General features: G+C 70.4%; 47 protein-coding genes and 5 tRNA genes (1 of these 52 running past the window's edge). 21 read left to right on the top strand and 31 right to left on the bottom strand.

Translation table 11 applies throughout. The features are described from left to right. Nucleotides 1-12: 12 nt before the first annotated feature. A complete protein-coding gene (locus tag BKI49_RS27055; protein WP_095936877.1) occupies nucleotides 13-978 on the bottom strand; it encodes a thiamine-phosphate kinase in 966 nt (321 codons plus the stop codon). Between the two features lie 206 nt (nucleotides 979-1,184). Between BKI49_RS27055 and BKI49_RS27050 the strand changes: the two genes are divergently transcribed. Together BKI49_RS27050 and BKI49_RS27045 are read left to right on the top strand one after the other, a co-directional pair. Then, nucleotides 1,185-1,418 (top strand): Lrp/AsnC family transcriptional regulator, encoded by a 234-nt coding sequence (locus tag BKI49_RS27050; protein ID WP_028802415.1) that lies wholly within the window; start codon nucleotides 1,185-1,187, stop codon nucleotides 1,416-1,418. A 20-nt stretch (nucleotides 1,419-1,438) separates the two neighbouring features. Next, the gene (locus tag BKI49_RS27045; protein ID WP_095936876.1) at nucleotides 1,439-1,948 is read left to right on the top strand and encodes a DUF3515 domain-containing protein; all 510 of its coding nucleotides are present in this window, start codon (nucleotides 1,439-1,441) and stop codon (nucleotides 1,946-1,948) included. A 25-nt stretch (nucleotides 1,949-1,973) separates the two neighbouring features. Here the strand turns inward: BKI49_RS27045 and BKI49_RS27040 are convergent, their stop codons facing one another. The 3 genes from BKI49_RS27040 to BKI49_RS27030 form a co-directional block, all read right to left on the bottom strand. Further along, nucleotides 1,974-3,131 (bottom strand): D-alanine--D-alanine ligase family protein, encoded by a 1,158-nt coding sequence (locus BKI49_RS27040; RefSeq protein ID WP_095936875.1) that lies wholly within the window; start codon nucleotides 3,129-3,131, stop codon nucleotides 1,974-1,976. Between the two features lie 125 nt (nucleotides 3,132-3,256). Next, on the bottom strand, nucleotides 3,257-4,267 hold the full coding sequence (locus BKI49_RS27035; protein ID WP_095936874.1) for an NAD(P)H-dependent glycerol-3-phosphate dehydrogenase: 1,011 nt from the start codon (nucleotides 4,265-4,267) through the stop codon (nucleotides 3,257-3,259). Then, nucleotides 4,264-5,040 carry a lysophospholipid acyltransferase family protein gene (locus tag BKI49_RS27030; protein WP_095936873.1) on the bottom strand — a complete coding sequence of 259 codons (777 nt, stop codon included), beginning with the start codon at nucleotides 5,038-5,040 and terminating at the stop codon, nucleotides 4,264-4,266. The genes BKI49_RS27035 and BKI49_RS27030 overlap by 4 nt, the downstream gene beginning before the upstream one ends. A 145-nt stretch (nucleotides 5,041-5,185) precedes the next feature. Here BKI49_RS27030 and cofC point away from each other — a divergent pair, with 145 nt between their 5' ends. Together cofC and BKI49_RS27020 are read left to right on the top strand one after the other, a co-directional pair. Beyond that, nucleotides 5,186-5,833: a 2-phospho-L-lactate guanylyltransferase gene (gene cofC, locus BKI49_RS27025; protein WP_095936872.1), complete on the top strand. Its 648-nt coding sequence runs from the start codon at nucleotides 5,186-5,188 to the stop codon at nucleotides 5,831-5,833. Nucleotides 5,834-5,944: 111 nt separating this feature from the next. Continuing rightward, nucleotides 5,945-6,148 (top strand): hypothetical protein, encoded by a 204-nt coding sequence (locus BKI49_RS27020; RefSeq protein ID WP_028802409.1) that lies wholly within the window; start codon nucleotides 5,945-5,947, stop codon nucleotides 6,146-6,148. A gap of 75 nt (nucleotides 6,149-6,223) precedes the next feature. Here the strand turns inward: BKI49_RS27020 and BKI49_RS27015 are convergent, their stop codons facing one another. From BKI49_RS27015 to leuC, 4 genes are all read right to left on the bottom strand, one after another. Further along, the gene (locus tag BKI49_RS27015) at nucleotides 6,224-6,874 is read right to left on the bottom strand and encodes an HU family DNA-binding protein (protein WP_095936871.1); all 651 of its coding nucleotides are present in this window, start codon (nucleotides 6,872-6,874) and stop codon (nucleotides 6,224-6,226) included. Nucleotides 6,875-7,012: 138 nt separating this feature from the next. Then, on the bottom strand, nucleotides 7,013-7,243 hold the full coding sequence (locus BKI49_RS27010) for an SCO5555 family protein (RefSeq protein WP_028802407.1): 231 nt from the start codon (nucleotides 7,241-7,243) through the stop codon (nucleotides 7,013-7,015). 275 nt (nucleotides 7,244-7,518) lie between these two features. Further along, a complete protein-coding gene (leuD, locus tag BKI49_RS27005; RefSeq protein ID WP_095936870.1) occupies nucleotides 7,519-8,112 on the bottom strand; it encodes a 3-isopropylmalate dehydratase small subunit in 594 nt (197 codons plus the stop codon). A gap of 6 nt (nucleotides 8,113-8,118) precedes the next feature. Then, entirely contained in the window at nucleotides 8,119-9,552 is a 1,434-nt protein-coding gene (gene leuC / locus BKI49_RS27000; protein WP_095936869.1) for a 3-isopropylmalate dehydratase large subunit, read from the bottom strand. Nucleotides 9,553-9,742: 190 nt separating this feature from the next. Here leuC and ndgR point away from each other — a divergent pair, with 190 nt between their 5' ends. Next, complete coding sequence (ndgR, locus tag BKI49_RS26995) at nucleotides 9,743-10,459, top strand: IclR family transcriptional regulator NdgR (protein WP_007384919.1); 717 nt, start codon at nucleotides 9,743-9,745, stop codon at nucleotides 10,457-10,459. Between the two features lie 90 nt (nucleotides 10,460-10,549). Here ndgR and BKI49_RS26990 read toward each other — a convergent pair whose 3' ends face one another. Then, a complete protein-coding gene (locus tag BKI49_RS26990; protein ID WP_095936868.1) occupies nucleotides 10,550-11,086 on the bottom strand; it encodes a DUF4188 domain-containing protein in 537 nt (178 codons plus the stop codon). A 90-nt stretch (nucleotides 11,087-11,176) separates the two neighbouring features. Here BKI49_RS26990 and BKI49_RS26985 point away from each other — a divergent pair, with 90 nt between their 5' ends. Continuing rightward, nucleotides 11,177-11,821 (top strand): MerR family transcriptional regulator, encoded by a 645-nt coding sequence (locus BKI49_RS26985; RefSeq protein ID WP_095936867.1) that lies wholly within the window; start codon nucleotides 11,177-11,179, stop codon nucleotides 11,819-11,821. Nucleotides 11,822-11,871: 50 nt separating this feature from the next. On the opposite strand, the gene BKI49_RS26980 is transcribed toward BKI49_RS26985, so the two are convergent. From BKI49_RS26980 to BKI49_RS26940, 9 genes are all read right to left on the bottom strand, one after another. Further along, nucleotides 11,872-11,947 (bottom strand) — tRNA-Glu (locus tag BKI49_RS26980). Between the two features lie 28 nt (nucleotides 11,948-11,975). Beyond that, nucleotides 11,976-12,047 (bottom strand) — tRNA-Gln (locus tag BKI49_RS26975). Between the two features lie 21 nt (nucleotides 12,048-12,068). After that, nucleotides 12,069-12,141, bottom strand: a tRNA-Glu gene (locus BKI49_RS26970). 63 nt (nucleotides 12,142-12,204) lie between these two features. Beyond that, nucleotides 12,205-12,277 (bottom strand) — tRNA-Glu (locus BKI49_RS26965). Nucleotides 12,278-12,319: 42 nt separating this feature from the next. Further along, nucleotides 12,320-12,391, bottom strand: a tRNA-Gln gene (locus BKI49_RS26960). Between the two features lie 91 nt (nucleotides 12,392-12,482). Continuing rightward, a complete protein-coding gene (locus BKI49_RS26955; RefSeq protein ID WP_095936866.1) occupies nucleotides 12,483-13,217 on the bottom strand; it encodes an HAD family hydrolase in 735 nt (244 codons plus the stop codon). Between the two features lie 136 nt (nucleotides 13,218-13,353). Then, on the bottom strand, nucleotides 13,354-14,862 hold the full coding sequence (gene gltX / locus BKI49_RS26950) for a glutamate--tRNA ligase (RefSeq protein WP_179332591.1): 1,509 nt from the start codon (nucleotides 14,860-14,862) through the stop codon (nucleotides 13,354-13,356). After that, a complete protein-coding gene (locus BKI49_RS26945; RefSeq protein WP_095936864.1) occupies nucleotides 14,855-15,631 on the bottom strand; it encodes a fumarylacetoacetate hydrolase family protein in 777 nt (258 codons plus the stop codon). Before BKI49_RS26945 ends, gltX begins: the two co-directional genes overlap by 8 nt. 272 nt (nucleotides 15,632-15,903) lie before the next feature. Next, nucleotides 15,904-16,092, bottom strand: a complete 189-nt coding sequence (locus tag BKI49_RS26940; protein WP_028802399.1) for a hypothetical protein — start codon at nucleotides 16,090-16,092, stop codon at nucleotides 15,904-15,906. 596 nt (nucleotides 16,093-16,688) lie between these two features. On the opposite strand from BKI49_RS26940, the gene BKI49_RS26935 reads away from it, so the two are divergent. The 9 genes from BKI49_RS26935 to BKI49_RS26895 all read left to right on the top strand — a co-directional run bounded on the left by BKI49_RS26935 (nucleotide 16,689) and on the right by BKI49_RS26895 (nucleotide 30,281). Further along, the gene (locus tag BKI49_RS26935) at nucleotides 16,689-20,438 is read left to right on the top strand and encodes a sensor histidine kinase (protein ID WP_095936863.1); all 3,750 of its coding nucleotides are present in this window, start codon (nucleotides 16,689-16,691) and stop codon (nucleotides 20,436-20,438) included. A 9-nt stretch (nucleotides 20,439-20,447) separates the two neighbouring features. Then, nucleotides 20,448-20,861, top strand: a complete 414-nt coding sequence (locus tag BKI49_RS26930) for a roadblock/LC7 domain-containing protein (RefSeq protein ID WP_095936862.1) — start codon at nucleotides 20,448-20,450, stop codon at nucleotides 20,859-20,861. A gap of 111 nt (nucleotides 20,862-20,972) precedes the next feature. Continuing rightward, the gene (locus tag BKI49_RS26925) at nucleotides 20,973-21,371 is read left to right on the top strand and encodes a DUF742 domain-containing protein (RefSeq protein WP_095936861.1); all 399 of its coding nucleotides are present in this window, start codon (nucleotides 20,973-20,975) and stop codon (nucleotides 21,369-21,371) included. Next, on the top strand, nucleotides 21,352-21,927 hold the full coding sequence (locus tag BKI49_RS26920) for a GTP-binding protein (RefSeq protein ID WP_028802395.1): 576 nt from the start codon (nucleotides 21,352-21,354) through the stop codon (nucleotides 21,925-21,927). The genes BKI49_RS26925 and BKI49_RS26920 overlap by 20 nt, the downstream gene beginning before the upstream one ends. A gap of 350 nt (nucleotides 21,928-22,277) precedes the next feature. Further along, a complete protein-coding gene (locus BKI49_RS26915) occupies nucleotides 22,278-25,490 on the top strand; it encodes a sensor histidine kinase (RefSeq protein WP_179332590.1) in 3,213 nt (1,070 codons plus the stop codon). A gap of 10 nt (nucleotides 25,491-25,500) precedes the next feature. After that, nucleotides 25,501-25,914 carry a roadblock/LC7 domain-containing protein gene (locus tag BKI49_RS26910; protein WP_005479603.1) on the top strand — a complete coding sequence of 138 codons (414 nt, stop codon included), beginning with the start codon at nucleotides 25,501-25,503 and terminating at the stop codon, nucleotides 25,912-25,914. 94 nt (nucleotides 25,915-26,008) lie between these two features. Then, complete coding sequence (locus BKI49_RS26905) at nucleotides 26,009-26,608, top strand: DUF742 domain-containing protein (RefSeq protein ID WP_095936860.1); 600 nt, start codon at nucleotides 26,009-26,011, stop codon at nucleotides 26,606-26,608. Continuing rightward, nucleotides 26,589-27,170: a GTP-binding protein gene (locus BKI49_RS26900; protein ID WP_071369867.1), complete on the top strand. Its 582-nt coding sequence runs from the start codon at nucleotides 26,589-26,591 to the stop codon at nucleotides 27,168-27,170. The genes BKI49_RS26905 and BKI49_RS26900 overlap by 20 nt, the downstream gene beginning before the upstream one ends. Before the next feature lie 96 nt (nucleotides 27,171-27,266). Next, complete coding sequence (locus BKI49_RS26895) at nucleotides 27,267-30,281, top strand: NACHT domain-containing protein (protein ID WP_095936859.1); 3,015 nt, start codon at nucleotides 27,267-27,269, stop codon at nucleotides 30,279-30,281. A 59-nt stretch (nucleotides 30,282-30,340) separates the two neighbouring features. On the opposite strand, the gene BKI49_RS26890 is transcribed toward BKI49_RS26895, so the two are convergent. The 4 genes from BKI49_RS26890 to BKI49_RS26875 form a co-directional block, all read right to left on the bottom strand. Then, entirely contained in the window at nucleotides 30,341-30,532 is a 192-nt protein-coding gene (locus BKI49_RS26890) for an acyl-CoA carboxylase subunit epsilon (protein WP_028802392.1), read from the bottom strand. A gap of 56 nt (nucleotides 30,533-30,588) precedes the next feature. Beyond that, nucleotides 30,589-32,196 (bottom strand): acyl-CoA carboxylase subunit beta, encoded by a 1,608-nt coding sequence (locus BKI49_RS26885; RefSeq protein ID WP_095936858.1) that lies wholly within the window; start codon nucleotides 32,194-32,196, stop codon nucleotides 30,589-30,591. 154 nt (nucleotides 32,197-32,350) lie between these two features. Continuing rightward, a complete protein-coding gene (locus tag BKI49_RS26880; RefSeq protein ID WP_095936857.1) occupies nucleotides 32,351-34,669 on the bottom strand; it encodes a polysaccharide lyase 8 family protein in 2,319 nt (772 codons plus the stop codon). A gap of 2 nt (nucleotides 34,670-34,671) precedes the next feature. Continuing rightward, nucleotides 34,672-35,169: a hypothetical protein gene (locus tag BKI49_RS26875; protein ID WP_028802389.1), complete on the bottom strand. Its 498-nt coding sequence runs from the start codon at nucleotides 35,167-35,169 to the stop codon at nucleotides 34,672-34,674. A 550-nt stretch (nucleotides 35,170-35,719) separates the two neighbouring features. On the opposite strand from BKI49_RS26875, the gene BKI49_RS26870 reads away from it, so the two are divergent. The 3 genes from BKI49_RS26870 to BKI49_RS26860 all read left to right on the top strand — a co-directional run bounded on the left by BKI49_RS26870 (nucleotide 35,720) and on the right by BKI49_RS26860 (nucleotide 37,542). Continuing rightward, nucleotides 35,720-36,337, top strand: a complete 618-nt coding sequence (locus BKI49_RS26870; protein WP_095936856.1) for a YceI family protein — start codon at nucleotides 35,720-35,722, stop codon at nucleotides 36,335-36,337. A 262-nt stretch (nucleotides 36,338-36,599) separates the two neighbouring features. Next, on the top strand, nucleotides 36,600-36,908 hold the full coding sequence (locus tag BKI49_RS26865; RefSeq protein ID WP_095936855.1) for a hypothetical protein: 309 nt from the start codon (nucleotides 36,600-36,602) through the stop codon (nucleotides 36,906-36,908). Between the two features lie 142 nt (nucleotides 36,909-37,050). Then, nucleotides 37,051-37,542, top strand: coding sequence for a GNAT family N-acetyltransferase (locus BKI49_RS26860; protein WP_095936854.1), 492 nt, complete (start codon nucleotides 37,051-37,053; stop codon nucleotides 37,540-37,542). 11 nt (nucleotides 37,543-37,553) lie between these two features. Here the strand turns inward: BKI49_RS26860 and BKI49_RS26855 are convergent, their stop codons facing one another. After that, complete coding sequence (locus BKI49_RS26855; RefSeq protein ID WP_095936853.1) at nucleotides 37,554-37,937, bottom strand: winged helix-turn-helix transcriptional regulator; 384 nt, start codon at nucleotides 37,935-37,937, stop codon at nucleotides 37,554-37,556. Nucleotides 37,938-38,075: 138 nt separating this feature from the next. Here BKI49_RS26855 and BKI49_RS26850 point away from each other — a divergent pair, with 138 nt between their 5' ends. After that, the gene (locus BKI49_RS26850) at nucleotides 38,076-38,912 is read left to right on the top strand and encodes an NAD(P)H-binding protein (RefSeq protein WP_095936852.1); all 837 of its coding nucleotides are present in this window, start codon (nucleotides 38,076-38,078) and stop codon (nucleotides 38,910-38,912) included. A gap of 43 nt (nucleotides 38,913-38,955) precedes the next feature. On the opposite strand, the gene BKI49_RS26845 is transcribed toward BKI49_RS26850, so the two are convergent. Together BKI49_RS26845 and BKI49_RS26840 are read right to left on the bottom strand one after the other, a co-directional pair. Next, nucleotides 38,956-40,323, bottom strand: coding sequence for a hypothetical protein (locus tag BKI49_RS26845; RefSeq protein ID WP_095936851.1), 1,368 nt, complete (start codon nucleotides 40,321-40,323; stop codon nucleotides 38,956-38,958). A 152-nt stretch (nucleotides 40,324-40,475) separates the two neighbouring features. Continuing rightward, a complete protein-coding gene (locus BKI49_RS26840) occupies nucleotides 40,476-43,499 on the bottom strand; it encodes a glycoside hydrolase family 3 protein (RefSeq protein WP_095936850.1) in 3,024 nt (1,007 codons plus the stop codon). A gap of 262 nt (nucleotides 43,500-43,761) precedes the next feature. Between BKI49_RS26840 and BKI49_RS26835 the strand changes: the two genes are divergently transcribed. Then, a complete protein-coding gene (locus BKI49_RS26835; RefSeq protein ID WP_095936849.1) occupies nucleotides 43,762-45,630 on the top strand; it encodes a ricin-type beta-trefoil lectin domain protein in 1,869 nt (622 codons plus the stop codon). A 105-nt stretch (nucleotides 45,631-45,735) separates the two neighbouring features. On the opposite strand, the gene cimA is transcribed toward BKI49_RS26835, so the two are convergent. The 5 genes from cimA to ureA all read right to left on the bottom strand — a co-directional run bounded on the left by cimA (nucleotide 45,736) and on the right by ureA (nucleotide 51,861). Next, nucleotides 45,736-47,340 (bottom strand): citramalate synthase, encoded by a 1,605-nt coding sequence (cimA, locus tag BKI49_RS26830; protein WP_095936848.1) that lies wholly within the window; start codon nucleotides 47,338-47,340, stop codon nucleotides 45,736-45,738. Between the two features lie 403 nt (nucleotides 47,341-47,743). After that, entirely contained in the window at nucleotides 47,744-48,301 is a 558-nt protein-coding gene (locus BKI49_RS26825; protein WP_095936847.1) for a TetR/AcrR family transcriptional regulator, read from the bottom strand. Nucleotides 48,302-48,383: 82 nt separating this feature from the next. After that, nucleotides 48,384-49,424, bottom strand: a complete 1,041-nt coding sequence (locus BKI49_RS26820) for an agmatine deiminase family protein (RefSeq protein ID WP_095936846.1) — start codon at nucleotides 49,422-49,424, stop codon at nucleotides 48,384-48,386. A 26-nt stretch (nucleotides 49,425-49,450) separates the two neighbouring features. Further along, nucleotides 49,451-51,160: an urease subunit alpha gene (locus BKI49_RS26815; RefSeq protein ID WP_095936845.1), complete on the bottom strand. Its 1,710-nt coding sequence runs from the start codon at nucleotides 51,158-51,160 to the stop codon at nucleotides 49,451-49,453. Next, entirely contained in the window at nucleotides 51,157-51,861 is a 705-nt protein-coding gene (gene ureA / locus BKI49_RS26810) for an urease subunit gamma (RefSeq protein WP_095936844.1), read from the bottom strand. The genes BKI49_RS26815 and ureA overlap by 4 nt, the downstream gene beginning before the upstream one ends. A 143-nt stretch (nucleotides 51,862-52,004) precedes the next feature. Here ureA and BKI49_RS26805 point away from each other — a divergent pair, with 143 nt between their 5' ends. After that, the gene (locus tag BKI49_RS26805) at nucleotides 52,005-53,459 is read left to right on the top strand and encodes a cytosine permease (RefSeq protein ID WP_257004968.1); all 1,455 of its coding nucleotides are present in this window, start codon (nucleotides 52,005-52,007) and stop codon (nucleotides 53,457-53,459) included. Between the two features lie 139 nt (nucleotides 53,460-53,598). Here the strand turns inward: BKI49_RS26805 and BKI49_RS26800 are convergent, their stop codons facing one another. Further along, nucleotides 53,599-53,824, bottom strand: partial view of a branched-chain amino acid aminotransferase gene (locus tag BKI49_RS26800; protein WP_095936843.1) — the 3' portion only. Its footprint extends 863 nt past the window's final position; the window shows 226 of its 1,089 coding nt (coding positions 864-1,089); its start codon lies beyond the right edge, outside the window; the stop codon is at nucleotides 53,599-53,601.

Genomic DNA, 53,824 nt, shown 5'->3' with positions numbered 1-53,824 from the left:
GGGCCGCCCGGATCACGCCTCCAAGTCGCCGAAGTGGTCCCAGCCGCCCTTGTTCGTCCAGGGCGCCCCGTCCACGGTGACCTGAGGAAGTGCCGACGGGTTGAGGACCTCGCCGATCACCTTCCAACGGGCGGGCAGCTTCACGTCCGGCGGGAACGTCGCCACTATCGCGTGGTCCTCTCCGCCGCTGAGCACCCACTGGAGGGGGTCGACGCCGACGGCCTGCCCGATGTCGTTCATCTGGGAGGGGATGTCGATGTCGCCGGAGCGGATGTCGATGCGCACCTTGCTGGCCTCGGCGATGTGCCCGAGGTCGGCGATCAGGCCGTCGCTGACGTCGCACATCGAGGTGGCGCCGAGTCCGGCCGCCGCGGGACCCGCGTGGTACGGCGGTTCGGGACGACGGTGGGCCTCCACGAAGGCACGCGGCGAGCGGAAGCCCCGCGAGAGCACCGCGTACCCCGCCGCCGACCAGCCCAGCCAGCCCGTCACCGCGACAACGTCGCCGGGCTGGGCGCCGGCCCGGGTGACCGGCTCGTGGTTGCGCAGATCGCCGAGCGCGGTGATCGCGACGGTGATGGTGTCACCGCGTACGACGTCACCGCCGACCACGGCCGCGCCCGCCACCTGGCACTCGTCGCGCAGTCCGTCCATCAGCTCGGACGGCCAGGTCGCCGGAAGTTCCGCCGGCACGACCAGGCCGAGGAGCAGCGCGGTCGGTACGGCGCCCATCGCGGCGATGTCCGCGAGGTTCTGCGCGGCCGCCTTGCGTCCCACGTCGTACGCCGTGGACCAGTCACGGCGGAAGTGCCGTCCCTCCAGCAGGATGTCGGTGCTCGCCACGACCCTGCGGTCCGGCGCGGCCACCACCGCGGCGTCGTCGCCGGGACCGACCCGGACGGCCGGGGTGGTGGTGAGACGCGAGGTGAGCTCTCGAATGAGCCCGAACTCCCCCAACTCGCCCACGGTGCCCTTCATGATCGCACTGCTCCCTCTCTCGCTGCCCGTGCCCGGTCGCGAGCCGTCTCCGTACTCGGTACGGTCGAGTTGACCGTCAACTTGTGCAGTCCGCCCACCCCGGCGCGCAAGCCCCAGTCACCGTGGGTCTCCCCGCGGCGAGCGGCGACGCGATACCGTGGCGTTCCTTTTCCCCACATGATCCTCGTGGCCGCCCTGGAGGTTCCGTGGTACAGGCGTACATCCTGATCCAGACGGAGGTCGGCAAAGCGTCGACCGTCGCCGAGACGATCAGCAAGATCCCGGGGGTGATCCAGGCAGAGGACGTGACAGGACCGTACGACGTCATCGTGCGCGCCCAAGCCGATACCGTCGACGAACTCGGCCGCATGGTGGTCGCGAAGGTCCAGCAAGTGGACGGCATCACCCGTACCTTGACCTGCCCGGTCGTGCACCTGTAGCCCCCGTCTACCCTTGGCCGGTGAACTTCTTCCGTCACCGGCGCTCCGCTTCCCTCGGACTGCCCGCCCTGGCCCTGCTGATCACGATCGCGGGCTGCTCCTCAGCAGACGACGGTGACTCCGTCGCGGTTCCGAGTCCGGACACGAAGGTCACCGAGCTGTGTCAGAACCTGGACAAGGCGCTGCCGCGGAAGGTGGACGGCCTCGGCCGCCAGGACCCCGAGCCCCGGTCCGCGCTGACCGCGGGCTGGGGAAGCCCGGCGATCATACTGCGCTGCGGTGTGGAGCGGCCCGCGAAGATGATCGACCCCAAGGTGGCGCTCGGCGACGACCCGAAGGCCGTCGGCGGCCGAGTGAACGGCGTCGACTGGCTGATGGAGAAGCGGGACGACGGATCGACCCGCTTCACCACCGCACAACGCCGTGCCTATGTCGAGGTGACCGTGCCGGAGGGACGGGACACCTCGGGGATGCTCGTCGACCTCGCCGCCTCCATCAAGAAGGCGATCCCCAAGGGGATCGCCGACTGACCCGGACCTCGTCCGGAACGCGTGCTCAGCGCAGTCCGGTGGACCTGCGCAGCGCCGCCTGCACGAGGCGGTCGACCAGTTCCGGGTAGCTGACCCCGGTCTCCTGCCACATGCGCGGGTACATGGAGATGGGCGTGAACCCGGGCATCGTGTTGATCTCGTTGATCACGAACTCGCCGTCCTCGGTGAGGAAGAAGTCCGCGCGGACCAGGCCCTCGCAGGAGGCCGCCTCGAAGGCCTCGACGGCCAGCCGCCGCACCTCGGCCGTCTGCTCCTCGGTGAGCGGCGCCGGGACGATGCCGTCGGCCGAATCGATGTACTTGGCCTCGAAGTCGTAGAACGCGTGCGACTGCACGGGCGGGATCTCCGCCGGGACCGAGGCGCGCGGGCCGTCCTCGAACTCCAGGACGCCGCACTCGATCTCGCGACCGCGCAGCAGCGCCTCCACGATGATCTTCGGGTCGTGACGCTGGGCCTCGGCGATCGCCTCGTCGAGTCCGGAGAGGTCGTCCACCTTCGTGATGCCGAACGAGGAGCCCGCGCGCGCGGGCTTCACGAACAGCGGCCAGCCGTGCTCGCCCGCGAAGTCGATGATCTTCTTGCGGGCGGCCGACTCGTCGCGCTCCCACTCGCGGGGCCGGATCACCACGTACGGGCCCACCTTCAGGCCGAACGAGGTGAACACCCGCTTCATGTAGTCCTTGTCCTGGCCGACGGCGGACGCGAGCACGCCCGAACCGACGTAAGGCACCCCGGAGAGCTCCAGGAGGCCCTGCAGGGTGCCGTCCTCACCGTACGGGCCGTGCAGCATGGGGAAGACGACGTCGACCTCGCCGAGGGCCTTGGGGACCGAACCCGGCTCGCTGTAGACCACTTCGCGGTTGGCGGGATCGACGGGGAGCACCACGCCGCCCTCGCTCGACTCGGCGAGCTGCTCGACGCTGGGCTGCTTACGGTCGACGATCGCCATGCGTTCCGGCTCGTCCGCGGTGAGCGCCCAACGGCCGTCCTGGGTGATGCCGATCGGCAGTACGTCGTACTTCGTACGGTCGATGGCGCTCAGGACGGCGCCGGCGGTCACCACGGAGATCCCGTGTTCGGAGCTGCGGCCGCCGAAGACGACGGCCACGCGCGGCTTGCGAGGCGGCTGCTCAGGGCTCTGGGGGAGGTTCTCGGTGCTCATATCGCGTTGAGAGTACCCGTTGGTAGTGCGGTGAGTCAGCGCCCCACGACGGCCGTTGCTCAGCGTCGTGCGAACCGTCGCTCAGCGTCGCGCGAACGGCCGCGGGCGACCGCCCGCCGGGCCGTTCAGCGGCGTTCGGGCTTGGCGCTGCGCGACATCAGCTCCTTGAGCGCGACCACCGGCGGCTTGCCCTCGTGGACGATGCTGACGACCGTCTCCGTGATGGGCATGTCGACGCCGTGCCTGCGGGCCAGATCCAGCACGGACTCGCAGGACTTGACGCCCTCGGCGGTCTGCCTGGTGACCGCGATGGTCTCCTGGAGCGTCATGCCTCGGCCCAGGTTGATGCCGAAGGTGTGGTTGCGCGACAGCGGCGAGGAGCAGGTGGCGGCGAGATCGCCGAGGCCCGCGAGGCCGGAGAACGTCATGGGGTCGGCGCCCATCACGAGCCCGAGGCGGGTGGTCTCGGCGAGGCCGCGGGTGATCAGCGAGCCCTTGGCGTTGTCCCCGAGGCCCATGCCGTCGGCGATGCCCACGGCGAGACCGATCACGTTCTTGACCGCGCCCCCGAGTTCGCAGCCCACCACGTCCGTGTTGGTGTACGGGCGGAAGTACGGCGTGTGGCACGCGGCCTGGAGGCGCGTGGCCACCGACTCGTCACGGCAGGCGACCACGGCGGCGGCCGGCATCCGCTGGGCGATCTCCTTGGCGAGGTTGGGCCCGGTGACCACGGCGACGCGGTCGGACGAGACCTTGGCGACCTCCTCGACGACCTCGCTCATCCGCTTCACCGTGCCGAGTTCGACGCCCTTCATGAGCGAGACGAGCACGGTGTCCGGGGCGAGCAGCGGAACCCACTCGGCCAGATTGCCGCGCAGCGTCTGCGAGGGCACGGCGAGCACGGTGAAGTCCGCGCCGCGCGCCGCCTCGGCCGGGTCCGTGGTGGCCCGCAGGTTCTCCGGGAGTTCGATGCCCGGCAGGTAGTCCGGGTTCATGCGCGTGGAGTTGACCGCGTCGGCGAGATCGGCACGACGCGCCCACAGGGTGACGTCGCACCCGGCGTCGGCGAGCACCATGCCGAAGGCCGTCCCCCACGATCCGGTCCCGAAGACGGCCGCCTTGACCGGACTGCTCACGTGCCCTGCCCCTCTTCCTGCTGTACCTTCGCCCGCTCCGTCTCCGCGGCCCTGCGGCGCTGCGCGATACGCACCTCGCGCGGGTCGTAGGGCTTCTCGGGGGCCTTCGCGCCGCGGATCTCCTCCAGCAGCGCGGTGATGGCGGCCATGATGACCTCGGTGGCCTCCTTGAGGAGCTCCGGGCTCATCTCCCTGTCGTAGAAGCGCGAGAGGTCCACGGGCGGGCCCGCGAGCACGTGGTGGGTCTTGCGCGGAAGGAGGTTGGGCTTCTTGGCGTACGGCGGCAGCAGTTCGTTGGCGCCCCACTGGGCGACCGGGATCACCGGGCACTTGGTCTGCAGGGCGACCCGGGCGGCGCCGGTCTTGCCGGTCATCGGCCAGCCGTCGGGGTCACGGGTGAGGGTGCCCTCGGGATAGAAGGCCACGCACTCACCGCGCTCCACGGCGTCGATCGCGGCCCGGAAGGCGCTCAGGGCGTCCGTGCTCTCGCGGTAGACGGGGATCTGTCCGGTGCCGCGCATGGCGGCTCCCACGAATCCCTTCTTGAAAAGGCCGGCCTTCGCGAGGAAACGAGGAACACGCCCGGTGTTGTACTGATAGTGCGCATACGCGAACGGGTCGACGTGCGAATTGTGGTTCACCGCAGTGATAAATCCGCCCTCGGCCGGAATGTTCTCCATTCCACGCCAGTCCCGCTTGATCAGAACCACCAGCGGTGGTTTGCAGAGGACCGCTGCGAAGCGGTACCAGAAGCCGATTCTGCGGCGGGGCACGCGGACACCTTCCTCTAGGGCCTGGGGGGCCGCACAAGTGTCGCTCCAGGCCGCCTGTCTGTCGAGAACACCGTACGCCCCGACATCCGTACCGCCAGGGCCGCCGGGTCACAATGGGGATGCGACTAGGGAGGGTGGAGCGTTCGTGCGGTGGACTGTGGTCGTACCCCTCAAACCCTTGGCGCGGGCCAAGAGCAGGCTGGCGGACACCGCCGCGGACGGGTTGCGCCCCGGCCTCGCGCTCGCCTTCGCACAGGACACCGTGGCAGCCGTGCTGGCCTGCGCGGCCGTGCTGGATGTGGCGGTCGTCACGGACGACGTGCTGGCCGGACGGGAGCTGGCAGCCCTCGGCGCCCGTGTCGTGCCGGACGAGCCCGGCGGCGGACTGAACGCCGCCCTGGCCCACGCGGCGGCCGTCGTCCGCTCCCGGAGTCCCGAAAGCGCCGTCGCCGCGCTGAACGCCGATCTGCCCGCGCTGCGCCCCACGGAATTGGCCCGGGTGCTCGAAGCCGCCGCCGAATTCCCCCGCTCATTTCTCCCCGATGCGGCCGCAATCGGTACGACTCTGCTGGCCGCCTCCCCGGGCCGGGAATTGCTTCCCGCATTCGGCACCGAATCCCGTGCCCGCCATCGCGCCTCGGGCGCCGTGGAAATCGGCCTCGACGCGGTGGATTCCGTACGCCAGGACGTGGACACCGGCGACGATCTGCGGGCCGCGCTGGCCCTCGGCGTCGGCCCGCGCACCGCGGCGGTGGCGGCGCACCTGCTGCTTCCCGGACCACCGGGCCGCTGACGGCCGGGCGGCCCCGGTTCCGCTCCCCCGCGGCGCTCCGCGGGACCGCGCCCGCTCCCCCTGCGGCCGGTGCCGATCCCGGTGTCGCGGGCCGGTGGATAGGCTTCCCCCATGCAGGCGACCGCGTACACGTACGACCCCGAGACCCACAGCGGCCAGGTGCTGCTCGACGACGGCACGCCGGTGCCCTTCGACGGGCCGGCGTTCGAGGCGGGCGGGCTCCGGCTGCTGCGCCCCGGACAGCGCGTGCGCATCGAGACCGAGGGCGAGGGCGAGGCCCGCCGGATCACCCTGATCACCCTGCAGACCTTCTGAGCAGGACGCGGACATGCCGCGGGCCGGGCTCCCCAGGGGAGCCCGGCCCGGCGCGTGAGGTGCCCTGCGCCGCTGCTACTTGCGGGCGGTGGCCTTCTTGGCGGTGGTCTTGCGGGCCGTCGACTTCTTGGCCGGGGCCTTCTTGGCCGTCGCCTTCTTCGCCGGGGCCTTCTTCGCCGTCGCCTTCTTGGCGGTGGTCTTCTTCGCCGCGGTCTTCTTCGCGGCCGCCGTGGTCTTCTTGGCGGTGGTCTTCTTCGCCGTGGTCTTCTTCGCGGCGGCGGTGGTCTTCTTCGCCGCGGTCTTCTTCACGGCCGCCGTGGTCTTCTTGGCCGCCGCCTTCTTGGCGGTGGCCTTCTTGGCCGCGGCCTTCTTGACCGTCGCCGTGGCGCCACCGGTCAGGCTGCCCTTGGGCGCCTTCTTGACGGCCACCTCGCCACCGCGCGGGAGCTTCTTCGAGCCGCTGACCAGGTCCTTGAAGCCCTGGCCCGCACGGAAACGCGGTACGGAGGTCTTCTTGACCCGGACGCGCTCACCCGTCTGCGGGTTGCGGGCGTAACGGGCCGGGCGGTCGACCTTCTCGAAGGAACCGAAGCCGGTGACCGAGACCCGGTCCCCGCCGACAACTGCACGGACGATCGCGTCCAGTACGGCGTCGACCGCGTCGGCGGCCTGCTGACGCCCGCCGACCTTGTCGGCAATCGCTTCTACGAGCTGCGCCTTGTTCACGTCTTCCCCTTCGGAGACATTGCCCGAACGAATGCGTTCAAGCTTTTTCGCACGTTAGGCAGATATATACCGCAAATCAAACACGAAACGGGCTAATCACCCTTGTGCCGCAACGAACTCGGACCGGCGCGGAGTTCCTCAGCGTTCCTCTTCGAGGAATCGACCCTCGTCGAGGTCGTCGGTGAACCGCTCCAGCCGCCTTGTCGCGTCGGCGAGATCGTGCTTGGCCACGGCCGTAATGACCAGCAGCTTCCGGGTCAGCGCCATCCGTACGCCCTCCGGGACTTGCAGTGCGCGCACTCTTGTGTGCGCTTCCTTGAGTTGGGCCGCGACTGCCACGTAGAGCTCGAGTTGGCCGTCGTGTTCCATGCACAGATTGTGCCATCTGGGGCGAGTTGTCGCCTGCTCAGGGGGCAACTGCCGCCCCTCGAGCGGGTCCTGGGCAGCTCGCCGCGACGCCGCAGCGGAATGCGGGTACCCAGGCAATCTCCCCTGTAACCAAGGGAGTTGAGGCCCATTCCCGGGGTGTTCGGGGGCCGTTCCGGGGCAGACACAGCTGTACCCCCAACCGTCCACGATTGGGGGTACAGAGGGGTGTTGCGGTGGCCGAAATCAGCCGTGGGCCGGGCCCGTGGGACCGGGCCTCAGACGTGCAGCGTCTTCGGCTTGTACGACGGCCGCTTGGCCTCGTACGCGGCGATGTCGCTCTCGTTCTGGAGGGTGATGGAGATGTCGTCCAGGCCGTTCAGCAGGCGCCAGCGGGCGTTCTCGTCGAGCTCGAAGGCGGCGGTGATGCCCTCGGCGCGCACCTCGCGGGCCTCCAGGTCGACCGTGACCTCGGCCTCGGGGTCCTGCTCGGTCAGCTCCCACAGCGCGTCCACGATCTTCTGCTCCAGAACCACCGTGAGCAGGCCGTTCTTGAGCGAGTTGCCGCGGAAGATGTCCGCGAACCGCGAGGAGATGACGGCCTTGAAGCCGTAGTTCTGCAGGGCCCAGACGGCGTGCTCGCGCGACGAGCCGGTGCCGAAGTCGGGGCCGGCCACCAGGACCGTGGCGCCCTGGCGCTCGGGCCGGTTGAGGACGAAGGACGAGTCCTTGCGCCAGGCCTCGAACAGCCCGTCCTCGAAGCCGTCCCTGGTCACCTTCTTGAGCCAGTGGGCCGGGATGATCTGGTCGGTGTCGACGTTGCTGCGGCGCAGCGGTACGGCCCGGCCGGTGTGCGTGGTGAATGCTTCCATGACTTCTCAGACTCCAGCGGGCGTACGGGCGACGGACGCGTCGGACAGGTCGGCCGGGGAGGCCAGGTGGCCCAGCACGGCGGTGGCGGCGGCGACCTGCGGCGAGACCAGGTGCGTACGGCCGCCCTTGCCCTGCCTGCCCTCGAAGTTGCGGTTGGAGGTGGACGCGGAGCGCTCACCGGGGGCCAGCTGGTCGGGGTTCATGCCCAGGCACATCGAGCAGCCCGCGTGCCGCCATTCGGCGCCGGCCTCCTTGAAGACCACGTCCAGGCCCTCGGAGACGGCCTGCAGACCGACCCGCGCGGAACCCGGGACCACCAGCATCCGTACGCCGTCGGCGACTTTGCGGCCCCCGACGATCGCGGCGGCGGCGCGCAGGTCCTCGATGCGGCCGTTGGTGCAGGAACCTACGAAGACGGTGTCGACCTTGATGTCGCGCAGCGGCTGTCCGGCGGCCAACCCCATGTACTCCAGGGCCTTTTCGGCGGCCAGGCGCTCCGAAGCGTCCTCGTACGAAGCAGGGTCGGGGACGGACGCCGAAAGCGGCGCGCCCTGGCCGGGGTTGGTGCCCCAGGTGACGAACGGCGACAGGGAGGCGGCGTCGATGACGACCTCCTCGTCGAATTCCGCGTCGTCGTCCGACTTCAGGGTCTTCCAGTAGGCGACCGCGGCGTCCCAGTCCTCGCCCTCGGGCGCGTGGGCGCGGCCCTTGAGGTAGGCGAAGGTGGTCTCGTCGGGGGCGATCATGCCCGCGCGGGCGCCGGCCTCGATCGACATGTTGCAGATGGTCATCCGGGCTTCCATCGACAGCTTCTCGAGGGCGGAGCCGCGGTACTCCAGGATGTAGCCCTGGCCGCCGCCTGTACCGATCTTGGCGATGATCGCCAGGATCAGGTCCTTGGCGGTGACGCCCTCGGGCAGCTCGCCGTCGACGGTGATGGCCATCGTCTTCGGGCGGGCCAGCGGCAGCGTCTGCGTGGCCAGCACGTGCTCGACCTGCGAGGTGCCGATGCCGAACGCCAGCGCGCCGAAGGCACCGTGCGTGGAGGTGTGGGAGTCACCGCAGACCACGGTGGTGCCCGGCTGGGTCAGGCCCAGCTGCGGCCCCACCACGTGGACGACGCCCTGCTCGACGTCGCCCAGCGAGTGCAGTCGTACGCCGAAATCGGCGCAGTTCTTGCGCAGCGTCTCCAGCTGAGCCCGGGAGACCGGGTCCGCGATGGGCTTGTCGATGTCGAGGGTCGGGGTGTTGTGATCCTCGGTGGCGATGGTGAGGTCGAGGCGGCGCACGGGACGCCCGGCCTGGCGGAGGCCGTCGAAGGCCTGCGGGCTGGTCACCTCGTGCAGCAGGTGCAGATCGATGAAGAGGAGGTCGGGCTCGCCCTCGGCGCGCCGGACGACGTGGTCGTCCCAGACCTTCTCCGCGAGTGTCCTACCCATCGCTTTCCCTCCGGCCGGCCTGTGTGGCGCCGGCCCAACTAGAGATTTCCGGGGCGGCAACGTCCGTACCCCTCGTACCGGGCGTCGTCCGCCGGGCCCGTTGGTCCGCGGGCCGCTGTGTCTACAAGGGTGGCGCGTTCCACGGAAAATTGAACTTGCGTTTCACAGAGTGAGACGCGAGTATCGTTGCATGGACAACAGTAGCGGCGTCGGCGTTCTGGACAAGGCAGCCCTTGTCCTGAGCGCACTGGAGTCCGGTCCGGCCACCCTCGCGGGCCTGGTCGCGGCGACCGGACTGGCACGACCCACGGCACATCGCCTCGCCGTGGCACTTGAACACCACCGCATGGTGGCGCGCGACATGCAGGGCCGTTTCATTCTCGGCCCCCGCCTCGCCGAGCTGGCCGCGGCCGCCGGCGAGGACCGTCTCCTCGCGACGGCGGGCCCGGTGCTCACGCATCTGCGGGACATCACGGGCGAGAGCGCGCAGCTCTACCGGCGCCAGGGCGACATGCGCATCTGCGTCGCCGCGGCCGAGCGGCTGTCCGGCCTGCGGGACACGGTCCCGGTCGGTTCCACGCTCACGATGAAGGCCGGCTCCTCGGCCCAGATCCTGATGGCCTGGGAGGAGCCGGAGCGGCTGCACCGCGGCCTCCAGGGCGCCCGCTTCACGGCGACGGCGCTGTCGGGCGTGCGGCGCCGCGGCTGGGCGCAGTCGATCGGCGAGCGCGAGCCGGGCGTCGCGTCCGTCTCCGCGCCGGTGCGCGGCCCCTCGAACCGCGTCGTGGCCGCCGTCTCGGTCTCCGGACCGATCGAGCGCCTCACGCGCCATCCGGGCCGTATGCACGCCCAGGCGGTCATCGACGCCGCCGCCCGCCTCTCCGAGGCCCTGCGCCGCACGGGCTGACCTTCCGGGTACGACAACCGGGGAGGGCCTGCCTCAACGCCGCGGCAGACCCTCCCCGATTTCCCCCGTCCCCCCTGGTCAGTGCCCGGGTCACCCGGCCTTCTCGGCCGGCTCGGCCCCTTCGGCCGCCCCGGACGAGCGGTACGCGTACCGGTCCGCGGCCCGCCGCCCCCGCTTCTCGACCGGCAGCACCCCGTGCGCGGCCGCCAGCCCGAAGGCCGGCATGTCCGCGTAGATGGACTCGTACGAGCCCTCGGGCACGACGTACGCCTCGTGCCAGCGCCCCACGTGCTGGCGCAGCTTCCCGGCCCGGTCCATGCGGTTGATGGTCGCCCACGCCTTGTGGTGCAACATGTCGGGCGAGGACGCGTAGGCGTAGAGCTTCTCCTTCGACTCCCAGTACTGGACCACGTAGTACGTCCGCGGCGAGGCGGTCAGCAGGACGTGGCCCAGCAGCCCCCGGCTGCTGTCGCGAGCAAGCTCCCCCAGCATGCGTTTCATCGACAGCATGACCGGCAGCCACTGGTGCACCGCCCAGAAGTGGTTGATACGCATGCCGATCAGCAGGACCACCGCATCGCCCTCGACGGCCGCAGTACTGAGGCCCGGAAACGGCTTTGCGAACATGGTGTCCCCCTGATTCCAGAATTGGATACCGGCACTATCCTTCTGTGCAGTGATTGGATAGTGGCACTTCCCTAGGAGAGGCGCAAGAGGATGCGGCTGGCCGAGTTGAGCGAGCGCAGCGGTGTGCCCATCGCGACGATCAAGTACTACCTGCGCGAGGGACTGTTGGCGCCGGGCCGCCAGATCAACGCGAGGACCGCCGAGTACGACGAGGAGCACCTGCGCCGGCTGCGGCTGGTGCGGGCGATGATCCAGGTCGGCCGGCTCCCCGTGGCGACCGTCCGGGAAGTGCTCGGGCACGTGGACGACGACTCCCTGGGCCGCGCGCTCCGCCTGGGCGCGGCGGTGTGGGCGCTGCCGCAGGTGCCGGAGCCCGACGAGGACGACGAGTACGTCCGGGCCGCGCACCAGGAGGCCGCCGCGCTCCTCGACCGGCTCGGCTGGGAGAACGCCAAGCGGCTCTCGACCATCTCCCCGGCGTACCGCTCGCTGGTGGTGGCGGTGGCCGCGTTCCGCCGGCTCGGCTATGGCTTCGGGGCCGAACTGCTCGTGCCGTACGCCGAGTTGATGTACCGGACAGCCGTCCTCGACCTGGACAACATGGAGACGCAACCCTCCGAGGAGGAGCGGATCGAGTGGGCGATCCTGGGGGCGATCATCAACGAGCCGATCCTGCAGTCGCTGCACCGGCTGGCCCAGGAGGAGGAGACGACACGGCGGTACGGCTTCGAGTAGCCGGCGCCGGGCACGGCAAAGGCCCTCCGCCGAAGCGAAGGGCCTTGCTGTGGTACCCCCGACCGGATTCGAACCGGCGCTACCGCCTTGAGAGGGCGGCGTGCTAGGCCGCTACACAACGGGGGCGAGGATCTTGCGTTTCCGCAGATCCGAGCTGGTCTACCAGGACTCGAACCTAGACTAACTGAACCAGAATCAGTCGTGCTGCCAATTACACCATAGACCAATATGGTTTAGACCAACTGCGTACCCCCGACCGGATTCGAACCGGCGCTACCGCCTTGAGAGGGCGGCGTGCTAGGCCGCTACACAACGGGGGCCCTAGCGATCCTGCATGAGAGTCAGCGGGTGCGACCCGGACTGTCTCCCTTGGGAAGGATCTGTACCCCCGACCGGATTCGAACCGGCGCTACTGCCTTGAGAGGGCAGCGTGCTAGGCCGCTACACAACGGGGGCTTTGCGGAGTCGATCTCCGCGGTTGCAGATGAGCTCTGCGAGCTGGCCTACCTGGACTCGAACCAAGACTAACTGAACCAGAATCAGTCGTGCTGCCAATTACACCATAGGCCACTGGAACGCAAGCCCCGGAGGGGTTCTTGTTCTAGTTCGCTCCTCCGGTTCCCGGCCTTTCGGCCCGCTCCCCGGCGGCGCAGGAAGAACATTACCTGAAGGTGGACGGCGCTCCAAAACGGGTATCCGCGCCGAGGATCGCGGGCAGTTCGGCGAGCGAGGCGATGCGGCGCGGACCGGGTGCCACGCCGTCCACCACGGTGTGCGCGCCACCACGGTCGATCCAGACGGAGAGCAGGCCGGCGTCGGCAGCGCCGCGGCCGTCGATCTCCGGGTGGTCGCCGACATAGGCGACCCGGTGCGGGGGCAGCGCGAGCGCGTCGCAGGCCGCGTGGAAGGCCGCCGCGGCGGGCTTGGAGACGCCCAGCTCGGCCGCGCACAGGACCGACTCGAAGCGGTCGCGCACGCCGAGGACGCGGAGCTTGCGGTCCTGGCTCTGCAGGCTGGAGTTGGAGAGGACGGCGTGCCGGTGGCTGGCCGCGAGGGCGTCCAGGGCGGGCACCACGTCGGGGAAGAGGGCCCACGAGGCTTCGTAGTGCCCCGCGTAGCGCTGGAACCACGCGTCGGCCTCGGCGTCGCTCAGCCGTTCCCCCAGAAAGACCCTCACCCGTTCGCGCCGCTGCCCCTCCCAGTCCGACTCCCCGGCGGAGAACCTGGCCCACTGCTGGTCGGTGACCTCACGCCAGCGTGCGAGTGCCTGATCGACGGATTCGTAGGCGCCCAGGAGGCCCTCGGCGTCCAGGTGGGCACGCATTCCGGCCCGGTCCGCGGCCGTGTAGTCGAAGATCGTGTCGTCGACGTCCCAGACCACGGCCTCGATGTTCATGGTCCGACCGTAGCGCGCGGCCCGCTCGCCTGTCCCTCGCTCGCGCGACGAACACGCGTCCGGGATGTGACGAGGAGAACACGGAAAAGGGGGCGGCGTCCGGACCGGACGCCACCCCCTTTTCCGGGACGGACGGCTACAGCTTCGCCAGCGCGGCGTCGATGCGGGCCAGCGTCTTCTCCTTGCCCAGGATCTCCAGGGACTCGAAGAGCGGGAGGCCGACCGTGCGGCCGGTGACGGCGACACGGACCGGGGCCTGCGCCTTGCCGAGCTTGAGACCGTGCTCCTCACCTGCGGCCAGGACGGCCTCCTTGAGGGACTCCGGGTCGGTCCAGTCGGCGCCGGCGAGCTTCTCGCGCGCGGTGCGCAGCAGCGCGTCCGACCCCTCCTTCATCGCCTTCGCCCAGGACGCCTCGTCGGAGACGGGCTCCGGCAGGAACAGGAAGTCGACGTTCTCCGTGATCTCGGAGAGGACCTTGAGACGGGACTGCGCGTGCGGGGCGACCGCCTGCCACTTCGACTCGTCGAAGTCCTCGGGCGCCCAGGGCGCGAACGGTGCCCGCAGCCAGGGGGCGCAGCGCTCGGTGAACTCCTTCACGTCGAGCATGCGGATGTGGTCGGCGTTGATGGCCTCGGCCTTCTTCAGGTCGAAGCGGGCCGGGTTGGGGTTGACGTCCGTGACGTCGAAGGCGGCGACCATCTCCCCGATCGTGAAGATGTCGCGGTCCGCCGAGAGCGACCAGCCCAGGAGGGAGAGGTAGTTGAGCAGACCCTCGGGAAGGAAACCGCGCTCCCGGTAGAGGTTGAGCGAGGACTGCGGGTCCCGCTTGGAGAGCTTCTTGTTGCCCTCGCCCATGACGTACGGCAGGTGGCCGAAGGCCGGGGTCTCCTTGGCGATGCCCAGCTCGGTGAGCGCCTTGTAGAGGGCGATCTGGCGAGGGGTGGAGGAGAGCAGGTCCTCGCCGCGCAGGACGTGGGTGATCTCCATCAGCGCGTCGTCGACCGGGTTCACCAGGGTGTAGAGCGGCGCGCCGTTCGCACGGACGATGCCGTAGTCCGGCACGTTCTCCGGGAGGTAGGTGATCTCGCCGCGGACCAGGTCGGTGAAGGTGATCGTCTCGTCAGGCATGCGGAAGCGGACGATGGGCGTGCGGCCCTCGGCCTTGTAGGCCTCGGTCTGCTCGGCGCTCAGGTCACGGCAGTGGCCGTCGTAGCCGGACGGCTTGCCGGCGGCGCGGGCGGCCTCGCGGCGGGCGTCCAGCTCCTCGGTGGAGCAGTAGCAGTAGTAGGCGTGCCCGGCGTCCAGGAGCTTCTGCGCGACGTCCTTGTAGATGTCCATGCGCTGCGACTGGCGGTACGGCGTGTGCGGGCCGCCGACCTCGGGGCCCTCGTCCCAGTCGAAGCCCAGCCAGCGCATCGCGTCGAGCAGCTGGTCGTACGACTCCTCGGAGTCGCGGGCCGCGTCGGTGTCCTCGATGCGGAAGACCAGGGTGCCTTCGTTGTGCCGGGCGAACGCCCAGTTGAACAGGGCGGTGCGGACCAGGCCCACGTGGGGGTTGCCGGTCGGGGACGGACAGAAACGTACGCGTGGGGGCACCCCCTGTCCGAGCGGAGTCGAGGACTTGGGGGAGTTCGCGTTAGCCACGCTTGATCACCTTGTTGGTGAGAGTGCCGATGCCTTCGATGGTGACGGCGACCTCGTCGCCGACGTTCAGGGGGCCGACCCCAGCCGGGGTGCCGGTGAGGATGACGTCGCCGGGGAGCAGCGTCATGGCCTCGGTGATGTTGACGATCAGGTCCTCGACGGAGTGGATCATCTCGCTGGTGCGGCCGAGCTGGCGCTGCTGCCCGTTGACCGTGAGCTGGATGGTCAGGTCGCTCGGGTCCAGGTCCGTCTCGACCCAGGGGCCGAGCGGGCAGGAGGTGTCGAAGCCCTTGGCCCGCGCCCACTGCTTCTCGCGCTTCTGGACGTCACGGGCGGTGATGTCGTTGGCGCAGGTGTAGCCGAGGACGACGTCCTTGACGCGTTCGCGCGGGACCTCGCGGCACATGCGGCCGATGACGACCGCCAGCTCGGCCTCGTGGTGCAGCTCGTTCGAGAAGGAGGGGTACTGGATCTCGTCGCCGGGGCCGATCACCGAGGTCGACGGCTTGAAGAAGGCGAACGGGGCGTCGGGCACCTCGTTGCCGAGCTCCTTGGCGTGCTCCGCGTAGTTGCGGCCGAAGGCCACGACCTTGTTGGGGAGCACGGGCGGCAGCAGCCTGACCTTGCTCAGCGGGACCTTCGTACCGGAGAGCTCGAAGTCCGCGAACGGGATGCCCTTGATGATGTCGAGGACGAGCTCGTCCGGCTTGTCGCCCTCGACCGCGCCGAAAGCGACGTTGCCGTCGATGGAGAATCTGGCGATGCGCACGGGATCCTTGCGCCCCTCACTGAGCTGGCTGGAGTCTGACGCTCCAGGCTAACGCGGGGAGGGCTCCGCGCCTCGCGCATATCCGCGGGCGCACCGGGTGGTGCGTACGTGGCCGCGCTCCTGGACGTCGTACGCGCCGTCGACGGGCGGACCGGCCTTCCGGGGGTGCGCCGCGGCACGCCCCCGGCGTACGGGCCGGTCTGCGGAAGCGGGGCGGCCGGCGCGAGGATCCGTGCGGGCTCGTGTTGAGCGGCCGGCCGCCCGTGTGCGTACTACTGGGCGACGGAGGCCGCGACCGGGGCTTCCATCAGGACGGTGCGGCGCGGGTTGGCGGTCTGGGTGGGAAGATCGACCGAGTGCTCCGGCTGGTCCGGCGTCTGCAGCGCGTCGGCGTCCTCGAGGTGCGCCAGCGTCGTGCGTCGCGGGTTGGCTATGTTGCGGAACATCATCGTCGTCTTCACCGGTGTACTCGACCTTGTCGTGAGGGGCGCCGGGCGGGCTCAAAAGCCCCCATTCCGGCGCGGGTTGTCGGATTCGCCATCCCTGTAAAGCGCCAGGCTAAACATGCAATTCCCCGGCGAAGCCGCGAAGAGGCCATGATCGCCATGTGAGTTTCCTCACTTACTAGCAGGCAAACCGGTCAATTCAGACCCCCAACTCGGCCTGGCGAAACGGACATTGCTCCATTGAAGCAAACATTCCGCTCCTGATCATGGCGACTGGGACACCCGGCACACCCCAACACCTCGTAGGCATACGCCCGTTATGTACGAGATCACTTTCTACGTCTCGTGACGCTGCACTCACAAGGTGTCACGGAGGTCACAGCCTGGCTCTCGGGCCTTGTTGGAGATCCTGCACTGTGCTGGAATTCCACGGACCGCCGCGGGATCGAACCGGCGCGCAGGGGCGCAACGCAGCGCCGATTGGCGGCGGTAAGGGGGAACCTGCGCCGGTCACTCACGACCACCAGGGGGCGCATCTGCGCCCTTGAACGACGCCGACACCGTCCCGCCGTATCACCGGTGGGACGCCTGGTCCAGAGGTTGCGACGCTAGTGCAGGGACGTTTCAAGAGGGATGGCAGCGCTTCGGCGGAGCCGGAGCCGCGCGGCGGGACCGACCGCGGTTCCTCGCCCCAGCACGCCCAGAACCCGGGACCGGCAGAGCTCGGCGGCAGCGGTGACTCCGCTCGCCCCGGCGCCAAGGCCAAGGCTCCCGCCACACCGGCCGCGAAGCCGAAGGGCCCGACCGGCCCCGGCTCACGCGTGGCCCTGCGCAACTGGCGCATCTCGACGCGACTGGTCTCGCTGCTAGCGCTCCCCGTGGTCGCCGCGACCTCGCTGGGTGCGCTGCGCATCAACCAGTCGATGGACGACATCCAGCAGCTCGACAACATGAAGCTGCTGACCGACATGACCAAGCAGGCGACCGAGCTCGCCGCTGCGCTCCAGAAGGAGCGCGACCAGTCGGCCGGCCCGCTGGCGCACGGCGCCTCGGCCACCGACTACACGGTCAAGGGCGTCCGCGACGCCACGGATGTCGCCAAGAAGCACTTCCTCCAGGGCACGCAGGAGATCGACGACGCCACGGCGAAGGGACAGCTGTCCGGCGTCCGTGACAGCCTCGTCGGTATCGCGGGCGAGCTGAACAAGCTGAGCAGCATCCGCAGCGACGCCTACAACGACCCGAAGAACTCGACGCAGACGGTCGAGGCCTACCACCGCCTCGTCACCCAGCTGCTCGCGCTCTCGCAGGACATGGCCGAGGCGACCAGCAACCCGGAGATGATCCAGCGCACCCGCGCGCTGTCCGCCTTCTCCTCCGCCAAGGAGTACGCCTCCGTCCAGCGCGCCGTCATCGCCGCCGCGCTGCCCGAGACCAAGTCCACCTTCGGCACGCTGTCCGAGAACGACCGGCAGTACGCGCTCTCCGCCCAGGAGAGCCAGGAGTCGGAGATCAGCGGCTTCAAGAACATCTACGGCGAGGGCGTCACCGAGCTCCTCAAGCCCGTGGAGGGCGACAACCCGACCATCCAGTCCGCCGACCAGTACGCCAAGCGTGTGCTCGGCGGCCCGGACGGTCTCAAGACGCAGACCAAGCGCTCGTACAAGGACTGGGTCGACGACGACTCCGCCAAGATCGAGGTGATGTCGAAGATCGAGACCACGCTGCTCGGCCAGATGGAGCAGAAGGCCCGTCAGCTGCGCAACGAGTCCGAGAGCGAAGCGATCATCTCGGGTGCGCTGATCCTCATCGTCCTCGGTGTCTCCCTCGTCGGCGCCTTCGTCGTGGCCCGCTCCATGATCCGCTCGCTGCGCCGCCTCCAGGACACCGCGACCAAGGTCGCCCAGGACCGCCTGCCCGAGCTGGTCAAGCAGCTGTCCGAGTCCGACCCGCAGGACGTCGACACGTCCGTCGAGTCGGTCGGTGTGCACTCCCGGGACGAGATCGGCCAGGTGGCCGCGGCCTTCGACGACGTGCACCGCGAGGCGGTCCGCCTCGCCGCCGAGCAGGCCCTTCTGCGGGGCAACGTCAACGCGATGTTCACCAACCTCTCGCGCCGTTCCCAGGGCCTCATCCAGCGCCAGCTGTCGCTGATCTCCGAGCTCGAGTCCCGCGAGGCCGACCCGGACCAGCTGTCGTCGCTGTTCAAGCTCGACCACCTCGCGACCCGCATGCGCCGTAACGGCGAGAACCTCCTCGTCCTCGCGGGTGAAGAGCCCGGCCGCCGCTGGACCCGCCCGGTCCCGCTGGTCGACGTGCTCCGCGCCGCCGCGTCCGAGGTGGAGCAGTACGAGCGCATCGAACTGGCCGCCGTGCCGACCACCGAGGTCGCCGGCCGCGTCGTCAACGACCTCGTGCACCTCCTCGCGGAGCTGCTCGAGAACGCGACCTCGTTCTCCTCGCCGCAGACCAAGGTCAAGGTCACCGGTCACGCGCTGCCCGACGGCCGCGTGCTGATCGAGATCCACGACACCGGCATCGGCCTCTCCCCCGAGGACCTCGCGGCGATCAACGAGCGGCTCGCCTCGCCGCCCACCGTGGACGTCTCGGTGTCCCGCCGCATGGGTCTGTTCGTGGTCGGTCGTCTGTCGCAGCGCCACGGCATCCGCATCCAGCTCCGCCCGTCCGACTCCGGTGGTACGACCGCGCTGGTCATGCTGCCCGTCGATGTCGCCCAGGGCGCCAAGAAGCCCACTCCGGGCAAGCCCGGCCAGGGCGCCCCGGGCGGTGGCGGTCCCGCCGCCGCGCAGGCGGCCGCCGGTGTCGCCGCGGCCCGCCGCGGCAATGGCTCACAGGGTGGCCCGTCGCTCGGTGCCGGTGCTCCGGCCGCCGGCGGTGGCCGCCTCGGCGCCCCGCCGCAGCGCGGACAGGTCGGCTCGGGGCAGGGCCCGCGGGCCGCGCTGCCGGGCAGCAACCAGGGCGGTCGTCCGGGCGCTCCGGGTGGAGCGCGTGGTCAGCAGGGTCCGGCTTCCGGTCAGCAGGGCAGGCCGGCTCCGGCCGGAGCCGGCGCCGGTGGCTTCGGGCAGGGCACCCCGGGTGCGCCGCAGGGTCTCCAGGCGGCCGGGCCCGGTTCCGTCCAGGGCTTCGGTGACGGTTCCCGCCAGGGCGGCGGCTTCGGCGACGCGCCCGGTGCCCGTCAGGGCGGAGCCGGTACGCGCCAGAGCGGCTTCGGTGACAGCGGCCCCGCGGCCGCGCCGACGCAGCAGCAGCCGACGGGTGGCAAGACCGGACGCCGCAGGCCGCAGCTTCCCGGCCGCGGTGGTGCGCGTGCCGAGCTGTCCGGTGGCGACCAGCAGCCCCGTGTGCCGAGCTGGAGCGACGAGAACGCGCAGCCGCCGGTGCCGCGCGCGTCCCTCGACGCCCCGCGTGGTCACGAGGAGCCCGACACCACCTCGCGCATGCCGCGGATCGACGACCGTCAAGGCCCCGGCTCCACGTCCGAGTTCGCCCGTCCCGACTTCGACGCTCCGCGCCCCGGTGCCGGTGCGCCGCAGAACTCCGGACAGAACACCGGTCAGTTCGTCCGTCCCGACGTCTTCAACGCCTCCCACCAGGCGCCCGCGCAGCAGAGCCCGTCGTCCACGGGCCAGTTCGCGATGCCGGGTTACGGCAACGGTCAGGACCCGTCCTCCACCGGCCAGTTCGCCCGGCCGGGTTACGGCAACGGCCAGGACCCCTCGTCCACCGGCCAGTTCGCGGTCCCCGGCTACGGCAACGGCCAGGACCCGTCCTCCACCGGTCAGTTCGAGAGGCCCGGCGCCCCCCAGCGCCCGCAGCCGCAGCAGCGGGCCCCCCGTCAGGAGCCCGAGGCGCTGCCGCCGGCGCCCGGCCCCGGTGACGGACGTACGCCGCTGTACGACACGCTGGAGACCAACTGGTTCCACGGTCAGGCGAACGGCGCCCACTCCCAGGGCGTCCAGCACAACGGTTCCCAGGGTTCGCCGCAGGCTGCGCAGCAGCCGCAGGCTCCCTCGGCTCCGCAGCGTCCGGCTGCCGCACCGGCCGCTGCCTCGTGGCGCACCTCGCCGAACGACGACCTCGTCCGGCAGGCAGAACGCGTCCGTCAACCGTCGGCGGGCGGGGTCACCACCTCCGGCCTGCCGCGCCGCGTCCCGCGGGCGAACCTCGTCGCGGGTACGGCACAGCAGCAATCGCACCAAAGCGGTCCGCAGGTCTCGCGTGCGCCCGATGACGTACGCGGCCGGCTGACCAATCTCCGTCGGGGCATCCAGCAGGGTCGCCAGGCCGGTACCGGCCAGACCGGCAGCTTCCCCAGCCCCACTCACCAGCAGGAGCGTTAGTTGAGCCCGATGAGCCAGGCGGCACAGAACCTCAACTGGTTGATCACCAACTTCGTGGACAACACCCCCGGGGTGTCCCACACCGTCGTCGTGTCCGCCGACGGACTCCTTCTGGCGATGTCCGAAGGCTTTCCCCGCGATCGCGCGGACCAGCTCGCGGCCGTCGCGTCCGGTCTCACCTCGCTGACGGCCGGGGCCTCCCGGATCTTCGAGGGCGGCACCGTGGCGCAGACGGTCGTGGAGATGGAACGCGGTTTTCTTTTCCTGATGTCCATCTCGGACGGATCGTCCCTGGCGGTCCTCTCCCACCCGGAGTGCGACATCGGTCTCGTCGGCTACGAGATGGCGCTGCTCGTCGACCGCGCGGGCGCAGTGCTCACGCCGGACCTGCGCGCCGAACTACAGGGAAGTCTGCTCCACTGACGGCCCTGGGTTCTACCCACAGCACGAAATCACCGTCCGGCCGACACAATCCCCCCACCGGCCCCAACAGACGGCACGACTGACCGACTTGCTGTCCAGCCCGGAGGATTCATGACCCCGCCCACCGCCTCTCATGATCCGTACGCGCAGCCGTACGAGGATGAGGGCGACCAGCCGCTGGTACGTCCGTACGCGATGACCGGCGGCCGGACCCGGCCGCGGTACCAACTCGCCATCGAGGCGCTGATCAGCACCACGGCCGACCCGGCACAGCTGATGGGTCTGCTCCCCGAGCATCAGCGGATCTGCCACCTCTGCCGTGAGGTGAAGTCGGTGGCCGAGGTGTCGGCCCTCCTGTCCATGCCGCTCGGTGTAGCCAGGATCCTCGTCGCGGACCTCGCGGAGGCCGGACTCGTCGCCATTCACCAGCCGGGCGGCGACGAGAACAACGGCGGCGCGCCGGACGTGACTTTGCTCGAAAGGGTGCTCAGTGGACTTCGCAAGCTCTGACGGAGGCCGGGCGACCACCTCCGCGAAGATCGTGGTGGCGGGTGGCTTCGGCGTCGGCAAGACCACGTTCGTGGGTGCCGTCTCGGAGATCAACCCGCTGCGCACGGAGGCCGTCATGACGTCCGCTTCCGCGGGCATCGACGACCTGACCCACACCGGGGACAAGACCACCACCACGGTGGCCATGGACTTCGGCCGCATCACCCTGGACCAGGACCTGATCCTGTACCTCTTCGGTACGCCGGGCCAGGACCGCTTCTGGTTCATGTGGGACGACCTGGTCCGCGGTGCCATCGGTGCGGTGGTCCTGGTGGACACCCGCCGTCTCGCCGACTGCTTCCCCGCGGTCGACTACTTCGAGAACAGCGGTCTGCCGTTCGTCATCGCCCTCAACGGCTTCGACGGACATCAGCCGTACAACCCCGAAGAGGTGCGCGAGGCGCTCCAGATCGGACCGGACGCCCCGATCATCACGACGGACGCCCGGCACCGTGCGGATGCGAAGAGCGCGCTGATCACGCTGGTCGAGCACGCCCTCATGGCTCGCCTGCGATAGCACCCAAGTGCAAGGCCATGTACGGAAGTTGTCGTAGACACATTGGAGCCGGCTGTGTCGTTTGACACGGTCGGCCACAGTGTTCATAACGTTTCGACAGAGAATTTCACAGACGCAGACACGCATCGCGGTCACCCGGTACCGCTGCGCTCACAAAAGCCCCGCCTTTTGGCGGGGCTCGCTCTTTATGACCGTTTTATCTGGGGCCTGCGCCACTCGGAACCGTCGATTCCGAGTGTTTGGAAGGGCGCCGCCTGACGTGCTGGAATGCGCTGAACTGCCCAGTAGTCAAGGGCGCTGGAGATACCGCGGCACAACGTAGGTGCCGACGCCGAGAGGTTGTTGGTCGAGTGAGGCGAAGCAAGAACGGTCCCGAGCCGTCGGCACGGGGCAACTTCACCCCGCCGCCGCGCGGAGCGGCTCCCGCACAAGTGCCCGTTCAGGAGCCCACGGCGGCGCCCGCTCCGAGCGGCGGCCGTCTCTCCCCGCGCAACTGGCGTGTGCCCACCAGGCTGAACGCGATCCTGCTCATACCCGTGGTGGTCGGCCTCGTCATGGGCGGCTTCCAGGTGAAGAGCTCGATCAACACCTGGCAGGAGGCCCAGGACGCCGAGAAGACGGCCCGTCTGGTGCAGGCCGCGCTGAACTACGGCGACAAGCTGTTCGAGGAGCGCGACATCACCGCCCAGCCCCTGCTGAGCGGTGCCGGCCAGGACGACCCGACGGTCGTCAAGGCCCGCAAGGCCACCGACGAGGCCGCCGACGTCTTCGACGAGGCCGCCCAGAACATGCCGAAGACGGCGGGCCTGGAGCGCCGGCTCGATATCTTCCGCAAGGTCGAGCCCGGTCTGGACTCCCTGCGCAAGATCGCCTACTCCTCCAGGACAGAGGGGGTGAAGACCGAGGAGGGCTACCTCCAGATCCAGCACCCGCTGATGGAGTTCGCCAACGAGCTCGGTCTGGGCACCGGAAACATCACCAGCTACGGCCGTACGGTCTACGCGATCTCGCTGTCCAAGGCCGCGCTGTCGCTGGAGCGGTCCATCGGTATGCACATGCTGGTCAAGCCCGGTCCGGGCAAGGGAAGCCTCGCCTCCCAGCGGGTCGCCCTCTCCTCCTACGCCTACCTCGAAGGCATCGCCGTCGAGGAGTACCTCGGTGGTGGCACCCAGGCCGACGCCGACAAGCTCGACGCGGCCCAGGTCCAGATCAAGACCGATCTGACGGCCAAGGCGAAGGAGGCCGGCGCGGCCGCCGCCGCCAAGGGCCAGACCTACACCCCGCCGCCGTCGAAGCCCACTGACATGGTCGCCCTGCTGGCGGGCCTGAAGTCCCCGCAGCAGGCCGCCCTCGACGGTCTGACCGCCAAGGGCGTCACCGCGCAGAACTGGTGGGTCGTGAACACCGCCAAGTACGACGCCTACCGCCAGATCGAGTCGGACCTCGCCGACAAGGCCGTGGCCGAAGCCGCGGACATCTCCGCGAGCGCCAAGACCGACGCCATCATCACCGGTGCCGTCGTCGTGGTCGCCCTGCTCGCCGCGTTCATCCTGGCCGGCATGGTGGCGCGCCAGATGAGCCGCTCGATGCGCCAGCTGCGCAACGCGGCCTTCGGTGTCGCCGAGCAGCGCCTGCCGATGCTGGTCGACCAGCTCTCGCGCACCGACCCGGGCCGTGTCGACACCCGGGTCCAGCCCATCCCGATCACCACGACGGACGAGATCGGCGAAGTCGCCCGCGCCTTCGACCAGGTCCACCGCGAGGCCGTCCGGCTCGCCGCCGAGCAGGCCCTCCTGCGGGGCAACATCAACGCGATCTTCACCAACCTGTCGCGCCGCAACCAGTCGCTGATCGAGGGCCAGCTGACCCTGATCACCGACCTGGAGAACAACGAGGCCGACCCGGACCAGCTGGAGAACCTCTTCCGCCTGGACCACCTCGCGACCCGTATGCGCCGCAACGGCGAGAACCTCCTGGTCCTCGCGGGCGAGGAGCCCGGCCGCCGCTGGGACCAGCCGGTTCCGCTGGTCGACGTGCTGCGCGCCGCCTCCTCCGAGGTGGAGCAGTACGAGCGCATCGAGCTCTCCGGTGTCCCGGAGGCCGAGATCCACGGCCGCGCCGTGACCGACCTCGTGCACCTGCTCGCCGAGCTCCTGGAGAACGCCACCACGTTCTCCTCGCCGCAGACCAAGGTCCGCGTCACCGCGACCCGTCTCCCGGACGGCCGCATCATGGTCGAGATCCACGACAAGGGAATCGGCCTCACCGCCGAGGACTTCGCGGACATCAACCACAAGCTGGCCAACCCGCCGACCGTGGACGCGGCGATCTCGCAGCGCATGGGTCTGTTCGTGGTCGGCCGACTGTCCGACCGGCACGGCATCCGCGTCCAGCTGCGCCCCTCGGGCGAGCAGGCCGGCACCACCTCGCTGGTCATGCTCCCCGACGCGATCACCCATGGTGGCGGTGGCGAGCAGCAGCCGATGCGCGACGAGTTCACCGTGTCCCAGATCATCCCCGAGCAGCAGTCGTTCCAGGGTGAGGACTTCGGCAGCCAGCAGCCGCTGCGCACGGCCGCCGAACTCGGCTTCGACGACAGCCGCTACACCGAGGTCCCGGACGACATCCGTGACCTGGACCCCGTGGGCCGCTCGCTGATGCGCGAGGAGCGCCGCGCCGCCCTGGAGGCCCAGGCTCAGGGCCACGAGGCCATCGAGGCGCCGCAGGGCTACCAGGCGGACTTCCCGGAGCGTCCCGCGTTCGACAACGGCGCCCCGTCCTACGACGGCGGTCAGGGCGCGTACGACGAGCAGCAGGCCCGGTACGACCAGCAGACGGCGTACGAGGACCCGCAGCAGACGGCGTATGACGAGACGTACTTCCCGTCCAACGGTGGCTACCCCGAGCCCGCGTATGCGGAGCCGGGCCAGGATGCCCGTGCGGGAGTCCAGGGTTCCGCCCCGGAGACGTTCTCCGCTTTCGAGGAGCCGTCCTACCAGGACGACTGGCCGCAGCAGGGCGCGTACGAGGGCGGGTACCGATCCGGCTACGCTCCGGAAACGGAATCCTCGCAGGCCGCTGACGTGAGTGAGCAGGACCGCGTAGGCTTCACCCGTCCGGGCCCGGCCCCCTCGGGCGGCCACCAGCTGACCGATGCCGGGCTGCCGCGCCGTGGCGCCTCCTCGGGTGTCAACGGCAACGGCCAGCGCCCCGCGGAGCAGCGGGAGCAGGCGGCGCCTACGTCCAACGCTCCGGCCTCGGGCGGCAACGCCGAGTGGCGCTCGTCCAACGACGACCGCTGGCAGCAGGCGTCGCAGCTCCGCAAGCCCAAGGCGGGCGGGGTCACGTCCTCCGGCCTGCCGCGGCGGGTGCCCAAGGCCAACCTGGTCGAGGGAACCGCGGAATCGACCCCACAGGGCGGCCCCCAGGTCTCCCGCGCACCCGAGGACGTCCGGGGCAGGCTGAGCAACCTGCGCCGTGGCGTACAGCGGGGACGCAATGCAAGCAGTGACACGAACGGCCAGGGCTTCGGTCCTGACAGCACCTACAACCAGGAGCGTTAGTGTGAGCCCGATGAGCCAGGCGGCACAGAACCTGAACTGGTTGATCACCAACTTCGTGGACAACACCCCCGGGGTGTCCCACACGGTGGTGGTCTCCGCCGACGGACTCCTTCTGGCGATGTCCGAAGGCTTTCCCCGTGACCGCGCCGACCAGCTGGCGGCCGTCGCGTCCGGCCTGACCTCGTTGACCGCGGGTGCCTCCCGCATCTTCGAGGGCGGCAGCGTGAACCAGACAGTTGTGGAGATGGAGCGGGGATTCCTCTTCATCATGTCCGTTTCTGATGGTTCCTCGCTCGCCGTCCTTGCACACCCGGAGGCGGACATCGGTCTCATTGGGTACGAGATGGCACTTCTGGTGGACCGTGCGGGCACGGTCCTGACCCCAGATCTTCGAGCAGAGCTCCAGGGGAGCCTTCTCAACTAGCAGACAGACGGTGCGTTTTGGCGTCCCGGGGCCGTAAGGTTTCGGGACGCGGTCCCACAGCGTTGGGTGCCCGGCACAGTCGGAGGAGGAGAAAGTGGCAACACCCCCAGGCGGTTCGTCTTCGGGTAACTGGTCGTACGGCCCCGGTCAGGGGCAGGGCGGCCAGGGTGACGGTTCGCAGAACCCGAACCGGTACAACTTCCCCTCCGCGCCCAGCCACCGGCGCCAGCCGTACGCGCCCCAGGGCCCTCAGGGTCCTGGTCCGTCGCCGTACGACCAGCCGCCGGCGCCGCGCATCCAGCCCGTGCAGCCGCAGCGGCGCTCGCCCGAGCCGTCACCGGCCGGCTCGTCGAACAATCCGCTGGTGCGCCCGTACGCCATGACGGGCGGCCGCACCAGGCCCCGCTACCAGCTCGCCATCGAGGCGCTGGTGCACACCACCGCGCAGCCGCACCAGATGCAGGGCCAGTTGCCCGAGCATCAGCGGATCTGCAATCTCTGCCGAGAGATCAAGTCGGTGGCCGAGGTCTCGGCCCTCCTGACGATCCCCCTCGGCGTGGCCAGGATCCTCGTCGCCGACTTGGCGGAGGCGGGACTGGTCGCCATCCATCAGCCCGGCGGCGACGAAAACGCCGGTGGCCAGCCAGACGTGACTTTGCTCGAAAGGGTGCTCAGTGGACTTCGCAAGCTCTAGCGGAGGGCCTTCCCGCTCCACCACGTCCGCGAAGATCGTGGTGGCGGGCGGCTTCGGCGTGGGCAAGACCACGTTCGTCGGCGCCGTCTCGGAGATCAACCCGCTGCGCACCGAGGCCGTCATGACGTCCGCTTCCGCGGGCATCGACGACCTCACGCACACCGGAGACAAGACGACGACCACCGTCGCCATGGACTTCGGCCGCATCACTCTGGACCAGGACCTGATCCTCTACCTGTTCGGCACCCCCGGCCAGGACCGCTTCTGGTTCATGTGGGACGACCTGGTCCGCGGCGCCATCGGCGCGATCGTCCTGGTCGACACCCGCCGTCTCGCCGACTGCTTCCCCGCGGTCGACTACTTCGAGAACAGCGGTCTGCCGTTCGTCATCGCCCTCAACGGCTTCGACGGCAACCAGCCGTACCAGCCGGACGAGGTCCGTGAGGCGCTGCAGATCGGCCCGGACACCCCGATCATCACGACGGACGCCCGCCACCGCGCGGACGCCAAGTCGGCGCTGATCACGCTCGTGGAGCACGCGCTGATGGCGCGGCTGCGCTAGCCACTCCTCCGCCGAAGGGGCCCTCTCCCATGGGAAGGGCCCCTTTGTCGTACCCCCCTGCCACAATGCCTTCGTTCGCGAAGGGGAGGGGAATCGATGCTCGCGGAGACGGCAGCGTTACGGCTGGGGACAACGGTGGCGAACGCGGCTGCACAGCTGTGGCTCGGCGGCAAACGGCGGGAGCAGGAACGCCGGATGCCGGTCGAGGAGCTCGCCCGGGTGAGGGTGCCCGGAGTGAAGTTCCAGCGGAGCGTGAAGCGCCAGTTCGAACAGATGGCCGACGCGGTGTTCGATCGCGTGGAACCGTTCCTGGAGCACGAGTTCCGGGGGCTCGACGAGTCCGGTCGCACGGCAGTGATCAACGCCGTATGTGACACCTTCGAGCGGGCGGACCTGTCGGACGAGGCCTTGTTGGCCGTGAACGTCAGGCCGGCCGAGCTGATCCGCCGCATCACGGGGACGGTCGGCTCACCCACCGGTCTGAGCGAGCCGGAGACCCGCCTGTACGAGCGGCTCTTCGCAGAGTGCTGCGAGTACTACGTCCGTATCGTGCGCAGCCTTCCCGTCTTCGAGGAGCGGGTGTTGGCCGAACTACTGGCCAGGACCGCCACCCTGGGCAGCGAGGTGGCCCGTGTCCTGGAACGGCTCCCGGACCGCTCGCTGTTCGCCCCGGAGGGCGTCGACCAGGACACCGCCTTCCGCCGCAGATACCTGGAACTCGTCAGCGAGGACCTGGACGAGGTGGAACTCTTCCGACGTACCTCCGACCGTGCGGCAGCGCAGGTGCGGCTTTCCGTCGCGTACGTCAGCCTGCGGGCCACCGGCGACGACGGCACCCGGCCGCACGGCGCACGCACGCTGCCACGGCTGCGGGTCGACATGCGGGACTGGGAGAACGAGGAGGAGGCTTCAGGGATGCGGGTGGAGGCCGCGCTCGGCGGCGCCTCGCGAGTCCTGCTGCGAGGTGAGGCGGGCTCCGGCAAGACCACTCTGCTGCGGTGGCTGGCCGTGTCGGCGGCCCGGGGTGCCTTTACCGGGGCACTCGCGGGCTGGAACGGGCTCACACCGATCTTCGTCAAGCTGCGCGAGTACAGCGACCGCGACCTGCCCACACCGGAAGCCATGCTCGACGGGGTTGCGGCACCGCTCACCGGCATCATGCCCAAAGGCTGGGTGGAGCGGCAGCTCGACCAGGGAAGCGCCCTGCTCCTGATCGACGGTGTGGACGAACTCCTCGACCGCGAGCGGCGCGGAGTACGGGACTGGCTGCGCAAAGTGCTACGGACTTACGGCGACGTACGCGTGGTGGTCACCTCCCGCCCGGCCGCGGCGGGCGCAGACTGGCTGCGTCAGGAGGACTTCGCCGCTCTGCATCTGGACCGGATGACACCGCCGGACCTGGCGGCCTTCGTTCGGCAGTGGCATCAGGCGGTTCGGGAACTGGGCGACGAACTGCCCTGTTCGGTGGAGGAACTCCCGCTCTACGAGCAATCCTTGCTCACCAGCCTCAAGGACCGTCCCCATCTTCAGTCGCTGGCGGGCACTCCCCTGCTCGCCGCAATGTTGTGCGCCATGCATCTCAACCGGGGCAGTCAGCTGCCACGGGACCGGATGGAGCTGTATCGGAACGCCCTGCACACCCTCGTTCACGACCGGGACGCGGACCGGAACGTGCCGAGCGCGGTGGACAGCAAGCTGAGTCTCGCCGACAAGCTCGTGATCCTGCGGAATCTGGCGTGGCGCCTGTCGGACAACAACCGCAGCGAGATCGCTCTGGAGCGCGCCGCGGTCCATGTCGAGGGCAAGCTCGCCTCGATGCCCCACCTGGACGGGCTGGACGGCAGGCAGGTCCTGGAACAGCTCCGGGACCGCTCCGGGATGCTCCGGGCCCCTGCACAGGGGCGATTGGACTTCGTGCACCGCACTTTCCAGGAGTACCTGGCGGCCGAAGAGGCAGCGGAAGAGGACCACATCGGCAACCTCGTCGAGCGGGCTCACCTCGACGTCTGGCGACAGACGATCATCATGACGGCCGGGCACGCCAACAGTCGTCAGCGCGAGGAGCTCCTGGGTGGCATCCTCGACAGGGCCGGGCAGGAGCCTCGTCACGCCCGCACACTGCGGCTGCTGGCCGCTTCCTGCCAGGAAACGCTGACGTCCGTGTCGCAGGACCTCACCGACCGACTGGAGGAAGCGGTGACGCGGCTGCTTCCGGCCCGCCGCTCGACCGACCCGGCGGCACTGGCAGCGGTGGGCCCGAGCCTTCTGCGGCAGATGCCGCGCTCGTTGGACGAACTGACCGAGAAGGCCGCCAAGCAGACCGTGCGAACCGTGGCGCTGATCGGAGGAGAAGACGCGCTGCGCCTGCTGGCCGGGTACACGGCGGACAAGCGAACCGACGTCGTCGACGAGCTCATCAATGCCTGGGGGTACTTCGACGGCGACGCCTTCGTCGACAAGGTGTTGAGTCGTCTGCCGCTGAAGGGCCGCTCCGTACGCGTCACACACTCCGGTCAGTGGCGTGGTCTGCACCGTCTCCGGTCCCTCACCGAGCTGCGGATCGCGTACCCACTGCCGGACTTCGCCGCTGTCGGCGAGCTCCCACCCCTCAGGGAGCTCATCCTCCTGGAACTCCGCGGCGAGGCCGACCTCACGATACTTCGAACGCAGCCGGAACTCGTCACCCTCGGCCTGTACGGCGGTATGCCTCTCAGGCATCTCGAAGCCCTGGGTGAACTGGACCTTCTGCGGAACCTGTTCCTCAGCGTCGCGGAGACACCGAGCCTGGACGGCCTCAGCCTGGGACCCAAGGTGTCCTTCGTGTCGGTGTGGGACGCCAGCGCGACCACCGACCTGACTGCCCTGTACGAGCTCCCGGGCATCGCCTCCCTGTCTCTGGCGATGAGCCACCCCGACGTCCCCGCCGGCCTGAACGCCTTGTCCTCCGTACCCGAGCGACACCTGTTCCTGCACGGTGTCGACGTGACCGCCTGGCTGAGGAGCCCCGATTTCGTTCCCCCTAAGGTGAAGCAGCTCTCCCTCTTGGGGTGCGTCCTGCCCGAAGACCCCGGCGCCCTGGACTTCCCCGGCGTGACGGTCACTCTCACCTGACACGGACAGTGGCCCCGCTCCTCTCGAGGAGGAACGGGGCCACACGCAAGCCCGAAGGCTCAGTGCCAGCTGTGCGGAGCGCGGAAGCCGGGCTCGCGCTCCAGGCGGCGCCAGCCTGCCTTGGCGCGGCCGCGGTGGGTCGGGGCGGTGTCCGGCTGGGCGGCGGCGCGGGCCAGGAGGATGGCCGTGATGGCGGCGACTTCCTCGGGCTCGGCGTGGCCCTTCTCGACGCGAATGTCCGGGGTGCTCATAGGTTCAGTCTCCGTGAGAGAGGTTTCCGCGGGGGTACCGCGGAGGATCCGCTGGGTTACTGCGGGGGGTTGCCGTGCTTGCGCGACGGCAGGTCCGCGTGCTTGGTCTGCAGCATCGCGAGCGACTTGATCAGCACCTCGCGGGTCTCCGCCGGGTCGATGACATCGTCGACCAGGCCCCGCTCCGCCGCGTAGTACGGGTGCATCAGCTCGGCCTTGTACTCCTTGACCATGCGGACGCGCATGGCCTCGGGGTCGGCGGCGTCGGCGATCTGACGGCGGAAGATGACGTTCGCCGCACCTTCCGCACCCATCACGGCGATCTCGTTCGTCGGCCAGGCGAAGGTGAGGTCGGCCCCGATGGACTGGCTGTCCATGACGATGTAGGCACCTCCGTACGCCTTGCGCAGGATCAGCGAGATCCGCGGGACCGTCGCGTTGCAGTACGCGTACAGCAGCTTCGCGCCGTGCCGGATGATCCCGCCGTGCTCCTGGTCGACACCGGGGAGGAACCCCGGTACGTCCAGCAGCGTGACGATCGGAATATTGAAAGCGTCACACATTTGGACAAAGCGCGCAGCTTTTTCGGATGCCTCGATGTCCAGGACGCCGGCGAGGGTCTGCGGCTGGTTGGCGATGATGCCGACGACCTGGCCGTCGAGGCGGGCCAGCGCGCAGATGATGTTGCGGGCCCAGCGCTCGTGGACCTCCAGGTAGTCGCCGTCGTCGACGAGCTCCTCGATGACCTTCGCCATGTCGTACGGGCGGTTGCCGTCGGCGGGGACCAGGTCGAGCAGGACGTCCGAGCGGCGATCCGCCGGGTCCTCACAGGACACCCGCGGCGGGTTCTCCCGGTTGTTCTGCGGGAGGAGCGAGAGGAGGTAGCGCACCTCGGCGATGCACGTCTCCTCGTCGTCGTAGGCGAAGTGGCAGACACCGCTCGTCTCGGCGTGCACGTCGGCGCCGCCCAGGCCGTTCTGGGTGATCTCCTCGCCCGTCACCGCCTTGACCACGTCCGGGCCCGTGATGAACATCTGCGACGTCTCGCGGACCATGAACACGAAGTCCGTGAGGGCGGGGCTGTACGCCGCGCCGCCCGCGCACGGGCCGAGCATGACCGAGATCTGCGGGATGACGCCCGAGGCCTTGGTGTTGCGCTGGAAGATGCCGCCGTAGCCGGCGAGGGCGGAGACGCCCTCCTGGATCCGGGCGCCCGCGCCGTCGTTCAGGGAGACCAGCGGCGCGCCGGCCGCGATGGCCATGTCCATGATCTTGTGGATCTTCGTGGCGTGGGCCTCGCCCAGCGCGCCGCCGAAGATGCGGAAGTCATGGGCGTACACGAAGACCGTGCGGCCCTCCACCGTGCCCCAGCCGGTGATGACACCGTCGGTGTACGGCTTCTTGGCCTCCAGACCGAAGCCGGTCGCCCGGTGCCGGCGCAGCTGCTCGACCTCCTGGAACGAGCCCGCGTCCAGCAGCAGCTCGATGCGCTCCCGGGCGGTCAGCTTGCCCTTGGCGTGCTGCGCCTCGGTCGCCTTCTCGCTGGGACCCCGCAGCGCCTCCGCACGGATCGCGTGCAGTTCGGCCACGCGCCCGCGCGCGTCCGTGGGTTCGCCTGTGGCGCTCGTGGAGTCTGTCGGGCCGGCCTCGTCCAAAACGGTCATGTAGTGACCTTACGAAGCCCGGCAAGGAAAGCGAGCCGTCGACTCCGTACAGTCTCCGGCCCGTTTTACTGGTAGCCCTGAACAGAACCGCGACCCCATGCAGGCGATCTGACTGCTCAGAGGGCCTCCGGCTTGTAGAGGTCACACAAAGCCGTCAGCTGAGAGCCACCTCACATTCATGTGTGGCGCATGCCATCGACGGAGTGACACGGACCCTCAGTCGGCGGCCTGTGGCGAGCACCTCGACCGACGGATCGGCCCTGAGGACCCTGCGCACCGGGCGGTCCCAGACGACCTCCAGCGGCTCGCCCGTACGGGGCGGTTCGCTGACGGAGAGCGTAGCGGTGTGGCCATGGCGGCGTACCAGGACGCAGGCGCCTGCCGTGGCGCTCAGCGGGCCCGCGCTGCCCGCCTGCCAGAAGTTCGCCGCCGTGAGCCCCAGGGAGGGCACGTGGACGGCCTGCCGGCGGGCGTCGTTGGCGAGGACGCGCAGCCAGTCGCGATCGGCGGCCCGGGCCGCGACGGCGGCGCGCGAGGCCCCCGGCATCAGGACGTAGGCGTAACCGGCTCCCACCGGGTCCGTGCCGTGGTCCAGCCAGAGCGTCTGCCAGCGCCGGGTGCGCCGCTCGGTGGTGCTGGTGGTGTTGATGTCCGACCAGGCGCCGGTGCGGTCCTCGCGCAGGGTGCGCAGGACCGACGTGCCGGCCGGGCCGGGGAAGACCCATCCGCCGTGGCCTTCGAGGTGGGCCCAGCCGCGCCGGACGGTGAGCGTCTCGGTGCCGCCCTCCCCCAGGCTGCGGTTGTCCACCACCGTCTCCACGGGCACCCCGTCGGCGGCCGTGATGCCGGCGCCGAGGCAGATGAGGCAGTCGACGGCGCAGAACCACGACTTGCGGGCTTCGAGGGTGGAGCCGAGTCCCTTCAGATGCTGTCCGACGGCCGCGCAGGTTCCGTCCGTCGCGCCGCCCACCCAGCGCACCGCGGGTCGGGGCGCACCCCACTCGCCGCCCTCGCGGTCGGCGAGCCGCTTGGTGGACACGGTCGTTCCGGGCAGCCGGTACCAGTCGACCGTGGGCCAGAACCAGTCCGTGTACTGGTCCGCGTGCCCTTCGGCCCACCACAGCGTCATGCCGGCGCCGGTGTGCCAGCCTCGCGGGTTCTCGCCGTTCCCGCACTCGTAGTGCGCGATCCGTTCGGAGGCCATCGAGACCGCTGCGGTGAAGCCGGGGCCGCGGTGCACGGCACGGTCCATCGCGGGGAACAGGCGGGGGCCGACGGGTTCGGGGGCGGGCGGGGCGGCGGAGCCGGCGACGGCGTGCAGCCGCGCGAGGTCGGCGACCTCGAACTGGGGTGCCGTGAGGATCGGGCTCACCGTGTCCCGGGCGATCCACCCCTTGATCAGGCCGTGCCAGCGCTGCCGCTCGGCGGGGCTCGCGCCCTGGGCGAGCAGCGCGATCGCGGCGATCAGCGCCTGCCCGTGGAAGTGGTCGCTGCGCAGGACGTGCTGGTCGTCGCTCTTCAGATAACCCCGGCTGATGGCCCGCCCGTTGACGGTGTCCATCACCAGTCCGTCGTGGATGAGGGGCGCGAAGGCGTACTCGACGGAGTCCAGGACGATCTGCCGGTCGGGGTCCGTCACCTCCCACGTCGATCCGGCGAGCAGCGCGAAGAGCCGGCCGAGTCCGTCGAGCAGGACCTGGCCGTACGTTCCCGAGTACGCGACCTGGACGTGCTGCACGAAGGAGCCGTCCTCGTACAGCCCGTCCCCGGACGTCACGTACGGGAAGACGGGTGAGAGCGCGTCCCGGGCCAGTGCGATCTTGTCGGGGGCCCGGCCGAGGACGCCGCGCAGCGCCACGGACCGGCACAGGTCGACGCGGTTGGCGCCGGTGGAGGTGCCGGAGTAGTCGCGGAGCATCTCGTCCGGGACGAAGTGGTCCACGGCCGCGCAGGCGGCCGCCCGGTGTGCGTCGGTGAGGTCCTCGTCGAGCGCGGCGACGATGTCCATGAGCAGCCGGGGGCTGCCGATCTGCCACTCCCACCAATTGCCGTACCGGGTGGTGGACGGGTTGTAGACCGCCGCAAAGAGGTGGTCGAGGCCGCGGATCACGTCCGCGAGGAGGTTCTCGTCGCCGGCCGACCCGGTGCCCTCCTGGAGGTACGCCTGCGTCATCGTCCACAGCCTGGAGTAGCTCGCGGTGATGCCGGCGGGCGGGTCGAAGGGGTGGTCCGGCCAGAGGGACACGGCCGTCGGGGCCATGGACTCCGCGAAACCGCGGGCGAGTTCGCCGGTGCGGCGCAGCCGGGAGGCGTAGGGCTCGGCCGTGGGGTCGTAGCCGGTGCCGAGCGCGATGCCCAGCCAGCGCCGGCGGAGCAGCGCGTACTCGTCGTCCGCCGAGGCGGCGCCCGCCGGTGGTGCGGCGGCCGCCAGGAGGGCGGCCGCCAGCAGGAACGTACGGCGGCTGGCCGTCATGCCTAGCAGCCGCCGCAGTTGTAGTAGAGGACGTCCCAGTGGTTGCCCTCGTCGGCGTAGATGTTGCCGGAGCCGGACTTGTACTGCGGGGCGCCGTCGCCGCGCAGTCCGATGTAGGTGAAGTTGTTCTTGATGTACGCGGTGACGCAAGTGTTCTTGCCGTAGTCGAGCTTGTAGCCGTTCCAGTGCGAGTAGGTGCCGCTCGCGTGGCCGGTCTCGGTGCCGCCGGTGATGTTGAGCGCGCAGCCGCTGGCTCCCTTGAGGGTCTGGGCGCCCTGCGCGGTGGCGAGGTTGAGCTGCTCGAAGGACGTACAGGTGGGGTTGTTCCGGTCGGAGCAGCCACCCGACGAGGACCAGGTGATGCCGGACGAGCGGAACATCGACGTCGCCGTGGCGTGACTGATCTTGGTGACGGCGAAGGCGTCGGTGGAGGTGCCGATGACGGCCACGCCCGGGGCGACGACGAGGGCGAGGGCGGTCAGGACGGAGCGGAGCTTCATGGGGAACCTTCCTGCGGACGACCGTGCTTCCTGTGGGGCGGTTGTGCAGGCGGTGCAGGTACAGGTGCAGGGAGATGGTGCCCGAGGTCTACGCGCGTTCGCCAGAGGGCGTCGGGACCTGTGTGCCCGGGAGGGCCGAAGTGCACCGGATCGCCCCGTCTCCGGCTGCCGGAGCACGCCGCCCCGGGCCCTCGCCTCCGGCGCCGGAGCCCCCGCCGCGGACCGGCCGTGAGCACCCTCCCCGGGCCTCCCGAAGTCCCATCGCCGAACCTCCCGGAGCACCCTCCCCGGGCCTCCCGGAGTCCCCTCGCCGAGCCTCCCGGAGTCCCCCTGCCGGGCCCGCCGGAGCGCCTTCGCCCGGCGGCCGGATCACCCTCCCCCGGAAGGCGGAAGGGCATGACACGTCGTAACGTCGTAGACACGCCACGGATGATGTTGAAACTTGAACGGAATAGGTCTACGGTGCTTCTTGTTCCCCTCGTTGAAGATTCAACAGATTGCACCGCGGCTTCCGACCGAATCCGCGACCCGTCCCCCTAAGGAGCACGTCATGGGCATCTTCGGCCGCAAGAACACCGACGACACCGCCACGGCCGCCCCGGCGTCCGCCGCCGTCAGCGCCGACCTCGCCGCGCTGACCGGCGACTACACGATCGACCCGTCGCACTCGTCGATCGGCTTCGTCGCGCGCCACGCGATGGTCACGAACGTGAAGGGTTCGTTCCTCGACTTCACGGGCTCCCTCCACCTGGACGGCAGCGACCCGTCCAAGTCCACGGCGAACCTCGACATCAAGATGGACAGCATCGAGACCGGTTCCGCCGACCGTGACGGCCACCTGAAGAGCTCCGACTTCTTCAAGACGGACGAGTTCCCGACGATGACCTTCCGGTCCACCAAGGCGGAGGCCCTCGGCGGCGACGACTACCGAATCACCGGCGACCTGCAGATCCTCGGCACGACCAAGGAGATCTCCATCGACCTGGAGTTCAACGGTTCCGCGAAGGACCCGTTCGGCAACGAGCGCGTGGGCTTCGAGGGCAAGTCCGAGCTCCTGCGCTCCGAGTGGGGTCTCACCTGGAACGCGGCGCTGGAGACCGGTGGCGTCCTCGTCTCCGACAAGATCAAGCTGAACTTCGACATCTCGGCCATCCGGAACGCCGGCTGAGCGCCTTCCGTCCGCCGCACCGGGCCGCACCGCCCGGCCCGCCGCACCCGCCGCGGCACGTCCGGAGCGCCCGCTCCTTCTCGCCCGAGAAGGACGGGCGCTCCGGCATGTCCGGGGGGTTTCCCTGTGAGCCGACTGGGAATCGATGAGGGTCCGCCATGAAGTCAACAGAATTGTTGACATTTTTTTCGCGGCCGGATCACGTTCGCAACGCCGTCGACAGGACGGCAGTTCGGACATGCCGCGAAGAGGAGTGACCTCGATGAAGCACAGGGCAGTGAAGCGCAGGGCCGTCGTCATGGGCATCGGCGCGACGGCCGGAGCCGCGGCCGTCGGCGGCCTCGCCTTGACGGCGTCGCCGTGGACGCGAGCGACGCGCCCGTCCTCCTCGCCAACTCGGTGGGCGGCTACATGCCGTCGTCCGTGGCCGACCGCCGCGCTGGACGGCCTGGGCGACGACGTCGACCACGTCTACTACTGGGACGAGGGACACGGTTCGAACACCGACCCGGGCGACTTCATCGCGTGGATCGCCCGGGTGACGGGGCACGGGCAGCGCGCCGGGAAGTAGCGCGCCCAGGGCCGCGGTCCTCCCCTGCACGAACGCCGGCGGCACCGAGCGCCGCCGCGCAGGGTCCGGCGTCGCGGCGGGGCTCGGCGTCGCGGCCGATAACCCGGTGCGTGGTGCTCCGCCCTGTCGTTAGCCTCCGGGCATGACCTGGTTGCCCGTCGATTTCGTCCACCCGCTGCGCGTCGACGTGCCCGGAGGGCATCACCTGCGCCCGATCACCGGCGCGGACGCCGCCATCGACTACCCGGCCGTCATGGGGTCGCGCGAACGGCTCTGGTCCATCTTCGGCCAGGCCTGGGGATGGCCCGCCGAGACCATGACGTACGAGGCGAACCTCCAGGACCTCCAGCGGCACGAGGCGGAGATCACCGCCCACCAGTCCTTCAACTACGTGCTGTTCGACGACGCGGGCACGTCCGAGTACGGATGTGTCTACATCGATCCGCCGGAGAAGGCAGGCGCCGACGCCGAGATCTCCTGGTGGGTCGTGGACGCCCGCGTCGGCAGCGCGCTGGAGCGCGATCTGGACGCGCTCGTGCCGCGCTGGATCGCCGAGGACTGGCCCTTCGAGCGGCCCCGGTTCATCGGACGTGACCTCTCCTGGAGCGAGTGGCTCCGACTGCCCGACGCCTGAGCGTCGGTGGCTCAGCCGGCGTCGTAGGCGACCCGGGCCTCCTCGACCTTGTCCAGGTTGACCGCGGCCCACTCCGCGAGCGTCGCGAACAGGGGGGCCAGACTGCGGCCCAGCTCGCTGATCTCGTACTCCACCCGCGGCGGGACCTCGGGGTGGTAGGTGCGCACGACCAGCCCGTCGCGCTCCAGCTGGCGCAGCCGCTGGGTCAGCACCTTGGGCGTGATCCGGGTGATGCGGCGCTCCAGTTCCACGAAGCGCTGCCGCCCGTACTCGTGCAGCGCCCACAGGATGGGCGTGGTCCAGCGGCTGAAGACGATGTCGACGACGGGGGCGATCGGGCAGGCCGCCTCGGGGTCGACGTCGACGGCGGCCGACCGGGATGTGGCGTCGGTCACGATGAGCCCCTCTCTCCATTACTTTCCTCTAGGTACCTACTATGCCAAGGACGGTAGCTTTCTTTTTGTCCGAGGGAAACGGCAGGAACCGGTCGAAAGCGACCGGAAGGCCCGCCGGCACGGCAAAGGAGAGCAATCGTGATGGTGGTGACGGGAGCCACGGGCAACGTCGGCGGGCCGCTCGTGCGGGCGCTGGACGCGGCGGGCGAGAGGGTGACGGCGGTGTCGCGCGGCACCTCGGCGACGGGCGCGGCGGACCTGCCGGCGGGGGTGCGGCACGTCCGGGCGGACCTGGCCGACCCTGTGAGCCTGCGACCGGCGTTGGACGGAGCCGAGGCACTGTTCTTGCTGGTCACCGGTGAATTCCTGGCGTCGGGCGGAGACCTGTCCGGCGTCCTCGGCACCGCTCGGGACACCGGCGTACGGCGCGTCGTTCTCCTCTCCTCGCAAGGGGTCGGCACGCGGCGTCACCCGCCCGGGCAGGAGGAGGCGGTCAAGCGCTCGGGGCTGGAGTGGACCCTGCTCCGGCCGGCCGGCTTCCACTCCAACACGCTGGTGTGGGCCGGCACGGTCCGCGCGGCGCGGACGGCCGGGGCGCCCTTCGGCGACGTCGCGCTGCCGACCGTCGACCCGCTCGACATCGCCGAGGTCGCCGCTCTCGCCCTGCGGGAACCCGGCCACGCGGGCATGACCTACGAGCTGACGGGCCCTGCGCCGGTCTCGCCCCGGCAGCAGGTCGCGGCAATCGCGGACGCCGTCGGCGAGCCGGTGCGGTTCGTCGAGCAGACCCGCGAGGAGGCCAGGGCGCAGATGCTGCGGTTCATGCCCGAACCGGTGGCGGACACCACCCTGGACATCCTGGGCACGCCGGTGGCCGAGGAACAGCGGGTGAGCCCGGACGTCGAGCGGCTCCTCGGACGGCCCGGGCACGCCTTCACGCACTGGGCGGGACGGAACGCCGCGGCGTTCAAGTGATCTCCGGCCCCGGCCGGCGGCCGGCCGGGGCCGGGGGCACGGCTCAGAAGCCGCCGCCGAAGTCCCCTCCCCCGCCGAAGTCGCCGCCCCCGCCGTCCCCGAAGCCACCGCCGAAGTCACCGGGGTCGAAGTCGGCGCCGGAGACGTCGCCGCCGTCGTAACCGCCGGCGAAGTCGCCGTACCCGGACCCGTAGTCGGAGGCGTACGAGGGGCTGGCCATCGCACTGCCGAGCAGGGTGCCGACGAGCAGGCCCGGCAGGATGCCGCCGCCGAAGTAGCCGCCCGCCCAGGGGCCGTACGCCGGACCCGCGTCCCAGTACGGACGGCGTCCGTAGTCGGTCTCGACCTCACGGACGGCCGGGGACACCCCGTCGGCCAGCCGGGCCCGGTCCGCCGCGCAGACCGGCACCTGGCGGGCCGCGCCGCCCGCCGGCGTCCATGTCGCGTCGGCGACGGACGGGCCGTGCCGCGGGTCGAAGAAACAAGGGGCGCGACGCTCGGGGAGGGGGCGGCCCTCACGGCGTGCGGCCAGCACGGCGAGCGAGAACCGGCCGTCCTCCAGGGCCTGCGTCACCGCGCTGACGTCCTCGGGCCGGGTGGCCGCCGCCATGAACGACTTCGCCTGCTCGTAGGCGTCCAGCGCACGTTCGTAGTCCGCGCGCATCGCGTCGTCCGCCCCCGCCTCCGCGGGATGGAAGTCGAGCCGGTCGAGCTCCTCGCCGAAGGCCGTGATGTCCTCGTCCACGACCACGCGGAGCTTGTCGAGCGCCGCCTTCCGTTCCTCTTCCTTGCGGCGCCGGTTGCGGCGGGCGAGCGTGTAGGCGCCCGCGCCGCCCGCCACGACCACCGCGGCGACCGTGACCAGGGCGGCCGTGGAGACGCCGCCGCCCGCCGAGCCGCTGTCCCAGCTCGCGGGGGCGGAGCCCCGGATGTTGGCGAGCGCGCGGTCCGTGAAGTCGTTCAGCTGGGTCTTCGTGTCCTCGCCCTGGACGCTGGTGACGAGATTCTGCACGGCGGTGCGGGACATCACCGCGGCGTCGGCCCGCGCGTCGAAGCGGTCGCCGAGCCGGACCCCGTACAGGCCGGTGATGCCGGTGGCGGTGCGCAGGTTCTGGAAGAGGCTCTGGGACGGGAACCCGGCCGGGAGGACGGCCACGAAGACGGGCTTGTCCGCGTCCTTGATCTTCTTGGCCAGGGCGTCGGCGTCCGCCTTGGGGAGCTGCGCGGAGGCCGCCGGATCGACGTAGACGGGGCTTTCGCGCAGGGCGGCGGCCACCGCGTCCACGTCGGTGGCCGCCTGGGCGCGGGAGACGCCGGTCGCGAGGACCGCCAGGGCGGTGAGAACCAGCGCGACGAGCAGTCCCGGGAGACCCCGCCATCCCGGGAGACCTCGGGTGCGAGCGGGCTTCATGTCTTCGAAGCTACCCGAAATGCACCGAATTGGGCATCGGTGCGGGATCCGGAACGAGGAGCGGCGGGACCAGGGGCGGGCCCGGGCGGACAGGGAGCGGGGGCGCCGGGCACTCCGTCCCCCGCCGCCCCCGCCGTTCTCGCGCCCGGGTGTCAGCCGGCCGCCTCGTACGCCTCCTTCAGCTTCGCCACCGCGCTCGCGTAGTGGCCCGTCAGCAGGAGGTGGTCGGCGTCCGCGAAGGGCTTGGCGGTCGCGGACGTGATCGTCGTGCCGATCCTCTGCTGGACGAGGAGGCGGGCCTTGGTCACGGCCGCGCGGCCCGCCGAGGCCGATCCGGCCCGGTCCGCCGCGGCGGCGACGAGGGCGAGGGCCCGCAGGGTCGCCGAGCCGCCGGCCGGGACCTTCGTGAGCGTGGTGAGGCCCCAGCCGTAGGGGAACTGCGGGTCGTAGGCCGTGTCACCGACGTTGATCGGCAGCTGGGACCCGGACTTCGGCCAGGTGACGGGCAGCCGGCCGGAGAAGGCCCGCTTCCCGTACAGCACGTCGGCGACGCCGTCGCCCTCGGTGCCCGGCAGCCAGGACGCGACGAGCGAGTCCACGGCGCCGAGGCGGTCGCCGATGAGCTGCGGCCGTCCGGAGACGATCAGCACGGCGCACTTCATGGCCGCGCACACCTTGTCCACGGCGGCCTTGTCGGCGGCGGTCAGCTCCAGGTCGTTGCCGTTGCCGACATCGCCGACGCCCTCGGCGTACGGGGTCTCGCCGACGACGACCACACCGACGTCGTAGCCGTCGGTGGGCGCCGAGGCGTCCTTGGAATAGGTGACGTCGCCGCCGGCGCGCCGCATCCCGTCGAGGATCGTCGTGCCGTCCGTGATCTTTCCGGACGATCCCTGCCAGGTGATGGTCCAGCCGCCGGTCTGGTTGCCGATGTCGTCGGCGTTCGATCCGGCGACGTAGACCTTCTGGGACTTCTTCAGGGGCAGGACGCCGCCGGAGTTCTTCAGCAGGACCTGGGACTCGGCGGCGGCTTCGCGGGCCACGGCGCGGTGCGCGGGCGAGCCGATGCGCGAGGCGCCGCTGGTGTCCGCGTACGGCTTCTCGAAGAGGCCGAGCTTGAACTTCTGGGTGAGGATCCGCGAGACGGCGTCGTCGACGCGCGCCTCGCCGATCCGGCCCGCCTTCACCTCGGCGACCAGCGCGGCGCGGAAGTCCTTGTAGGCGTACGGAACCATGATCATGTCGAGGCCGGCGTTGACGGAGGTGCGGACGTCGGACGCGTAGTCGCCGGGGAGCTGGTCGATGGCCGCCCAGTCGCTGATGACGAAGCCGTCGAAGCCCATGCGGTCCTTGAGCACGCCGTTGATCATGTCCCCGCGGGCGTGCATCTTCACCGGCCCCTGTCCGTCGCCGAGGACGTCGAGCGAGGAGTAGGAGGGCATGACGGAGCCGATGCCGCGGTCCACGGCCTCCTGGTACGGCGCCAGGTGCACGGCCTCCAGCTGCTGCCGGGTGACCTTGGTGACGCCCTGGTCGATGGTGTAGGAGCCGGTGGTGGACGAGCCGTACTCCGTGCCGCCGTCGCCGACGAAGTGCTTGGCGGTGGCCAGCACCTTGTCGTCGTCCTTCAGGTCCCTGCCGTCGCGGGCGCCCTGGAGCCCCTGGATGACGGTCTCCATGGACTCGACGAGCGCCGGGTCCTCACCGAAGGACTCGTAGGAGCGGCCCCAGCGTTCGTCGCGGGTCACGCACAGGCAGGGCGCGAAGTCCCACGGGATGCCTGTGGCGCGGACCTCGGAGGCCGTGACCGCGCCGGTCCGTTCGGCCAGTTCGGGGTCGCGGGTCGCGCCGATGCCGATGTTGTGCGGCATGATCGTCGAGCCGACGAGGTTGTTGTGGCCGTGCACCGCGTCCACGCCGTAGACGAGCGGGATCTGGAAACGGGTCGCCTGGGCCCGGAGCTGGAAGGCGTCGATCATCTTCGCCCATGCCGCGGGGGTGTTGGGCGTGGGGGTCGAGCCGCCGCCGGACAGGAGCGAGCCGAGGCCGTAGGCCGCGATGTCGCCCTGCGCGGTGACCGCGCCGCGCTCGGCCTGGGTCATCTGGCCGGCCTTCTCCTCCAGGGACATCCGGGAGACGAGGTCGGCGACCCGCTTGCGCACCGGCACCTTCGGGTCGAGGTAGGGCAGGCCGTGGGCGTCGACGACCACCTGCGGGCTCTCGGCGGGGGCCTTGGCGCCGGTGACCGTGAGCTTGAGGGGGATCGTCTCGGCGGGTTCGGCGGACCGGTCCTTCAGCGTCCGTACGTGGATCGTCCGGGAGGCGCCCGAGACGGTCCCCGCCGGGAAGGTGATCGTCCCCCTGACCGGGGTGTAGTCCTTGTCCGGATCGGCGGTCCCGCCGGCGCTCTCGTAGGCGACGGTCACCGGTTCGTCGATCGGGGCGGAGCCGGTGGTGGCGATCGAGACGCGCACGTCCGCCGTGCCGCCCTCCTTCACCGGGTGGACCGCGGCATCGGTGGTCACGGAGGCGCGCAGCGACTGGTCCGCCTTGCCGTACAGCTCGACGCCGTCCATGGCGAACTCGCCCTTGACGCCGACCGGCAGGGTGACCGCGTACCCCCACATCTGCGTGAGGCCGAGCACCTGGTCGATGCCGCCGACGGGCTGGTAGTCCGTGCGATAGGTGAAGTCGGTGAAGGGGATCTCGATCTGCTTCCAGCCGGTGAAGTCGTCCGCGAAGGACGTCGTCCACAGTTCGGAAGCCTCGCCGTGGGCGCCGCCGTCCTTGATCTCGAAGCTGATCTTCTTGCCGCTGCCGCGACCCTCCCACCAGAAGCGGATGCCCTTGTGGGCCGACCAGTCGTGGGCGGGCAGGGCGGCGGCGAAGTCGTGGGTGAAGCCGCCGTAGCCGCTGATGTCGTAGGAGCCGGTGAGGACCTTGTCGCCCTCGGGTGCGTCGGTGCGGGCGGTCAGAGCGAGCCGGGGCGGGTCGTCGGAGTCGCTCCCCCAGGTGAAGATGCCGTCGGCGGGCTGGCCGGCGAAGGGCACCTCGCCCTCGAAGCGGTCGACGGGGACGGGGGCCGGTTCGTCGGCGCCCGCCGCGGCGCTCGCGGAGGCCAGCGGCAGCAGTCCGGTGAGCAGGGCGGCGGACACGAGCAGGGCGGTTCTTCGCATGGACCTTCCCTCGAGTCTCTCCGTGCGGTGACTGAACTCGTACACTCCTCTTACGACTTAGATCACGGCGTGAGTTAACTGGCGCCCCAGGCAGCCGTCAAGACTTCACGTCAGAACCGGTACACAGGCAACTCACGGCCGGATCAGGGGAGTTGTTCCTTCGGAAACTGAACGCGCACCCTCTTGACGTGCACCCGAAGCCGTCATTTACTCACGGCTCGCACGCCCCGTCCCCCACCCCCACACAGAAGGGCGGCGCGCCATGAGGAGATCCATCCGGGCGGCCCGGCTACTCGTCGCCGGGCTGCTGACGACCGCCGGGCTGACCGCCGTCGGCACCGTGCCCGCGCAGGCCGCGGGCGAACAGGTGACCGCCTGGCTGACCACGACCGACGACGCCGGCGGGCGGCACGTCGTGCGCGGGCTCCAGGCCCAGACGCCGTTCGCCTTCCAGTCCGGCAGCGGCGGAAGCGGCGAGAACATCACCGTCGACGAGAACACCCGGTACCAGACCTTCACCGGCGGCGGGGCGTCCTTCACGGACACCGCGGCCTGGCTGATGAACAGCAGCGGAGCGCTGTCGCAGAGCACGCGGGACGCCACGATGCGGAAGCTGTTCTCGCCGACGGACGGCATCGGGCTGTCCTTCCTGCGCAACCCCATGGGCGCCTCCGACCTCGCGCGGTACGGCTACACCTACGACGACGTCCCGGCCGGACAGACGGACCCCTCGCTGTCGAAGTTCTCGATCGCCCACGACCTCGCGGACGTGGTGCCCCTGACCAAGCAGGCGCTCCAGCTCAACCCGTCCCTGACCGTGATGGCCTCGCCGTGGACGGCACCCGCCTGGATGAAGGACAGCGGCCAGCTCAACGGCGGCTGGCTGAAGGCGGAGGACTACGGCGCGTACGCCTCGTACTTCGTGAAGTACCTCCAGGCCTACCGCGACCAGGGCGTGCCCGTCGCGTACGTCACCGCGCAGAACGAGCCGACGTGCTGCTCAGGCTACCCCTCGATGAGCTGGAACGCCTCGGGGCTCGCCTACTTCACCAAGAGCGAGCTGCTGCCCAAGCTCCAGGCGGCGGGGCTGTCCACGAAGGTCCTCGCGCACGACTGGAACTGGGACGTGTACGACGCGTACGCCGCGCAGACCGTGGACGACGCGGCGGTCCGCTCGCACCCGAACTTCGGCGGGATCGCCTGGCACGGGTACGGCGGCGACGTCGGCAAGCAGACGAGCGTGCACAACCAGTACCCGGGCCTCGACGCCTTCGGCACCGAGCACTCCGGTGGCACCTGGATCGCCGACCAGCAGCGCGAGGACATGCTCAACATCGTCGACTACACCCGGAACTGGGCGAAGTCGGTGACCAAGTGGTCGCTGGCCGTGGACCAGAACCGGGGGCCGCACAACGGCGGCTGCGGCACCTGCTCCGGGCTGATCACCGTGCACAACGGGGACGGGGCGAGCGGGACCGTCGACTACACGATCGAGTACTACACGATGGGGCACCTGACGAAGTTCGTGCGGCCGGGAGCGCAGCGGATCGCCTCCACGGCCTCGTCCGCCGTGCCCAACGTGGCCTGGCGCAATCCCGACGGGTCGAAGGCACTGATCGCGTACAACGAGGCGTCGTCCGCGAAGACCGTGACCGTCAACTGGGGCGGCCAGCACGCCACCTACTCGCTGCCGGGCCGGACGTCGGCGACCTTCACCTGGTCGGGCACGCAGTCGGGCGGCGGGAGCCGTTCGGGGGCCTTCGTCGGACTCGCCGGCAAGTGCCTGGACGTGGCGGGCGGCTCGTCCGCGAACGGCTCGGCGGTGCAGCTCTACGACTGCAACGGGTCCTCGGCGCAGAACTGGACCGTGCAGGCGGACGGCTCCGTCCGGGCGCTCGGCAAGTGCCTCGACGTGACGGGCGGCTCCACCGCCGACGGGGCCAAGGTGCAGCTGTACGACTGCAACGGCACGGGGGCACAGCAGTGGTCGTACAACGCGTCCACGGGTGACGTGGTGAACGCCGCGGCGAACAAGTGCCTCGACGTGACGGACAACTCGTCCGCGAACGGCGCGCGGGCGCAGATCTGGTCCTGCACGGGAGCGGCCAACCAGAAGTGGCGGCTCCAGTAGGACCGTGCGGGCGCCGGCGCGACGACGTCCGGTCGCCGTGCGCGCCGCGCCCGCCGTCCGACAGGCTGGAGGGGCCCTCCCCGGCCCCTCCGGCCTTCGGGGCGCCTACGCCGCCGGCTCCACCCCGGCCCGCAGCAGGCCGTACGTGTACGCGTCCTCCAGGGACTGCCACGACGCCGCGATGACGTTCTCGGCGACGCCCACCGTGGACCACTCGCCGGTGCCGTCGGAGGTGGAGATGAGTACGCGGGTCGTGGAGGACGTGCCGTGCTTGCCCTCCAGGATGCGGACCTTGTAGTCGACGAGCTCCAGCTTGGCGAGCTGGGGGTAGATCTTCTCCAGGGCGACGCGCAGCGCGCGGTCCAGCGCGTTGACCGGGCCGTTGCCCTCGGCGGTGGCGACGATGCGCTCGCCCTTGGCGAAGAGCTTGACCGTGGCCTCGTTGGCGTGGGACCCGTCCGGGCGGTCCTCGACGATGGCGCGCCAGGACTCGACCTCGAAGTACTTGAGCGGCCTGCCCTCGGCCTCCGCGCGCAGCAGCAGTTCGAAGCTCGCGTCCGCGGCCTCGTAGGTGTAGCCCTGGAGCTCGCGCTCCTTGACCCGCTCGACGACACGGCCGACCAGCTCGCGGTCCCCGCCGAGGTCGATGCCGAGCTCCTTGCCCTTGAGCTCGATGGAGGCGCGGCCCGCCATGTCGGAGACCAGCATCCGCATGGTGTTGCCGACCTGCTCGGGGTCGATGTGCTGGTAGAGGTCCGGGTCGACCTTGATGGCGGACGCGTGCAGGCCCGCCTTGTGGGCGAAGGCGGACACGCCCACGTAGGGCTGGTGCGTGGAGGGGGTGAGGTTGACGACCTCGGCGATCGCGTGGGAGATGCGGGTCATCTCGCGCAGGGCTCCCTCGGGGAGCACCTTCTTGCCGTACTTGAGCTCCAGTGCGGCCACGACGGGGAACAGGTTGGAGTTGCCGACGCGCTCGCCGTAGCCGTTGGCGGTGCACTGGACGTGGGTGGCGCCCGCGTCGACGGCGGCGAGGGTGTTGGCGACCGCGCAGCCCGTGTCGTCCTGGGCGTGGATGCCGAGCCGGGCGCCGGTGTCCGCGAGGACGGTGGCCACGACGGCCTGGACCTGCGCCGGGAGCATGCCGCCGTTGGTGTCGCACAGGACGACGACGTCGGCGCCGGCCTCGGACGCCGCGCGGACGACGGCCTTCGCGTAGGCGGGGTTGGCGCGGTAGCCGTCGAAGAAGTGCTCGCAGTCGACGAAGACGCGGCGGCCCTGCGAGCGCAGGTAGGAGACGGTGTCGCGGACCATCTCCAAGTTCTCGTCCAGGGTGGTGCGCAGGGCGAGCTCGACATGGCGGTCGTGGGATTTGGCGACGAGGGTGATCACCTGGGCGCCCGAGTCGAGGAGCGCCTTGACCTGCGGATCCTCCGAAGCCTTCGCGCCGGCCCGGCGGGTGGCGCCGAACGCCACGAGCTCGGCGTGCTTGAAGTCGATCTCCTGCTGGGCGCGGGCGAAGAACTCGGTGTCGCGCGGGTTGGCGCCGGGCCAGCCGCCCTCGATGAAGCCCACCCCGAAGTCGTCCAGGTGCCGTGCGATGGCCAGCTTGTCCGCCACGGTGAGGTTGATGCCCTCACGCTGCGCGCCGTCGCGCAGGGTCGTGTCGAAGACGTGGAAGGAATCGTCGAGTTCGCTGGTTTCCGTCATGGTCTCTGGCTCCTGATGTTGGATCTCGGTCTACCGGAATGACCGGCTCCACCGTCCCCCCATGGTCCCTCGCGCTCCCTTCCCGGCTTGAGGTGGGCCAGGAAAACGAAAAACCTCTCGCGGGTGCGAGAGGTCTGCGCGCGGGTCGAGGACGACGGTGTCCGCCCGTACGTGGTGGTACGAGGCGTTCACTGCGGACCGGCGCGCCTGCTGCCAATAATCATGGCGAACGAGAGCACGGGGGCAGTCTGGCACATACCGCCCCTGTGCTCACCGGGCGTCTCAGGATGCGAACAGCGGGCTACGCGACGGTGGACACCGCGCAGGTCGGCGCACAACCCGTCGCCGCCCGCCGGCCCGCCTGGCCCGCCTCCGGTGGCGCCCGGGAGCCCTGAGGCCCTGATCAGGTGTCCGCGCGCCCCGCCCGCCCCAGCGACTCGTCCAGGAACTCCCTGACATGGCCGAGAACATGCGCCCGGTCCGTGCCGCGCAGGCCGATCGCGACATGGATGGAGAAGCCGTCGAGGAGGGAGCGCAGCCGGGCGGCGAAGCGGTCCGGGTCGACGGCGCGGAACTCGCCGCGCGAGATGCCCTCGGCGAGGAGCGCGACCAGGTCCCGGTGCCAGGCGCCCTCGATGGCGACCTGCCGTTCCCGGGCGTCCTCGTCGGCGTTCTGCGAGCGGTTCCAGACCTCCAGCCAGAGTGTCCAGTGCGGGTCGCGGTGGCCGTCGGGGACGTACAGGTCGACGAACGCGTCCAGCCGCTCGCGGGCGGGCGCGTCCCGGGTGAGCAGCCTGGCGCGCTCGGCGCCGAGGCGGCCCTCGCTCCACTCCAGGGTCCGCAGCAGGAGTTCGTCCTTGGAGTGGAAGTAGTAGAGGAGATGGCCGCTGCTCATGCCCACCTCGCGGCCGAGCGCCGCCATGGTCAGCTTCTCCAGACCGCGCTCGGCAATCATGTCCATGGCTACGGCCAGCACATCCTCCCGCGGCGGAGCGTTCTTCCTCCGCGGTGTGCGGCTTTCGGCCACGAGTGACTCCTGGGTCTCAGATCCTCGGCTGCTGCTGGGTGATGCAGTGGATGCCACCGCCCCCGGCAAAGATCGTACGTGCGTCCACCAGCGTCACCGTCCGCTCCGGGAACAGCCGGCGGAAGATCCCGGCCGCGATCTCGTCGCGCGGGTCGTCGAAGCCGCACAGCACGACGCCGCCGTTGCACAGATAGTGGTTGATGTACGAGTAGTCCGCCCAGTGGCCGTCGGCCTCCAGGACCGTCGGGGCCGGCACCTCGACGACCTCCAGCCGGCGGCCCCGCGCGTCGGTCTGCGCGCCCAGCAGCCCGACGACCTCCTTGCTGACCTCGTGGTCCGGGTGGGCCGGGTCCTGCTGGGAGTGGACGACGACCACGCCCGGCCGCGCGAAGGCGGCGACGATGTCGACGTGGCCCAGCGTGCCGAAGCCGTAGGGCGGATAGTCGCCGGTCAGTCCGCGCGGCAGCCAGATCGCCTTGCGGGTGCCGAGGTGGGCGTGGATCTCCGCCTCGACCTGCTCGCGCGTCCAGTGGGGATTGCGCTCGGGGCCGAGCTGCACGGTCTCGGTCAGGAGCACCGTCCCGTCGCCGTCGACGTGGATCGCGCCGCCCTCGTTGACCAGCTTCGAGGCGTACGTACGGGCCCCGGCCAGGTCGGCGACGTGCGCGCCCACCTTCGCGTCGTGCTCCCAGCGCGCCCAGTCCTGGGCGCCCCAGCCGTTGAACGTCCAGTCCACGGCCGCGAGCGCGCCCTTGCCGTCGGTGAGGAAGGTGGGGCCGATGTCCCGCATCCACGCGTCGTCGAGTTCACGCTCGACGGTGTCGACGTCCGGGCCGAGCAGAGCCCGCGCCTCGGCGGACTGCCCGGGGCCGCACACGACGGTGACCGGTTCGAAGCGGCGGACCGTGCGCGCCACCGCCGCCCAGGCCTCCCGGGCCCGGGCGAGGTCGTCAGGGTCGTCGAAGGTGGGGTTGGCGCCCGGCCACGCCATCCAGGTCCGCTCGTGCGGGGTCCATTCGGCGGGCATACGGAAGCCGTCGGAGGCGGGGGTGTTCATGGCGAAGGTCCTCAAGGCCGTGGCGTTTACAGGAAGTAGAGGCGGTTCAGGGACACCGAGTCGGCGGGCTCCGAGCGCAGCGGCTCACCGTCGAGGGTGACCAGTCCGGTGCGCTGGTCCACGTCGACGGCTCCGGTACGGGAGTTGAGCCGCAGGTCGGCGGGGCCGATGCCGCGGGTGCCGCGGACGGCGACGCGCCGCCTGCGGGTGGGCATCCGGTCGTTGCCCTGGTCGAGCGCGGCCTGGGCGACGAAGGCCACCGAGATCTCGGCGGGCGTGGCGCCGTGCGCCCCGAACTGCGGTCCCAGGACGAGGGGTTCACAGGTGTCGGTGGCGGCGCCCGGGTCGCCGACGACGCCGTACGCGGGGAAACCGGACTTCAGGACGAGCTGCGGCTTGGCGCCGAAGTACTCGGGCCGCCACAGCACGATGTCGGCGAGCTTGCCGGTCTCGATGGAGCCGACCTCGTGCGCGAGGCCGTGCGCGATGGCCGGGTTGATGGTCAGCTTGGCCATGTAGCGCAGGACGCGCGCGTTGTCGTCGCTCTCGGGGGCGCCGAGCTCGGCCTTCATCTTCCCGGCCATCGCGAAGGTCCGTCGCACGGTCTCGCCCGCGCGGCCCATGCCCTGCGCGTCCGACGAGGTGATCCCGATCGCGCCCAGGTCGTGCAGCACGTCCTCGGCACCCATCGTGCCGGCACGGATACGGTCGCGGGCCATGGCCGCGTCGCCCGGCAGGTCGGTCTTGAGGTCGTGGACCGACACGATCATCCCGTAGTGCTCGGCGACCGCGTCCCGGCCGAAGGGCAGCGTCGGATTGGTGGACGAACCGATGACGTTCGCAACACCCGCCATCTTCAGGACGTTGGGCACATGGCCGCCGCCGCAGCCCTCGATGTGGAACGCGTGGATGGTGCGCCCTTCCAGCACACGCAGGGTGTCCTCGACCGACAGACACTCGTTCAGGCCGTCGCTGTGCAGGGCGACCTGCACGTCATGCTCCTCGGCCACCCGCAGCGCGGTGTCCAGGGCACGCGTGTGGGCGCCCATGTCCTCGTGCACCTTGAAACCGGACGCGCCGCCCTCGGCGAGCGCCTCCACCAGCGGCGCGCCGTCGGAGGACGAACCACGGCCCAGGAAGCCGATGTTGACGGGCCAGGCGTCGAACGCGTTGAAGGCGTGGCGCAGCGCCCAGGGCGAGTTGACCCCCACACCCCACACCGGGCCGAACTCCTGGCCGATGACCGTGGTCACCCCGGAGGCCAGCGAGGCCTCCATGATGCGCGGCGACAGCAGGTGGACGTGCGTGTCCACGGCCCCGGCGGTGGCGATGAGTCCCTCGCCGGAGACGATGGAGGTGCCGGTGCCCACGACCACGTCGACACCGTCCAGGGTGTCGGGATTGCCCGCCCGGCCGATCGAGCAGATCCGGCCCTCGCGGATGCCGATGGAGACCTTGCGGATGCCCTGCACCGCGTCGATCACCACCACATTGCTGATCACGACGTCACACGTCTCGCGGACCGCGGCGGCCTTCAGGTGCAGCCCGTCACGAGCGGTCTTGCCGAAACCGGCGAGGAACTCGTCGCCGTACCGCTGCGCGTCGGACTCCACGCGCACTGTCAGCCCACTGTCACCGAGACGGATCCGGTCACCGGCACGCGGCCCGTGGGTGGCTGCGTACTCGTACGGGGTGAGGCGGCGGGCCTCGGCGGGGTGGCCTCCGGGGCGGCTCATCGCTCGACCTCCTGGTCACGGGTTTCCGGTACGCCGAGGTAGCCGCAGGCGGCGGCCCGGCGCAGGGCCTCTTCTCTGGCTCCGGGGGCGTCCAGCGGCCCGTCGACGAGGCCGGCGAAACCGATCGCGACGCGCGCGCCGCCGATGGGCAGCAGCCCGACCTCGGCGCTCTCCCCCGGGCCGAAGCGGACGGACGAGCCGGCGGGCACGGCGAGCCGCATGCCGTAGGCCGCGGGCCGGTCGAAGTCGAGCCGCGGGTTGGCCTCGAAGAAGTGGAAGTGGGAGGTGACGGAGACGGGGACGGTGGCCGTGTTGGTCACCGTCAGACGGACGGCCGCCTCGGGCTCGTCGTGCTCCGGCGCTGGCAGCAGGGCGCCCGGTGCCTGTTCGCCGAGGCCGCCGCCGATGGGGTCGCTGACCACCGCGAGTCGCGAGCCGTCGTCGAAGACGGCCTCGACGTGCACCTCGGTGACGACGTCGGCGACACCGGGCAGCACGTCGTCGGGGCCGAGCACGGACCGGGCCGCCTCGACGGCCTCGGTGAGCCTGCGTCCGTCGCGGGCGGCCTCGCACACGGTGTCGGCGATGAGCGCGGTCGCCTCCGGGACGTTGAGCCGCAGGCCTCTGGCGCGGCGTGCGCGGGCCAGCTCCGCGGCTCCGAAGAGCAGCAGCCGGTCACGTTCCGTGGGGGTCAGTCTCACGACGCGGCACCTCCTTGCTTCCCACTGATTAGAACATCACTCTAAACGCCGGATTCATGAAACGGAAACATTGACGGACGACGTTCATACGGTCCACATTGAACGTCGCTCAAACTTCAGGCGGCCGTCGAAGGAGACCAGCCATGCCGATAGAACAGCGCGGAGTCGACACCATCCCCGATGAGGAACGCACCAGCGGTCCCCGCGATCTGGTGTCGATCCTGCTCGGCTCCAACCTCTGCCTCGGCGTGATCATCTTCGGCTGGCTGCCCCCGTCCTTCGGGCTCGGCTGGTGGGCCTCGGTGAGCTCGATCGTGGCGGGCACGGTGATCGGCACCGCGCTCACGGCCCCGCTGGCCCTGGTCTCGCTGCGCACGGCGACGAACCTGTCGACGTCCTCCGGCGCCCAGTTCGGCGTCCGCGGGCGTCTGGTCGGCTCCGTCGTCGGTCTGCTCCTCGCCCTCGGCTACACCGCCCTGACCGTGTGGATCGGCGGCGACGTGATGGTCAGCGTGCTCGGCCGCCTCTTCGGACTGCCGGACGACGGACTGTCGTACGCCGTCGTCTACGCGCTGCTCGCCGCCGCCACCGTCGCCGGCGCCGTGTACGGCTACCGCGTGCTCCTCGCCATGTCCCGCGTGCTGGCCCTCGCGATGACGGCCCTGCTGATCCTCGGCGTGATCGCGTACGCGCCGCACTTCACCACGGCCGCGCTCCCGGAGGCCGGCGGCTATCTGCTCGGCTCCTTCTGGCCGACCTGGCTGCTCGCCGCCGTGGCGGCCGGCCTGTCCGGCCCGATCGCCTTCATCACGCTCCTCGGCGACTACACGCGCTACATCTCCCCGGCCCGCCACTCCTCGCGCACCGTCCTGCACGCCACCTGGCTCGGCCTGATCGCCGGACTCCTCGTCCCCCAGCTGTTCGGCACCTTCACGGCGTACGCGGCGCGGGCGGCCCTCGACTACGCGGGCCCCCTCGTCACCGCCTCCCCCACCTGGTACCTGGTCCCGCTCCTGCTGGCGGCCTCCGCGGGATCGGTCGGCAACGCGGGCTTGATGCTCTACTCGATGGGCCTCGACCTGGACGCGATCCTGCCCCGCGCCTCGCGGGCCCGCGCCACCTGCACGGTCGCCGTCGTCGCCACCGCCTGTGTCTTCGTGGGCCACTACGCCTGGGACGCGCAGTCCGCGATGACGTCCTTCGTCCTCCTGCTGACCGCCATCGGCACCCCGTGGGCCGTCATCACCCTGATCGGCTTCGCCCGCTGCCGGGGCGTCTACGACCCGGACGCCCTCCAGGTCTTCAACCGCCGCTCGCGGGGCGGGATCTACTGGTACCGGGGCGGCTGGAACATCCAGGCCACGGTGTCCTGGGCACTGGGCGCCTTCGTGGGCCTGCTGGCCGTGTCCCTGCCCTCGTACGAGGGACCCCTGCTGTCACTGACGGGCGGGGTGGACTGCAGCTTCCTGCTGTCGGGAGCGGTGGGCGGGGTGGCTCATCTGCTGCTCTCGCCCCGGCGGACATCCGACCCTGTCCTCGCCGGGGACGACCTCGCCCACGCCGACAGCGGCGTCCAGGTCGCCCGACCGGGCCGGTGAACCTGATCGCGCCCCGTGACGCGGAACCGGCGGCCTAGTGCCGTCCGGTGCCCCGCGGGCACGGCGACCCGGCGCGTTCCGAGAACGCCCGTGCCCGCCCCGGTTCGCGATCCGGGGCGGGCACGGGCGTCGGGTCGCATCAGCCCAGCGGGTGCATCCAGCCGTGCTTGTCCTCGGTCACGCCCCGCTGGATGTCCAGCAGCGCGTTGCGCAGCTTCAGGGTGACCTCGCCGGGCTCACCGTCCGAGTGCTGCCATTCGGTGCCGGACCGCTTGACGGTGCCGACGGGGGTGATGACCGCGGCGGTGCCGCACGCGAAGACCTCGGTCAGGGTGCCGTTCGCGGCGTCGTTCTGCCACTGCTCA

Origin of the sequence: Streptomyces sp. Tue6028 (genome assembly GCF_002300165.1) — a bacterium.
Classification (GTDB): Bacteria; Actinomycetota; Actinomycetes; order Streptomycetales; family Streptomycetaceae; genus Streptomyces; species Streptomyces siamensis.
This window is presented reverse-complemented; position numbering and strand designations above follow the sequence as displayed.

Coding starts and splice junctions, on each gene's coding strand:
- BKI49_RS27055 (WP_095936877.1), bottom strand. CDS start 978: ATGAAGGGCACCGTGGGCGAGTTGGGGGAGTTCGGGCTCATTCGAGAG.
- BKI49_RS27040 (WP_095936875.1), bottom strand. CDS start 3,131: ATGAGCACCGAGAACCTCCCCCAGAGCCCTGAGCAGCCGCCTCGCAAG.
- BKI49_RS27020 (WP_028802409.1), top strand. CDS start 5,945: ATGCAGGCGACCGCGTACACGTACGACCCCGAGACCCACAGCGGCCAG.
- BKI49_RS27010 (WP_028802407.1), bottom strand. CDS start 7,243: ATGGAACACGACGGCCAACTCGAGCTCTACGTGGCAGTCGCGGCCCAA.
- leuD (WP_095936870.1), bottom strand. CDS start 8,112: ATGGAAGCATTCACCACGCACACCGGCCGGGCCGTACCGCTGCGCCGC.
- leuC (WP_095936869.1), bottom strand. CDS start 9,552: ATGGGTAGGACACTCGCGGAGAAGGTCTGGGACGACCACGTCGTCCGG.
- ndgR (WP_007384919.1), top strand. CDS start 9,743: ATGGACAACAGTAGCGGCGTCGGCGTTCTGGACAAGGCAGCCCTTGTC.
- BKI49_RS26990 (WP_095936868.1), bottom strand. CDS start 11,086: ATGTTCGCAAAGCCGTTTCCGGGCCTCAGTACTGCGGCCGTCGAGGGC.
- BKI49_RS26985 (WP_095936867.1), top strand. CDS start 11,177: ATGCGGCTGGCCGAGTTGAGCGAGCGCAGCGGTGTGCCCATCGCGACG.
- BKI49_RS26955 (WP_095936866.1), bottom strand. CDS start 13,217: ATGAACATCGAGGCCGTGGTCTGGGACGTCGACGACACGATCTTCGAC.
- BKI49_RS26930 (WP_095936862.1), top strand. CDS start 20,448: ATGAGCCAGGCGGCACAGAACCTCAACTGGTTGATCACCAACTTCGTG.
- BKI49_RS26925 (WP_095936861.1), top strand. CDS start 20,973: ATGACCCCGCCCACCGCCTCTCATGATCCGTACGCGCAGCCGTACGAG.
- BKI49_RS26910 (WP_005479603.1), top strand. CDS start 25,501: ATGAGCCAGGCGGCACAGAACCTGAACTGGTTGATCACCAACTTCGTG.
- BKI49_RS26895 (WP_095936859.1), top strand. CDS start 27,267: ATGCTCGCGGAGACGGCAGCGTTACGGCTGGGGACAACGGTGGCGAAC.
- BKI49_RS26890 (WP_028802392.1), bottom strand. CDS start 30,532: ATGAGCACCCCGGACATTCGCGTCGAGAAGGGCCACGCCGAGCCCGAG.
- BKI49_RS26885 (WP_095936858.1), bottom strand. CDS start 32,196: ATGACCGTTTTGGACGAGGCCGGCCCGACAGACTCCACGAGCGCCACA.
- BKI49_RS26880 (WP_095936857.1), bottom strand. CDS start 34,669: ATGACGGCCAGCCGCCGTACGTTCCTGCTGGCGGCCGCCCTCCTGGCG.
- BKI49_RS26875 (WP_028802389.1), bottom strand. CDS start 35,169: ATGAAGCTCCGCTCCGTCCTGACCGCCCTCGCCCTCGTCGTCGCCCCG.
- BKI49_RS26870 (WP_095936856.1), top strand. CDS start 35,720: ATGGGCATCTTCGGCCGCAAGAACACCGACGACACCGCCACGGCCGCC.
- BKI49_RS26865 (WP_095936855.1), top strand. CDS start 36,600: ATGAAGCACAGGGCAGTGAAGCGCAGGGCCGTCGTCATGGGCATCGGC.
- BKI49_RS26860 (WP_095936854.1), top strand. CDS start 37,051: ATGACCTGGTTGCCCGTCGATTTCGTCCACCCGCTGCGCGTCGACGTG.
- BKI49_RS26845 (WP_095936851.1), bottom strand. CDS start 40,323: ATGAAGCCCGCTCGCACCCGAGGTCTCCCGGGATGGCGGGGTCTCCCG.
- BKI49_RS26840 (WP_095936850.1), bottom strand. CDS start 43,499: ATGCGAAGAACCGCCCTGCTCGTGTCCGCCGCCCTGCTCACCGGACTG.
- BKI49_RS26835 (WP_095936849.1), top strand. CDS start 43,762: ATGAGGAGATCCATCCGGGCGGCCCGGCTACTCGTCGCCGGGCTGCTG.
- cimA (WP_095936848.1), bottom strand. CDS start 47,340: ATGACGGAAACCAGCGAACTCGACGATTCCTTCCACGTCTTCGACACG.
- BKI49_RS26825 (WP_095936847.1), bottom strand. CDS start 48,301: ATGGACATGATTGCCGAGCGCGGTCTGGAGAAGCTGACCATGGCGGCG.
- BKI49_RS26820 (WP_095936846.1), bottom strand. CDS start 49,424: ATGAACACCCCCGCCTCCGACGGCTTCCGTATGCCCGCCGAATGGACC.
- BKI49_RS26815 (WP_095936845.1), bottom strand. CDS start 51,160: ATGAGCCGCCCCGGAGGCCACCCCGCCGAGGCCCGCCGCCTCACCCCG.
- BKI49_RS26805 (WP_257004968.1), top strand. CDS start 52,005: ATGCCGATAGAACAGCGCGGAGTCGACACCATCCCCGATGAGGAACGC.